A 55780-nucleotide genomic window follows, 5' to 3' on the forward strand; every position below is an offset into this window, starting at 1 on the left:
GCGGGCGCGGCGGCGGCGGGTTTGGCGGCGGGTGCAGCTTCCTGCGCGGCAACTGGCATCGCAAGGCCAGCCATGATCATCAGATAGGTCAAAAATCGGGTCATCTTACGTCCTCCTCCGAGTTTTTTTTATTTCGGCCGAAATCAGTTCGGCGCGACGACGATGCCCCAGGGCTGCTGGCCCACGGGGATCGATTTCAACACCACTTCCTTGTCGACATCGATTACCGAGACGTCGTTGGAATTGCCGTTGGTGGTGTAAAGGAACTTGCTGTCGGGCGTGAAGGCCATCTGCCAGACGCGCTGACCGACCAGCAGGTAATTCGTCACCTCAAGGCTTTCGCCATCAATCACCGCAACGCGGTTCGCAGGCCCCAGCGCGACAAAGATTTTTTTGCCGTCCTGCGTCACGCGCACGCCCACGGGCTGGATCGCCTCGGGCAGCACGCCGGGAATTTCAAAGGTGATCTTCTTGATGATTTCCTGGGTCGCCGGATCGATGACGCTGACCGAGCCGCCAATTTCGGCCGAAACAAACAAATGTTTGCCATCCGGGCTGAACTCGGCAAAGCGGGGGCGGCTGTCGACCAGGACGTTGGCGGTAATCTCAAAGGTCTGGGAATCGATGAAATGCGCCATATTGGTCGTTTCCGAGGTGTTGATGACCGTCTTGCCATCCGGGCTGACGCCCATTCCCTCGGGTTCGACGCCAACCGGGATTTCGGCCAGCACCTGATGGGTCTTGGTATCAACAACCGTGACCAGGTTGTCGTCTTCATTGGCGATGTAAAGCGGGTTGCCCGAAGGATGCAGCACGAACAGTTCGGGGTCCGGCCCCGAGGGAAGGCTGTGCATTTCCTCCATGGTCTCGGGGTTGAACACGCGCACCAGATCATCATCGGAGACGCAAACATACAGCTCTTTGCCATCGGGGCTGATGGTGATGCCACGCGGGCGGGCGCCGACGGGGTAATGACCGATCACCTCAAGGGTTTCGCTGTCAATCACCGTGACATCATTGCCCTTTTCATTCGAGACAAAGATACGGTTCGCCAAGGCCGGCGTCGCAGCCAAGCACATCAGCAGCGCGACAGAGGTCTTTAAACTAGCTTTCATGGGTCCTCTCAGAATTTACATTCGGTTTCGGGCCGGTCGATACCCAGCGTATCTAGCGCCGAGCTTTGATGCAGATATTGGTCCTGCGGGCTGACGCTGGTCACCAGATCCGATGTGCCCAGCAAGATCGGCTGGCGCAGCTGGTGGTCCCAGTCGCGCAGGGTCAGCTTTTGCCCCTTGAAGCCCGCCACCTCGAATTTCTCGCTAAGCATAAACGCCTGCAATTCGTCGGCATCGCCGGTTTTTCCACGGGTCGCCGCCTCGCCGATCAGGCGCAACGCCAGCCAGCTTTGATAATCCTCATCGCGCATGTTGCGGTTTGCCAGCTTTTCAAAGCGGTTCTGGAACTGGGTCCCGCCCCATGCTTCGGAAGCCGCATGCCAGCTGCTGGGCACCAAACCGGCCGAGCCCGCGACAAGACGTGCATCCCAAGTCTGATAGGGCAGATAAAGCGCGAAAATCCCGGCCTCGTCAGCCGTGACCAGCATGTCGTATTTCGGCGCGCTTTGGGTAAAGACGGGCATTTGCTGCTGGATCTGGACGTAGCCGCTATCGGTGCGCCGAGAGCCGCCCGTATCCTCATAGACGCGTTCTTCGACAATCTTGGCGCCAAACTTCGTCGCCGAGCGACGATAGGCGGCGGCCAGATCTTCATCCTCGGGGTGGCTACCCTTGATCAAAAGCCAATTGGGCCATTTTTTCCACATCAGGAACTGGGCCAACGCATCGGCCATCATGGCATGGCTGGGCGCAACGTGAATGGTATTGGCGCGGCAATCTTTGCCCCGCAGGTTATCGCCCTGCGCGCGCGCATTCAGGATCATCGCCCGCGCGCCTGCCTGATCGGACAGCGCCAAAGTCGTCGGATCATCGGCCAGCACCACGACAAAGCGGATGCCCTGCTCCAGGATCTTGTCCAGTTCGGCCGCAGCCGTTTCCGGGGTCGCGGTGATTTCGATCGCTTCGAAATCCTGACCCATGAAGCGTCCGGTCGTGTCGTTATCCTCGATCGCAAGCCGCGCGCCCGCAAAGCCCAGATCTTCGGGCTCAAGGCTAAGGCGCGAAATCGGCGGCAGGCTGGGTTTATCAACGCGCAGCACTGCGGCGCGGATCAACGTCATCTCTTTGGCGGGCTTGGCCCCCACTTTAGGCGCCGCGGCTGCAGGCGTATCCGAGCTGGCTTGCTGCGCCCAGACCGGGCCCGCGGCCAGCAGCCCGGCGAATATCAACGCAAGTCTTGCTGTCATTTTTTCCTCCCCCACGGGTATCATGGCTGGTGAATCGCCTGACGCATAGCCCTGAATAAACCACGGATATTGCGTGTATTTTTACCTAAAACTTTTGTTTGATGAGACAAAAGCATGATAGACGGCGCCGCTGCCGCGCCGCATCTTGCGAAAATGCATATGGCACGGCCTTCTTCTATCGATCTGCGACGCGTCGACGGCGGCCAAGGTGCCATATCTGACAGCAGGAGCTGTCGCGCGGTGTATTTATGCCCCGCAGGCCCGCCTCAAACCCTATACCGATAACAGCCAACCAACCATCCGGGAGGAGTATCCGAATGCGCTTTTTCGCTTTCGCTGTCGCCGGGGCCGTCGCCCTTGCCTCTACTGCAGCCATGGCCCACGGCCCCGTCCGCCTCAAGTTAGAGCTTGAAAAGACCGTCAACGCGAGCCCCGACGACGTATGGGCCGCAATTGGAAAGTTCGAGGATATGAGCTGGCATCCCGCCGTCGCCAGCACCGAAATCATTGGGGATGGCTCGGTCGATCAACCGGAAAAATCCCAGCGCGTGCTGCATCTCAAGGCGGAATCGGGTGATCCGACCATCACCGAGATCTTGTCGAAATGGCAGCCCGAGAAACATTGCTATGCCTATCGCATCGAAAAGGTCGATCCTGCGGTCCTGCCCGTCACGAATTACGGCGCAACTCTGTGCGTCAAGGATGCGGGGGGCAAGGCCAATATCGTGTGGAAGGGCGGCTTTTATCGCGGCGACCCCAACGGCCAGCCGCCGGCCAATATGAATGATGATGCGGCCATTGCAGGTGTCACCGCGATCTACGAAGCCGGGCTGAACGCCTTGGTCGAAAAATTCGGCGCGGCGCCGTAAGATGACGCGACGGGCAAGCAGGTTTGGTTTGCTATTGGTCGCGCTGGCGCCCTTGGCGCCCCTGCCCGCCCTGGCCGCGGATCTTGCCTTTGTGACCTCTCAGAACGCCGAGATGGTTACGGTCGTCGATCTGGAGGCAGGCAAGATTTTAGCCCAGACCCCGGTTGCGGGGGCACCTGCCCCCGTGGCCTATGAACCGGCCCGCCAGCGCGCCTATGTGATCTCTGCCAAAAGCGGGCAGCTCACTGTGATGAACGAAGCAGGTGGTCTGCTTGCCACGCGCGAATTGGGCGAAGGTGCCTTCGGCATTGCTACCGCACCCGATCACGCCATCTTTGTCAGCGACTGGTACAACCACCGCCTGACACGGCTTGACCCCGACCTGAACCCTGAATGGACCGCCCAGACAGGGGCCGCGCCCGCCGGGGTTGCGCTAAGTCCTGACGGCGCCTTTGTGGTCAGCGCCGATCGCGACGATGATCAGATCTCGATCTTTGATGCGACGACCGGGCAGCTTCGCCACCGAACCAAGGTCGGGCGCCATCCCTATGCGGTCGCGATTTTCAACGCCAGGATCTGGACCACAGATGTTCAGTCAGACACGGTAACAGTTGTCGATCCCGTTTCGGGCAATGTCAGCGGCGTGCTGAAAACCGGTAGTCACCCATACGGTATCGCCTTTGCGGGCGGCAAAGGCTTTGTCACCAACCAATATGCGGGAACGGTCACCGTCTTTGACCCCGAAAATCTGGCCATTCTAGCGTCGCTGGAAACCGGGGATTACCCCGAAGGCATCGCCGCCCTGCCCGATGACAGCGGCGTGGTCGTGGTCCATTGGGAAAGCAATACGATGCTCTGTCTTGATGCCCGGACCCTGAAGCCCCGATGGGAGATCACCCTGCCCGATGGGCCGCGCGCCTTTGGTTTGTTCACGGGACGTCAGGGCTGACCGGTTCCAACTTTTGCCCCAATGCCTGCCATTCATCGGTTCCGCCGGGAAACCAGCGAATATCACGATAGCCAAGCGCCACCGCGCGTTTGCCAGCATTCCAGCTCATCCAGCAATCTGCGCGGCAAAACATCACCATTGGCGCGTCCTTGTTGCCGTGGCTGGCCTGTGCCAGCCCCTCGGCCAATCTGGCCTCTTCGGCGGGGCTGAGGGATTGATAGCCCGTGTCGTAAAGCCACAGCGCGCCGGGAATTGTCAGGTGAGGTGTCGGATGCCAGATCGTGCCCGCAGGCAATCCATCAGGCTTTTTCTGTCCGGGATAGACATCGATAAAGGCGACGCCCTGTTGATGCAGGGTCAAGGCCTCGGCCGGGGTGATCACCGTAGCGCCGGTCAGATCGGCGGGAACCTCGGCCGCATAGGGTGGGCCGCGAAACCCCTGGGGTTGGGGGACGTCGGCACAAGCAATCGTTGTGCTCAGGGCCGCCAATGCTGCAAGAACCTGCGTGGCGACCCGGATGTTCATGGCTTAAGCGCCTTGCCGTAATCATCGACCAAGGGCACGCCAGCCTCGTGTAAAATCGCGTCGATCTCGGCCTGATTTCGACGGATCAGATTGTTCAGCTCGCGCTTCCATTCCTGCTCTCCGGCGCGCACACCCATCGTGATGCGGAAGAAAAGCTTGGGGTTCGAGGTCTCTTTCAACAGCGGCACGAACTGCAGATCCGGGTCGTTCTTGACCAAGGGACCGGCCAGAGGCCCCCAGGCGACAGCCGCAGCCAATTCGCCGGATTTCACCTGCGCCAGCATATCACCAATCGGATCACGCACCCGCCGATCGACGAACAGATCAAAGCCGTGCATATCCTTGGCCAGCCCCGCGCGCGCCAGATGCGACGCCGGAGGCGTGCCTGCCACAACGCCAATCGGCTGACCCTGCAGGGCCGGATCGGTCAGTTGATCCACCTTGGCCAAAGGGCTGTCCTTGCGGGTAACGATGCCATAGACCGAGGTATAGTAATGGTTCGTATTCTGAACCATTTCATCGCCTTGCGCATAGCCGATCACGACATCGCACAGGCCCGGTTTCAGTGTTTTCGTGATAAAACCCATACCTTGTGGAAACCAGGTATAGGCCACCGGCATATTCAGCTTTTCTGCGAAAAGCGTTGCCAGCTTGTTTTCAAACCCCGTTCCATCCTGCGACGACATCGGCGCGGCAGCCGGGTCGGCACAGACGCGAAAGTGGGTATGAGAGCGCAAATCTGCGACCTGTGCCGCGGCGGGCATGGCAGCCCCCACGGCACAGAACATCACAAAAGATGCGAGGATCCGCCGCATCAGCCGTTCATGCAGGAATCTTCCTGCGCGGTGAACTCGGGGGTTTTCTCAGCCTTTTTGGCCGGGCGGCCGCGCGGCACGGATTCGGTCCCACGTGCGACCAGATAGGTGTAGATATCGTCGATGTAGCACCAGGCGTTCTTGTTGGTGCCGAATGCCGGCATCACAAGCGATCCCTCTTGTTTGCCCGAAGCGGCAATCTCTTGGAATTCGTAATAATCCAGGCGCAGTACCGATTTTTTCAGCGCCGGCGCATAGGTCGACCCCTCACCGTCGGGACCGTGGCAGACGTGGCATTCTGCCGAATAGCGACGATAGCCTGAGAAGGTGGCGTAATCGACGGTGCCATCGGCTTCGACCTTATAGGTCGGAATGTCGTCTTCGGTGTACCAGCGGCCGTTTTCCAACTTGGCTGCTACTGTGCTTTGACCATTTGGCAAGGTCGTCGCGCCTTTTTCAATCGCGACCTCCTGATCGGCGGTCTGGCTGGCTGCGGCATCGTCCCCGGCCGGAGCGGCAGTCTGCGCGAATGCTGCAGTGCCCAAAGTCAAACCGAGTGCGAATACGCTAGCGGTCGCGAATGTCCTCATTGTTTCTTTTCCTCCCTAGTCACATGAAATGACCGTCCCAAGGTTAGACCTGGGACGGCCGATGCATAGCTTTCAGTTCGCTTTCCCGAACTAAAGGATGAGGCGATTTTCCTGTATTAAGGGAAAAATCAGCCCGGTGCGCCCGGCAGTTCGAACACGGTCAGCTGACCGCCAAGTTCGGTGTACTGCGACAGCGAGGCATAACCGCCCACTGCACCCAAGCCCTCGTTGGGGTTGGTCAGACCTGCTGCAAGACCGATACCGGCCCAGCCGCCAACACCCGACAGAATGCCGATGTATTGCTTGCCCTTGTGCTCGTAGGTCATGACGTTGCCGATGATGCCCGACGGGGTTTTGAACTTGTAAAGTTCTTTGCCGGTTTCAGCATCGATCGCCTTCAGGTAGCCCTCAAGCGTGCCGTAGAAGACAACGTCGCCAGCCGTGGCAAGAGCGCCCGACCAAACCGAGAACTGCTCGGGCAGCGACCACTTGATCTCGCCCTTGACGTTGTCCCAAGCGATGAAGTTACCCATGCCGCCATGGCTGTTGGGCGCGGGGAACATCGAGAGCGTCGCACCGACATAGGGCTGACCGGCGGTATAAGCCACGCGGAAGGGCTCGTAGTCCATGCAAACGTGGTTGGTCGGCACGTAGAAGGTGTTGGTCTTGGGCGAGAAGGCAGCAGGCTGTTGGTCTTTCGAGCCAAGAGCTGCGGGGCAGATGCCCGTCGTGTTCTCGTCTTCGCCGTTTTGCGCGGTCGAGTATTCTGCAACCACCTGCGGGCGGCCGTACTGATCCGAAGCCGGGTCCATATTGACTTCGGTGGCCCAGTTCACGGCCGGGTCGAACTTCTTGGCGACCAGCAGCTCGCCGTTTTCGCGATCCAGCGTATAGCCGAAACCGTTACGGTCGAAGTGGGTCAGAAGCTTGCGATCCTTGCCGTCGATCTGCTGGTTGGTCAGGATCATCTCGTTGACGCCGTCAAAGTCCCATTCGTCATGGGGCGTCATCTGATAGAACCATTTCGCCATGCCGGTGTCGGCATCACGCGCCATGATGGTCATCGACCATTTGTTGTCGCCCGGACGCTGCGACGGGTTCCAGGTCGAGGGGTTGCCCGTACCGTAATAGAACAGGTTCAGATCCGGATCATACGAGAACCAGCCCCAGGTGGTGCCGCCGCCGATTTTCCACTGATCGCCTTCCCAGCTTTTCAGCGAGCTGTCAGCACCGATCGGCTTACCCAGCGAGGTGGTTTTTTCCGGATCGACCAGCATTTCGGCATCCGGGCCCGTCGAATAGGCTTTCCACAGCTCTTTGCCGTCTTTCAGGCTATAGGCGGTCACGCGGCCGCGAACGCCGTATTCACCGCCCGAAACGCCGACGATGACCTTGTCTTTGACCGGCAGCATGGTGGTGGTGTTGGTCTCGCCAATGGCGGGATCGCCCGTCTTGACCGACCACTTCACTTCGCCGGTTTTCGCGTCAAGCGCGGTCAGCGTGGTGTCGGCCTGGTGGGTCAGGATCATGCCATCGGCATAGGTCACGCCGCGGTAAACCGTGTCACAGCACATGACTGCAATCACGTTCGGATCCTGCTGGGGCTCATAGCGCCACAGGATCTTACCATCGGCATTCAGGTCCAGCGCGATGATGTTGTTCGGGAACGGCGTGTGGATATACATGATATCGTCGATCACCAGCGGCGAGCCTTCATGGCCGCGCAGCACCCCGGTCGAGAAGGTCCATGCAACGCGCAGGTCCTTGACGTTATCCTTGGTGATCTGGTCCAGCGTCGAGTAGCGCGTATTCGCGTAATCGCCAGTCTGAATCGCCCATTGTCCAGGTTTGGCGATTTCGCTCATCACGCTGTCGTTTGCGACAGCTGCAGTCCCGGTCATCAGCAAAGCGACCGTCGCACCTTTGAGTAGTGTTTTCATAACTTCCTCCCTCAGTCGGACTGCTCGGCGACAGACCGGACCATCAACTCATTGAGAGGATTGGGGTAGTGATAGATTCCGTCAATGTTACGCAGGCCCTTGCCAGCCGAAAGTATTAGGTGATTTCGGCAAAACCGGCGTGAACATCCCCCCGGATTGCCCGAGGGGATGCAATTAACCAAAGTTTATCCCAGACGTTCCGCATGCCAGGCCAGGTGGTCGGCCATGAACGTCTGAACGAAATAGTAGCTGTGGTCGTAGCCAGGCTGCATGCGGAACATGCCGGGCTGACGGCGCTGCATCATCGCATGGGCCAAAGCCTCGGGCTTGAGCAGGTCCAGGAACTGGTCCGAGGCGCCCTGATCGATCAGGATTTCACCCGGATAGCCGCGCTCGCGCATCAGCACGGTGGAATCATGGGCCTGCCATTTCGATTCGTCCGCGCCCAGATAGGCCGTGAACTGCTTGCGGCCCCAATCCGACTGGGACGGGTTGGCAATCGGTGCGAAGGCCGAAACCGATTTGTAGGTCTCGGGGAAGGTCATCGCCAGCGTCAGCGCACCATGGCCGCCCATGGAATGGCCGGTAATGCCCTGCGCATCGCGGTCCAGCGGGAAGTTGTTAAAGACCAGCTCGGGCAGCTCGTGCGCGATATAGTGCCACATCTTGAAATGCGGGCTCCAAGGGCTTTCGGTGGCATCGACATAAAAGCCCGCGCCCTGACCCAGATCATAGGCCTCATCATTGGCCACACCCTCGCCGCGCGGCGAGGTGTCGGGGAAGATCAGGGCAATGCCATATTCCGCTGCCCATTCCTGCGCGCCAGCCTTGGTCATCGCATTTTCATGGGTGCAGGTCAGACCCGACAGGTACCACAGAACCGGAACCTTGCCGAACTCGGCCTCCGGGGGCAGGTAGACGGCAAAGGTCATATCCGTGCCGGTGGCCTGGGATTTGTGCTTGTAGACACCCTGCGTGCCGCCAAAGCTGCGGTTCTCGGACAGGGTTTCATAGCTCAGCGTCATGGCTGCTCTCCTTGGGTCAGATCCTGGAACATGACGAATGCATCGACATATCCATGTTTGGGGTGATCGAAGGCCGCGGGCAGCCGGCCTACAATAGAGAAACCGGCTTTCTGCCACAAATGGACGGCATCTGCGTTGCTGGAGACAACGAAATTGAACTGCATCGCGCGAAAGCCCTGATCGCGGGCCCATTGCTTGGCATGTTCGACCAAAGCGCGGGCGATGCCGCGGCCACGCGCAGCAGGCGAGGTCGCAAAGCTGGCATTGGCGACATGAGAGGCCGGGCCAGGCCGGTTGCGCCCGACATGGCTGATGCCCAGCACCTGCCCGTCAGCCTCTGCCACAAATGCGCTAAAGGGGGCGGCAAACCAATCCGCCAAAGCATCCCCGCGCGAGATGTCGCGCGGGATGCAATAGGTTTCACCTGCTCGATAGACCGGCTCGAGGATTGCCCAAATCGCATCCTCATCGGCAGGCACGGCGGGGCGTATGTTCACGCCCCGGCGGTCCATATTCATTTCAGCTCATCCACCGAACGAATGACTTTGCCCAACAGGCCGTAATCCAGCGCCTCTTGGGTGTTCAGCCAGAAATCGCGATGGGTGTCTTTTTCGATCCGCTCGACGCTTTGGCCGGTGGCTTCGGCAAAGATATGGTTCAGGCGGTCGCGCATGATGCGGACCTGCTCGGCCTGGATCATCATATCCGACGAGGTGCCGCCGATCCCGCCCGAGGGCTGGTGGATCAAGAAGCGCGTGTTGGGCAGGCAGAAGCGATTTTCCTTCTTTGCCGCAACAAAGATCAGCGCGCCGGCCGATGCGACCCAACCCGAGCCGATGGTGCGCACGGTCGGACGGATGAATTTGATCACATCATGGATCATATCCCCCGATTCGACATGCCCGCCGGGCGAGCTGATCAGCATATTGATCGGCTTGTCGCTGTCTTCGGCCAAAGCCAGCAGATGGGCCACAGTGCGCTGTGCCAGCTTGTCATTGATCTGGCCCGCAACGATCACCGTGCGCGATTTGAAGTAAAGCTTGCCGATCTTGTCACCCTCGGGCAGGCCCAACCCCTCATCCTTGGGCGCATCTTCACGACGCTCGTCGTCGTCATCATCGTCGTCATCGTCCAGAATGAAATGCTTTGCCATGATCGGTCCTTTCATGTTGACGGCGGGAGCGGTTCCCCGTCCCCGCCGTCTTTTACCTAAGCAGTGCTTACGGATCAGTAAACCACCACCGCACGGATCGATTCACCCTTATGCATCAGATCGAAGCCTTCGTTGATCTGATCCAGCGTCAGGATGTGCGTGATCATCGGATCGATCTCGATCTTGCCGTCCATGTACCAATCAACAAAGGTCGGCACATCGGTACGACCGCGTGCGCCACCAAAGGCCGAACCTTTCCAGACGCGGCCGGTGACCAGCTGGAACGGACGGGTGCTGATTTCCGCACCTGCCGGTGCCACGCCGATCACGATCGACTGGCCCCAACCACGGTGGGTACATTCAAGCGCATCACGCATGACTTTGACGTTGCCGGTGCAGTCGAACGAATAGTCCGCGCCACCGATCTGGTCGAAGGGGGTCTTGGTCAGGTTGATGATTTCCTGAACCACGTTGTCGACTTTGGTCGGGTTGATGAAATGGGTCATGCCAAAGTGGCGCGCCATTTCTTCTTTGCCGTCGTTCAGGTCAACGCCGATGATCATGTCAGCGCCAGCCATTTTCAGGCCCTGAAGCACGTTCAGACCGATGCCGCCCAGGCCGAACACAACGGCTTTGGCACCGATTTCGACTTTGGCGGTCTTGATCACGGCACCGATGCCGGTGGTCACGCCACAGCCGATGTAGCAGATCTTCTCGAAGGGCGCGTCTTCACGGACTTTCGCCACGGCGATTTCCGGCAGGACGGTGTGGTTCGCGAAGGTCGAGCAGCCCATGTAGTGATAGATCGGGGTGCCATCCAGCATCGAGAAGCGCGTGGTGCCATCCGGCATCAGGCCCTGACCCTGGGTCGAGCGGATCGAGGTGCAGAGGTTGGTTTTCTGCGACAAGCAGGACGGGCACTCGCGGCACTCGGGGGTGTAAAGCGGGATAACGTGATCGCCGACTTTCAGCGTGGTGACGCCTTCGCCGACTTCGATGACGACGCCTGCGCCTTCATGGCCGAGGATGCAGGGGAAGATGCCTTCCGGGTCGGCGCCCGAACGGGTGAAATCGTCGGTGTGGCAAAGGCCAGTCGCCTTGATCTCGATGAGGACTTCGCCCTTCTTCGGGCCTTCGAGATTGACCTCCATGACCTCCAGGGGCTGGCCGGGTGCAAGGGCGACAGCTGCGCGTGTTCTCATTTTTGGCTCTCCTTGATTTGGCGGGCCAATAAGCCAGCCGGTTCGTCATGGTCTGATAGCGGTGGGGGCCAGTTTCCTGGCCCCCCTATGTCTAGTCTAAGTGATCTATGCTCAGGCAGGAAGGGCGCCTGATTTCTTCGCGATATGGGTCGCGATCGCGTCCATCAGCGGCGGGGAAAGCGCGTCATAGGGCTCAAGGCCCAGCTCTTTCAGGCGCGCACGGATGGCATCCATACGGCTTGGCTCGACGCCCGATTCAATGATCGAGCTGACGAAAGCTGCGAATTCAGGTGCAGCCCAGCCATCGGTGTCCGACAGTTCGGTGTGAACGAAATCAAGACCATAGAACGGGTGTTCTTTGTTCTCGATGCGGCCATACATGTGCACGCCGCAATCTTTGCACTTGTGACGCTGGATCGGTGCGTCTTTGTTCACGATCTCCAGCTTGTCGGCACCCGAGACGACTTCGATCGCGTCACGGCCAACAACCGCAACCTGCGAGAAGATCGCGCCTTCCGGCTTCCAGCATTTGGTGCAGCCACAAACGTGGTTATGCGCCGTCTGCGAGGCAACCTTCACACGCACCGGATTCGATGCGCATTTGCAGTGCAGCTCACCACCTGCAAAGCCGGGCTTGGACGGCTTGATGCCGTTATCGACTGCGGGGTGAATTTTCACGCCAGAAGTATCAACCATGGTCCATCCTCCGATAGGACTAAATCTATGTGCAAAATCGCGCTTGCAGGGCAGCAGGCGCAAGTCAGAGAAAGGTTGTACCCTGCCCCACCCTTATGCCACACGGCGCAGAAATTCGCGGGTGCGCGGATCATGTGGCGCGTCAAAGACCTGACTGGGCGGGCCTTGTTCGACAATACGGCCCCCCTCCATAAAGATAATGCGATCCGCGATTTCGCGCGCGAATTGCATTTCATGGGTCACGATCAGCATGGTTTGCCTGCCATCCGCGATCTGACGGATCAACGCCAGCACCTCGCCCACCCATTCCGGGTCCAGTGCCGAGGTCGGCTCGTCAAACAGCATCAGATCGGATTCCATCGCCATCGCGCGCCCGATGCCAACGCGTTGCTGTTGCCCACCCGACAGCGCTGCCGGATAGCTGCCGGCCTTATCGGCCAGCCCGATGCGCCCCAAGATCTGATCGGCGCGGGAATTAGCCTCGGTCACAGACAGGCCGCGCACACCGACCAAGCCTTCGGTGATATTCTGGCGCGCCGTCTTGTTGGCAAAAAGCGCATAGTTTTGAAAGACAAAGCTGGTACGGCGGCGCAGGGCCAGGATCTGACTGCGACTGGCATGGGCCGCATCAACCGTCAGATCCCCGATGCGGATCACCCCTTTCTCGGGCCGGTCAAGAAAGTTCAGGCAGCGCAGCAGGGTCGACTTTCCCGTCCCCGAAGGGCCGATCACCGCCACCCTTTCACCGGGGCGCAACTCCAGATCGATCCCGTTCAAAACGGTCAACCCGCCAAAGCTTTTGCTAAGGCCCTTTACCGAAATGGCGTGATCCGAACTCATCGCACAAAGGCCTTTTGCATGCGCCTTTCTAGCCGGCGCTGAAGGAAGGAAAGAACCTCGACGATCGCCCAATAGATCAATGCGACGACCAAAAACGCCTCGAGATACATGAAGCTGCCCGCCGCCTCTTTCTGGGCAGCCCCCATCATCTCGGTGACGCCAAGCGTGAAGGCCAAAGAGGTCGATTTGATCAGGTCGATAAAGTAATTCAGCAGCGTTGGCGCCGCGATCCGCGCGGCCTGCGGCAAAATAATGCGCCGCAGCATGCGCGATCGCGTCATGCCAAGTGATTCCGCGGCCTCCCATTGGCTGCGATCGACCCCCAAAATCGCGCCACGGATCGATTCCGCCATATAGGCCGAAAAATGCAGCATCAGCCCAAAGATCGCCGCCTGCATCCCTGTCACGGATTTCAGGCTAGAGATCAGCTGTGGACCGCCGAAATAGAACAAAAACAGCTGAACCAGCAGCGGCGTGCCCCGGAAAAAGCTGATATAAAGCGCAACCAGCCAATCCAGAACGGGCAAGTGCAACACCCGCACCGTCGCCATGACCGCCGCAATCACCAGCGCGCCGATCATGGCAATCACCGCCATGAACAGCGTCAGCGGAACATAGCTCAAGATTACCGGGGCAATCTCGAGCATATAGGCGGTATCAAGGCCCTTCATGCTACTGGGCAGCCTGATCCAAAGGTTTGGTCACGTCCTGATCCAGCCACTTTTGCGAGATTTCGGCAAGCTTGCCATTTTCCTTCAGCGTGGTGATGGCGGCATCAACGCGGTCGCGCATGGCGCGGCCAGCCTCATCCTTGCGGAAGGGCAGCGCATTCTGGATCTCGTCGAACGGCGCGCCTGCCTGTTCCAAAGGAAGCGGGCTTTTGGCGATGACTTGAGCGGTCGAAACACGGTCCATGACAAAGGCATCGGCGCGACCAACCGCAACATCTTGTTCAAAATTGGTCTCGTAGGTCTTTATGTTGATGTCTTTGGCGTTTGGCAGCCGTTTAAGCAGCTCTTCAAAATTCGAGCCAAGATTGACGGCAACGGTCTTGCCCGACAGGTCTTCGGTGCTTTTGATGCCCTTGGGATTGCCCTTTTGCACCACGATCTGCGCGCCGTCATAGACATAGGGCTGCGTGAAATCGAACTTTTGGGTGCGTTCAGGGGTAATGGTGATCTGATTGGCCACCGTATCGATGCGCCCCGAATCCAGAGCGCCGATCAGGCCTGAAAACGACATGGTGACGAATTCAACCTTGTCGCCGGTCAGCTCTCCGACAGCGTTCATCAGATCGACCTCGAAGCCTTGCAGCTTGTCAGCGCGCACGAAGGTAAAGGGGAAATAGCCGCCTGACATGCCAACGCGAATGGTCTCGGCCAAGCTTGGCGAGACCGCTAAAAGCGAAAGAGCAAGGGCAGAGACCAGAGTGCGAAACATCATTCTCTCCTCTAGGGGCGAGAGGGGGCGGAGCGGCCATGCAGCGGCAACCGTCCTCGGGCCAACTTGACCCATTGATAACAGCCCCGCCTGCAAGAATGTTCCGCCGGGGGCGGAAATTCGGCACGATTTCTTGGATTTGGCGGGAAACGCCCTAGATCTCGGGGCGCGTGATCAGGAAAAGCGCAATGGCAAGGCAGATACAGACCTGCGCACCGATCAGCATCGCGGGCACGCCCAAAAAGACCGACCAGCCGACACCGCAGGCCATTGCCAGCGTTGCCCAGAACTTGGCCGGGCGCTTGACCACACCCCGTTCCTGCCATGCGCGGATCGGTGGGCCAAAGGTTGGATGGTGCAAGATCTTGTCGCGCAAATGATGCGACGAACGCGAGAATGCCCAGACCGCCACCAGCAGGAAAGGCACCGTCGGAACCACCGGCAAGATCGCCCCCACGCCGCCCAGCAGCAGGGCAAACCAGCCTATGAACAGCCAGATCAGGCGCATCTTAAGCCGCAAGCTCTCGTAGAATGCCATTCAGGACCGGGCGGCCCTGATCCGTGGCGCGAATGCGCCCGTCCTGCTGGGTGATAAGGCCCAATTGCGACAAATCCACGATCTTATCCTGTGGAAGCCGCGCCTGAGACAGATTTTCATAGCGCGCCACATCCATCCCCTCGGAAAGGCGCATCGACATCAGCAGGTATTCCAGCGCGCGATCCTCGTCGGTCAGCCGATCGCGCAGGCTTTCACCGCTGCCCTGCCCCTCAAGCGCGGCAAGCCATGCGCCGGGGGCGCGATGGGCCTCGGTGGCAAAGCGGGTCTGGCCCAGGGTCAAGCGGCCATGCGCGCCCGGCCCGACCGCTGCCCAATCGCCTTGGCGCCAATAGATCAAATTGTGCAAACTTTCTGATCCGGCGCGGGCATGGTTGGAAACCTCATAGGCAGGCATTCCGGCCTGTGCCAAAATATCCTGAGTTTCCAGATACATATCTGCTGACAGATCATCATCTGGCAGACCCTTCAGCCCGCCTTTGGCATGGCGCGCGCCAAAGGCAGTGCCCGGCTCGATCGTCAGCTGATAAAGCGAGAGGTGGTCCACCGCCATTGCCAAAGCCTGTTTCAGCTCGGCACGCCAATCGGCGCGGGTTTGATCCTGACGCGCATAGATCAGATCAAAGCTGACGCGATCAAATGCGCTGCGGGCAATGTCGAAAGCCGCCTGTGCCTCGGTCACGGAATGCATCCGACCCAGCTTGTGCAGATCGGCATCGTTCAGCGCCTGCACCCCCATCGAAACGCGATTGACGCCGGCTTGGGCATAGGCGCGAAACCGCCCCATCTCGACCGAGGTGGGATTGGCTTCAAGGGTGATCTCGATGTCATTGGCAAAGGGCCAATGGGCGCGGGCCGCATCGATCACGGCAGCCACGGTTTCGGGTGCCATCAGCGAGGGCGTGCCGCCCCCGAAAAAGATCGAGTTCAGCACCCGCCCCGAAGTTTCGCGCGCCAGATTTGCCAGCTCGACCTCATAGGCGCGCGCCCAACGCATCTGATCGATGCTGGCCGAGACATGGCTGTTGAAATCGCAGTAAGGGCATTTCGACGCGCAAAATGGCCAATGCACATAAAGCGCAAATCCACCTGCGCGCCAGTCATCGGCGGCAGGATCGGCTGTGATCTGGATCTGCGACATGGGCTTTATTGTGTCTCTTTCTGCGGTCGGCCAGGGCGCGGGCGGTTAATCCGCCAGCGCGGTCACTTCGATTTCGACCTTCATCTCGGGCCGGATCAGCCCCGCGATCACCATGGTCGCGGCGGGGCGGATCTCGCCCAGATAATGGGCAAGGATGGGCGCGATTTCATCCACCAGAGCGGCATCGGTCACGGTGTATTGAACGCGCACGACATCGCCCAGGGCAAAGCCGCCCTCGGTCAGGGCGGCGATGATGGTTTCAAAGCAGTTGCGCGCTTGATCCGCGGCCGCCGTGGGCATGGTCATCGTGGCGTAATCGTAGCCAGTCACCCCCGACACGAAACACCACGGCCCTTTGACCACCGCCCGGCTATAGCCCAGCTTGGCCTCGAAGGCAGAGCCCCCTGAGATCTTACGCAAGGACTGCCTCCAGTTTGCGGAAGGCATCGGCGCGGTGGCTGATGCGGTTCTTCTGCTCGGCGGTCATTTCCGCGAAGGTTTGATCATACCCATCGGGAACGAACATCGGGTCATAACCATGACCATGTGCACCGCGGGTCGGCCAAACCAGATGGCCGGGGGCGATGCCCTCGAAAATCTCTTCGTGCCCGTCCGGCCACATCAGGATCAATGTGGCGCGAAACTGAGCGGTGCGCGGTTGCGGCGCATTTGCGGCCTCAAGCTCGCGCCAGGCGCGGGTCATGGCCAAATCGAAGTCACGACCGTTGGGGGTTTCCGCCCAGTCAGCCGTATAAACCCCCGGCGCGCCATTCAGCCCGTCGATGGTGATCCCGCTGTCATCGGCCAGCACAGGCAGGCCGGTCGCCTGCATGGCGGCAAGGGCCTTGATGCGGGCATTCCCGATAAAGGTCGTCTCGGTCTCGGCAGGTTCGGCCAGACCCATCTCGCCAGCCGAGGTGACCTCGATGCCGTGCGGCGCGAACAGGGCGCGCATCTCGTCCAGCTTGCCCTTGTTATGGGTTGCGATCAGCAGCTTTTTTTCGGTCAGTTTTCTCATGCGACTGCTGCCTTTTGTGCCGCGACCAATTGGGCGACGCCCGCCTCGGCCAGATCCATCAGCTGGTTCATCTCGCCGCGCGAAAAGGCCGCGCCCTCTGCCGACATCTGAACTTCGATCAAGCGGCCCGAACCGGTCATGACGAAATTGCCGTCGGTGCCTGCCTCGCTATCTTCGGGATAGTCCAGATCAAGCACCGCCTGACCCGCATATATGCCACAGGAAACGGCAGCGACATGGTCCAGCATCGGATCGCTGGTGATCAGGCCAGCCTTCATCAGTTTGTTCATCGCCAGACGCAGCGCCACCCAGCCCCCCGTCACCGAGGCACAGCGCGTGCCGCCATCGGCCTGGATGACATCGCAATCGATCACGATCTGGCGTTCGCCAAGCGCACGACGGTCGACGCCTGCACGCAAGGCCCGCCCGATCAGGCGCTGGATTTCCTGCGTGCGACCCGATTGCTTGCCCAAAGCGGCCTCGCGCTTGTTGCGGCTGTTGGTCGCGCGCGGCAGCATTCCATATTCGGCAGTGACCCAACCCTGCCCCGAACCCTTAAGGAATGGCGGGCAACGATCCTCGATCGTGGCCGAGCAAAGCACCTCGGTTCCGCCGCAACGGATCAGGCACGAGCCCTCGGCATGACGCAAAATCCCGGTTTCAATTGAAATCGGGCGCATTTCGCTTAAATTTCTTCCTGACGGGCGCATCTGGCATTCCTTTCGGGGGTTTTCCTGCCAAATACAGGTCTGCTGCCCCCATTCGCAACCCGTCAACGGCTTTACTCTCCGGAACCCTGAAACATCCATGCCCGATAACAGTCTGCTCTCAGAACTCAATGATCGCTCGCGCGAGGTGTTTCGCAAAGTGGTCGAAGCCTATCTTGATACCGGCGAGCCCGTGGGTTCGCGCACGTTGACGCGTGGCCTGTCTGAAAAGGTCAGCGCGGCAACAATTCGAAACGTCATGCAGGACCTTGAGCATCTGGGCCTGCTGGACAGCCCCCATATCTCGGCGGGACGGCTGCCGACGCAGCTGGGATTGCGCCTGTTTGTCGATGCGCTGATGGAAGCGGGCCCTGTCACAGATACGGACCGCACCGCGATCGAGCAGACAGTCGGCACTGGCAGCTCTGAGCCCGCCGAAATGTTGGACCGCGTCGGGGGGGCGCTGTCGGCGCTGACGCATGGCGCCTCTTTGGTGCTATCCACCAAACAAGAGGCGCCGCTGCGCCATATCGAATTCGTCAGCCTGGCCCCCGACCGTGCCTTGGTCGTTCTGGTCTTTGCCAATGGTCAGGTCGAGAACCGCATCTTTACCCCGCCCTTGGGACAAACCCCCTCTTCGATGCGAGAGGCCGCGAATTTTCTGAACGCGATTGGCGAGGGGCGCACGCTTGGCGATTTGCGTGCATCCGTCGCGACCGAGATCATGCAAAGCCGAAATCAGCTGGACGGTCTGGCCGCAGCCATGGTCTCGGCTGGCCTTGCCCAATGGGAAAATGGCGGCAGCGATTCACGGCTGATCGTGCGGGGCCGCTCGAACCTGCTGGATCACGAACTGGCCGATCTGGAGCGCGTGCGGGTGCTTTTTGATGACCTGGAACGCAAGCGCGATATAGCCCGTTTCCTGGAACTGACCGAGGACGGAGAAGGTGTGCGCATCTTCATCGGATCCGAAAACAAACTGTTTTCACTTTCGGGTTCCTCTTTGGTGGTTTCCCCTTATATGAACGCTGACCGAAAGATTGTCGGAGCGGTCGGCGTCATTGGTCCGACACGGCTGAACTATGGCCGTATCGTACCAATTGTCGATTACACCGCCCAACTTGTTGGGCGCGTATTATCCGGCAGAAAAGGATGAGATGATGACCAGAGACACAAAAAATGGGCATACGCCCGAGCACGAATTGCCCGAGGTGGACAGCGACTTTCTTGCTGAAGATCCGGCCGACTTTGCGGATATGGCCGCATCGCCGGATGTCGAGGCCATCATTGCCGAGCGTGACGATTATCGTGACCGCTTCATGCGTGCGCTGGCCGACGCCGAGAACGCCCGTAAGCGCGCCGAAAAAGACCGCCGCGATGCCGAACAATATGGCGGCTCGCGCCTGGCCCGCGACCTGCTGCCGGTTCATGACAACCTGAACCGCGCCCTGAGCCACGCCAATGACGAGCAACGTGCCGCAGCCGGCGCGCTGATCGAAGGTGTCGAACTGACCCTGCGCGAGCTGGAAAACGTTTTTGCCAAACATGGCATTACGGTCATCAAACCTGCCTTGGGCGAAAAATTCGACCCGCAGGTTCACGAGGCCATGTTCGAGGCCCCCGTCCCTGGCACGATCGCAGGTGGCATTATTCAGGTCATGGATAACGGCTTTATGCTGCATGACCGTTTGCTGCGCCCGGCCAAAGTGGGTGTCAGCTCGAATCCCGGAAACTAAGTCCGGACGGCCGAACACGGCCAGCAAGATTCAAGCAGGCCAGTTGGGGACAGCCCTCAACTGGCCTTATTCATTGGTCAGTTCTGGCACTATCTGAAACGGGCTTAACCATGTCATGATCGGGGCAATCCACTTTGCTTTCCCGGAAAGGCCCGCCATGAATATTCCAACCTCACCTCAAGCTTTGAGCAATGACCTGAGCCACGTGATCGAAACCGATCGTGCGCATATCTGGCACCACCTGCTGCAGCACAAATCGCTAGAGACCAGCGATCCACGCATCATTGTCGAGGGTAAGGGCATCCGTGTTTGGGACGCGGCTGGCCGGGAATTCATCGACGCGGTCTCGGGCGGGGTGTGGACGGTCAACGTTGGATACGGCCGCGAAAGCATCGCCAATGTCGTGCGTGATCAGCTGATCCGAATGAACTATTTTGCGCAATCCGCGGGCTCGATTCCGGGTTCGCTTTTTGCCGAAGCGCTCTTGGACAAGATGCCGGGCCTGAGCCGGGTCTATTACGCCAACTCGGGCTCTGAGGCGAATGAGAAGGTCTTTAAGATGGTCCGCCAGATTTCGGCGCGCCATCATAAGGGCAAGAAATCCAAGATCCTCTATCGCGAACGCGACTATCATGGCACCACGCTGGCCAACCTTGCCGCATGTGGCCAGCCCGAGCGCGCCGCGCTTTATGGTCCCCTGCCGGCCGGCTTCGTCGAGGTTCCGCATTGCCTGGAATATCGCAAGCAATGGGATGTCGAGGACTACGGTCGCCGCGCCGCCGACGCCATCGAGGAAGTCATCTTGCGCGAAGGCGCCGATGAGATCGGCCTGCTGTGCCTAGAGCCGATCACGGCGGGTGGCGGCGTAATCGTTCCGCCAACGGGCTATTGGGAGCGGGTGCAGGAGATTTGCCAGAAATACGACATCATGCTGCATATCGACGAAGTCGTCTGTGGTCTGGGTCGTACGGGCGAATGGTTCGGCTATCAGCATTACGGCGTGAAGCCCGACTTCGTGACGATGGCCAAGGGCCTTGCATCGGGTTATGCCGCGATTTCCTGTGTGGCAACCACCGAGAAAGTCTTTGAAATGTTCAAGGACGATCCCACGGATCCGCTTAGCTATTTCCGTGACATTTCAACCTTTGGCGGCTGCACCTCGGGGCCGGCCGCGGCGCTGGAGAATATGCGCATCATCATTGATGAAGATCTGATCGGGAATACGCGGCGCATGGGCGAGCGGCTGACCGGCAACCTTCAGGCGCTGATGGAAAAGCACAAGATCATCGGTGACGTTCGCGGCATTGGCCTGTTTCAGGGTGCCGAGCTGGTGACGGATCGCGCCACCAAAGAGCCGGTTGATGAGAAGCGCGTGCAGCGCGTCGTTGCTGAATGCGCGGCTGAGGGCGTCATCATCGGAGCAACCAACCGTTCGCTGCCGGGCATGAACAACACGCTTTGCCTGTCCCCGGCCCTGATCGCATCGGCCGATGATATCGACAGCATCACCGGCGCAATCGATACCGCGCTGACCCGCGTCTTTGGTTAACCGCACGCCTTTCAAATTGTCACACGTGAAACATTGGCCCGGCAACTTGTTTGCCGGGCCAGCGTCATGCTAGCGATAGCTTCGGCCCCTTCCCCGCGACTTTGCCAATGAGGCTGAGATGGCGATTACACCCGCGCTTTTTTTCATTGACCCAAAAGCCGGGATGACGCTGCAGCACCAGCTGCGCCAGCAAATTGTCGAAGCAATCCTGGATCGCCGCTTTCTGCCAGGAGAGCGTCTTCCGTCCAGTCGTAACCTTGCCCAGCATCTTGGGATCAGCCGCTTGACCGTGGCCACGGCCTATGCCGATCTTGTGGCGCAAGATTACCTGATTGCGCGGGATCGTGCGGGATATTTCATCGCCGAAAATATGAGCGCCCAACCCGAGATCCAGCCCTCAGATCAAAAGGCTGGGCGCGCAGACTGGACGCGCCTGATTGGCCAAAAATTCCGCAACCCGCGTGGACGACATCGCAATCCGGATTGGCAGAACTATCGCTTTCCCTTCACCTATGGCCAGGCTGATCCAAGGCTCTTCAATCATACCGCGTGGCGGCAATGTGCGCTTCAGGCTTTGGGTCAGCGCGACTTCAACGTACTTACCGCCGATTTTTACGAAGCAGATGACCCCGAGCTGGTGCTTTATATCACGCGCCAAATCCTGCCCCGTCGCGGCATTCAGGCACGCCCCGAAGACGTCTTGCTGACCATGGGCGCGCAAAACGCCTTGTGGTTGGCAGCCCAGGTTTTGTTGAACCAGCGCCGCACCGCGATTATCGAAAACCCCTGTTATCCCGGCTTGCGCGAAATTGTCGAACAAACTCGCTGTCATGTCGTGCCCGTGAATGTCGACGACCGTGGGCTGCCGCCTGATGCAATCCCCAAAGGCGCAGATGTCGTCTTTACGACTGCAAGTCATCAATGCCCGACCAACACGACCATGTCCCTTGAACGGAGGCGCGCCCTTTTGGCACGCGCCAAAAGCGAAGGCTTTGCCATTGTTGAGGACGATTACGAATTCGAGGTCTCCTTTACCAACTCGCCGTCTCCTGCTTTGAAATCTCTGGATCACAGTGACCACGTCATCTATGCCGGGTCATTTTCAAAATCCCTATTTCCGGGATTAAGGCTAGGATACCTGGTCGGACCACCCGAGTTTCTGGCCGAGGCCAGAGCCCTGCGCGGCCTAGTTTTACGCCATCCCCCGGGTCATCTTCAGCGAACTGTGGCTTATTTTCTCTCCCTCGGTCACCATGACCGACAGATGCATCATGTCAGGCAGGTCTATGCCGAACGCCGCGCGGTTATGGATGCGGCAATCCAGAAATATGGCCTGACCGTGGTTGGCGCTGCCAGTGGTGCGGGTGGGTCTAGCTATTGGATGCGCGCGCCCCAAGGTGTTGATACCCTAAGACTTTCCCAAGATCTTCTTGCTCAAGATGTGGTAATAGAGCCCGGCCCCGATTTCTTTTTCGAACCCGAGCCCTATTCCCGTCATTATCGATTGGCATATTCATCGATTTCTAGTGATCTGATCGACGAAGGGATCTCTCGTATCGCTGCGGCAATTCACGCGCAACGATCGACCCAGGATAAAGGCAGCCCTTACGGCGCAGAGATTTGGGCAGAGCCGCGGGACAAAGAGGTGGGGCATGAAGGTACTGATCGTTGAAACCGAGGCAGCCGCACAAAGGCGCGCAGTCGACCTGATTTGCGAGATGGTTAATCGCAAGCCGAATGCGGTCCTTGGCCTCGCGACAGGGGGCACGATGCTGCCAGTCTATGAACAGCTGGTCGCGCGCTATCGGTCAGGCCAGACTTCCTTTTCCGGGGTGTCCACGTTTAATCTTGATGAATATATCGGGCTATCGCCTGACCATCCTCAGTCCTATCGCAGCTATATGAACCACGCTTTGTTCAATCAGGTCGATATTCAATTGGGGCGCACCCACCTGCCCCGCGGTGATGCCAGAAACCCCGAGACCGAAGCCGAGCATTATGAGGCCGAAATTCAGCGCCTCGGCGGGATCGATCTGCAGCTACTTGGTATTGGGCAGAATGGGCACATTGGATTTAATGAGCCGACCTCTAGCCTGCGCAGCAGAACGCGCATTAAAACCCTTACGGCGGAAACCAGAGCAGCCAACAGCCGCTATTTCAAAGCGGATGAGACCATTCCTTCTTTTGCGATAACGATGGGCGTAGCCACAATCCTTGACTCGCGATCGTGCATTCTTCTGGCAGTAGGCGCATCCAAAGCCGCGGCGGTGGCCGCGATGATTGAAGGTCCATTGAGCGCAATTTGCCCTGCATCTGCCCTGCAGCTGCATCCCAATGCGACGATCATCTTAGACAAGGCGGCTGCAAGCAGCCTGAAACTGACAGAATACTACCTTCACGTTCACCCTGAAATGTAGAGATCTTTGATCAGCGAAACGCTGGCAACCGACCATTTACTGCGCTGTTTCGGCGCCGGATCAAGAAAGATCTCAATGCAGCTTAAAACTTCGATCAACGTAACAAAATAAATAGCTCGGCGAAATCATCGCCGAGCTATTCAAATAATGAATGTGCTTTGGGACTATGCCCCAGCACCAAGCAATTGGCACAGCCGATCCAGCTGATCCAGATCGCGGTAGGTTACGACGATCTGACCGCCATCACTGCCAGAATGGTTAATGCTGACGTTCATCTTCAACTGCGCGGTCAAGTCGCCCTCGAGGGCGCGCGTGTCAGCGTCTTTCTCTTGCTCGCGAGGCTTACGCGGCTTCGCCTGGGTCGGTTCAGCCTGCTTACGAACAAGCTCTTCAGTCTCGCGAACGGACAGATTACGCTCGATCACTTTGCGGGCAAGCTCGACCGCATTTGGTGCGGTTATAAGCGCGCGCGCATGACCGGCCGTCAATTTACCCTCTTTCAGCCACGCCTGAACCTGCTCGGGCAAATTTAGTAGCCGAAGCAAGTTTGCAATATGGCTGCGGCTTTTGTTCAACGCCTCGGCAAGCCGCTCTTGCGTATGGCCAAAGCGTTCCATCAATTGCTTGTAGGAGGCCGCCTCTTCGATCGCATTCAGATCCGAGCGCTGAATGTTCTCAACAATCGCAACCTCAAGCATTTCGGTATCATTAAGATTGCTAATGATAACCGGAACTTCGTGAAGTTGCGCGATCTGGGCTGCGCGCCACCGACGCTCACCGGCGACAATCTGAAACAGACCCTTGTCGCGGGGATGCGGGCGAACGATCAAGGGCTGAAGCATGCCGCGTACCCGCAATGACTGGGCAAGCTCTTGCAAGGCCTCGGGTGCGAAACTTCTTCTGGGCTGATCAGGGTTCGGCGTCAGCTGTTCAACCGGCAGGCTTTGACGCGCCGCAGGCCTATCCGAGGGGATCAAATCGACGTCAGCCATCAGCGCTGAAAGTCCACGACCAAGGCCTCGCTTGTCTGCTCTTGCATCTGCCACGTTCCATTCCCCCTGTTAGACTGTTGCGAGTTGCCGGCTAAGAAATTCGCGGGCAAGGCTTCGATATGCACCGCTTCCCTTCGAATGGGTATCGTAACTAAGTACCGACATTGCATGGGATGGCGCTTCGGACAAGCGAACATTCCGCGGAATGACAGTCTTATACACCAGATCGGACAAGGTGCTGCGGGCATCAGCCTCAACCTGCTGCGACAGATTATTGCGGCTATCTGCCATTGTCAGCAAAATTCCTTCGATCCTGAGATCAGGGTTTGCCGATTGGCGGACCTCTCGAACAGTCATCAGAAGCTGTGAAAGCCCCTCTAGCGCGTAAAATTCAGCCTGCAACGGAACTAAAACGCTATCAGCAGCGACCATGGCGTTGACAGTTAGCAAGCCAAGGGCCGGCGGACAATCGATAAGGACAAACTCCGCATCTGTCGTGGCTTGCAGCTTACGGCGCAACAGTTGTGACCTGCCGGGGCGGCTAGCAAGTTGAAGATCCGCAGAGGCCAGATCGGATGTCGATGGGACGATAGACAGGTTTTTGACGTCTGTTGGATACAGACAATCGGCCAAAGTCTCATCTCCGGCCAGCAAATCAAATGCGCTTCTTTGGCGATTTTCAGGCGGGATTCCGAGCCCGGTTGAGGCGTTGCCTTGCGGGTCCAAATCAACAACGATTACTTTATGCCCAAGTTCGGCCAATGCCGCAGCAAGATTTATCGCCGTCGTCGTTTTACCGACGCCACCTTTTTGGTTTGCGACGGCAATAATTCGTCCCTCAGACATGGCGGATCCTTGTAATCTCTAAAATTGCGGCACCCTGCTCGGTCGAACTTGGATGGTCCTGAACATTGAATACCCAATTTTGACGGGCCAGTTCCAGTTCATTTTTCCAGTTGCGCCCCTTCATCAGCCAAGCTTTGCCATCTGCATGGATGTGGCGATCAACATAGGACATAAGCAACGGCAGCGGAGCAAGCGCCCTGGCGCTCACATTATCTGCGCTCTGCGGTTCGGCTTTTTCAATTCTATCGACAAGAACTTGGGCATTGCTGATACCGGTCTCGCGAATAACCGTCCTTAGGAAGGTCGCCTTGCGTTGATCGCTTTCCATCAGTGTCACCGCAAGATCCGGTCGGGCAATAGCAACAACCAGTCCGGGAAGCCCCCCGCCGCTGCCAATGTCCAGCCAGCTTCCCGTCTGGGCACTAGCCAAAGAGACTAACTGAAGTGAATCCTGAATATGCCGGTCTTCAAGATCGATCAGCGTATTGGCCGCAACAAGATTAATACGCGGGTTCCACTTGCGGATAAGTTCAGCATAATGGCTGAGCTTATCCTGTGTTTCACGTGAAACAGACATTACGCGATTTTACTTCCTTTGGTACGAACCAGGGCAAGAATCAGAGTCAAGGCCGCCGGTGTAATCCCCTCGATAGCCGAGGCTGCTGCCAAATTGGTTGGGCGAACCCGAGTTAACTTTTCTTTTAACTCGTTGGAAAGACCAGATATCTTAGAAAAATCCATGTCATCGGGAATAGCCACGGCCTCCTCTTTGCGCAGCTGAACTGCATCGCGCCCCTGACGGTCTACATAGTTGTGGTAAAGCGCATCAGTTGCGACCTGCTTAAGGGTATTAGAATCGAATACACTCAATTCTGCATCCAGAGCCAAGACCGCTTCGCTATCAACATCGCTCTGCCCCAAAAGAGAAAACAGGCTGCGCTTGACCCCATCTTGACGTACGGCAATGCCCGCTGCTGCAAGTTGATTAGGAGAGAACTTCACATTTTCTGCATGGGACCGCGCGAGTTTATAGCTTGCTTGCTTCATCTCGAAATGCTCACGGCGGGCTTCGCTTGCACATCCCAGCTCAATAGCCAACGATGTCAGGCGTTGATCAGCATTGTCCGCCCGCAACGAAAGGCGGAATTCGGCGCGAGAGGTGAACATCCGATAAGGTTCACTTACCCCTCTTGTGACCAAGTCATCAATCATCACGCCGATATAGCTTTGCGATCGGCTCATGATCAGGGGATCACGTCCTTGAGCATTCAGGGCAGCATTCACCCCCGCGATCAGCCCTTGCGCCGCAGCCTCTTCATATCCAGTAGTCCCGTTGATTTGACCTGCTAGATATAGTCCTCGGCTTGCCTTCACTTCAAGCGTCGGTCTTAATGCCCGCGGATCTACATAGTCGTATTCAACTGCATAGCCCGGCTGAAGAATGACAGCATCCTCTAGTCCGCGCATCGACCGGACATAGCTTATTTGAATATCTTCGGGCAGTGAGGTAGAAATCCCATTGGGATAAACGACATCACTATCGACCCCTTCAGGCTCAAGAAAAACCTGATGAGAGCTTTTATCCGCAAATCTAACGATTTTATCTTCGATCGAAGGGCAGTAGCGCGGGCCTATACCTTCGATATGCCCGCCATACATTGCCGAGTTATGAAGATTATCGCGAATGATCTGATGGGTTATGTCGTTCGTATGGGTGATTGCGCAGCTAATTTGTTCCGCAGTAACCCTAGAGTTGAGATAGGAAAACAGCACGGGCTCTTCATCCCCTGGCTGTTTTTCTAGGCTATCCCAATCGATAGAACTACGCTTCAACCGAGGGGGCGTTCCGGTTTTAAGACGACCAAGCGGAAGGCTCAGATGCGAAAGAGATTTTGCCAGATGTTGCGAGGCGGCGTCTCCCCAACGTCCTGCAGGTCGGCTTACATCCCCAATATGGATAACGCCGTTAAGGAAAGTACCCGTCGTTAGAATAACGCGGCTCGATCTTATTTCATCGCCAGAAGCCAGCCTGATGCCCGCGACCTGATCGCCATTGAACAGGACGCTTGTAACTTCGCCATAAATTCGGGTCAGGCTCGTTTGTTCGGCAGCAGCATTTTGTGCCGCGGCTCGATATAGTTTGCGATCAGCTTGGGCGCGCGGCCCCTGCACCGCGGGCCCCTTGCGGCGATTTAGTAGGCGAAATTGGATGCCAGCTTGGTCAGCCAGGCGTCCCATGACACCATCCATCGCGTCGATTTCACGAACAAGATGCCCTTTTCCAAGCCCGCCAATCGCTGGATTGCATGACATCGTTCCTAGGTCATCGGCCTTCAGCGTCACAAGCGCAACACTGACACCCATGCGCGCTGCGGCCATGGCAGCTTCTAAGCCAGCGTGCCCGCCCCCGATTACGACCACATCGAATTGTTCCACGTGAAACCTACTTCCCGATACAGAAAGACGAAAACACCTCGTCTAGGTAATCTTCTGCGCCAATTCTGCCAACCATAGCAGAAATCTCATTAACGGCTTGTCGAATTCCCTCGGCGATCAGCTCAGCCAACTCACCTTCCGAAAATTCCAGTGCCTTGATCGCACGCGAAATCGCATCCGCCTGACGGCGATGGCTAACGATTCCAGAATCAGCCGCCTTATTGCGCAGATAAGAATACACGTTTTCCAAAAGTTCGGCGACACCCTGCCCCGTCAAACCTGATATTCCTATCTGATTTGTGAGCAAATCGGATTTTGATCGAACGATCAGATCTCCGGGCACGAACCCTTCTTGAACCTCTCCTTCCGGGGAAAGATGAATTCGCAAATCGGCATTCTCGGCGCGCTTTTTTGCTCGCGCGACGCCCATCGCCTCGATTTGATCATCGCTCTCGCGCAAGCCAGCGGTATCCAGAAATGTCACCGCCAGGCCTCGCAAATCGACCCGCAGCTCCAAAACGTCGCGTGTCGTGCCAGCAATATCCGAAACCAATGCGATATCTCGCTTGGCAATCTGGTTCAAAAGCGTCGATTTTCCAGCATTCGGAGGTCCAATAATCGCCACCTCATACCCCTGCCGCAGACGTTCAGTTGCGGGGTATTGATAAAGGATATGCGACAGCTCTTTCCTTATTTCTTCAATAATAACAAATGCTTCTGGCGGAATTTCTTCGGGAACTTCCTCGTCGGCAAAGTCGATACTGGCTTCAACAAGCGCACCAGCCCGGATCAGTCTTTTTCTGATCACATCCGCGACTTTTCGGACCGCGCCATCGGCTGCAGTCATTGCCAGTTTACGCTGCGCTTCGGTTTCTGCGGCCAAAAGATCCGCCAAGCCTTCGGCTTCGGCCAGATCTATGCGGCCATTCAGGAACGCCCGGCGCGTAAATTCGCCTGCCTCAGCTCGTCGCAAACCAAAAGAAAGCAGCGCTTGTTCAATGCGACTGACGATAACAGGCGCGCCATGCAGCTGCAGCTCGGCGACATCCTCTCCGGTAAAGCTTTCCCCTGCATCGAATGTCAGGATCAACGCCCGGTCGATCAGGTCATCCCCGTCTCTTAGGGCCCTCAGATAAGCACGTCGTGCTTTAGGAACTGGACCCGCCAAATACGCGACAGCCGCATGCGCGTTCGGACCACTGATCCGAACGACGGAAACACCCCCGCGACCGGGAGGTGTTGCCTCGGCAAAAATCGTATCCAATCCGTCCTCCGTCTAACGGCGTCAGGCGTTCATCGAGTCAAAGAATTCGCTGTTAGATTTCGTCTGTTTCAGTTTCGAAATCAGGAATTCGACCGCATCCGTCGTGCCCATTGGGTTCAGAATGCGCCGCAGCAGATAGGTCTTCTGAAGATCTTTGGAATCGACCAACAGTTCTTCTTTCCGAGTGCCGGATTTGAGAATATCCATTGCCGGGAAGACGCGTTTGTCAGCAACTTTGCGGTCCAGAACGATCTCCGAGTTACCCGTTCCTTTGAATTCCTCAAAGATGACTTCATCCATGCGCGAGCCCGTATCGATCAGGGCGGTCGCAATAATTGTCAGCGAACCACCCTCTTCAATATTACGCGCAGCACCAAAGAAGCGTTTCGGGCGCTGAAGTGCGTTTGCATCCACACCGCCGGTCAACACTTTGCCCGAGCTTGGCACAACAGTGTTAAACGCGCGACCAAGTCTTGTGATCGAGTCAAGCAAGATCACAACATCTCGTTTGTGCTCGACCAGGCGCTTGGCCTTTTCGATCACCATTTCCGACACTGCAACGTGACGGCTGGCCGGCTCGTCAAAGGTCGAAGACACAACCTCCCCCTTCACCGAGCGCTGCATATCTGTAACTTCTTCCGGCCGCTCATCGATCAGCAGCACGATCAAATAGCATTCAGGGTGATTGCGTTCGATCGAATGCGCGATATTTTGCAGCAAAACCGTCTTACCGGTCCGCGGCGGAGCCACGATCAGCGAACGCTGCCCCTTGCCGATCGGCGCGACAAGATCGATGATGCGGGCCGAACGATCCTTGATCGTCGGATCCTCGATCTCCATTTTCAGCCGCTCATTGGGATAAAGCGGCGTCAGGTTGTCAAAGGCCACCTTGTGGCGCGCCTTTTCCGGGCTTTCAAAGTTGATTTTTTCAACCTTGGTCAGCGCAAAATAACGTTCATTCTCACCAGGACCGCGAATGACACCTTCGACGGTGTCGCCCGTGCGCAGCGAATGCTGCCGGATCATGTCAGGGCTGACGTAAATATCATCCGGACCTGGCAGATAGTTTGCCTCGGGCGAGCGCAAAAAGCCGAAACCGTCCTGAACAACTTCAAGAACGCCATCGCCACCGATTTCAACGCCTTCTTCGGCATGTTCTTTCAGCAGCGAGAACATCATCTCGCCCTTACGCATGACCGTCGCGTTCTCGATCTCCCACTCTTCGGCCATTGCCAGAAGATCGGCCGGGCTTTTCGCCTTCAGATCGGAAAGGTTTAGACGTTCATCGCTCATCGTTCAGCCCATATGCGCAAAGACTCGACCCGAGCCTGCAAAAATTTCAGTGCATGGAGAATCCCCGCCGGACGGCGTTAATGCCCAAATAGGCCTTTGGTCCACGCGAGTCAATTCTTAGAACTTGACGACGACCGATAGCACGATGACGACCATCAGCAATGTCGGCACTTCATTGGCCAGGCGATAGCTTCGCCCAGAGCGCCCCTGCCCTGCCAACAACGCTTTTCGCTGTCCCGACAGCCAGCCATGAAACCCGGTCATCGCGATGACGCTGATTGCTTTGGTCCAGGGCCAGATTGATGACCAATCAACGATTCCGGGCGTTAGCACCAAAGCAAGCCCTGCGATCCAGGTCACAATCATCGCCGGGCGCATGATCATGCGCAAAAGCTTGTCTTCCATGATCTCGAACGAGGCCGTGGGCTCGACAGCCGATCCTTTTCGTTCGGCGTGATAGACGTAAAGCCTAGGCAAATAGAACAACCCAGCCATCCATGAGACGACGGCCATGATGTGCAGGGCTTTGACCCATGGGTAAGCAAGACTCAGCAAGTCGATCATCCGATCCTCCTTCCCCTCTCATTCATTAAATAAAGATAGAAATAAAGATGATGTTTTATTTGGCCCTGTGGGCATCTGGAAAACATCATTTTCCCGCATCTTTACACAGTGATTTTTCTCTCTGGATAAGAGCTCACGGACCGAGCCTCAAAATGAGATTCATCTAACAATTGCAAAATGTTGCAAAAATATCGAACTGTGGAAAGACATGTGGATAACTTACTTTACCCACAGGCTGTGGGCAAGCTTGTGAATGGTTATCTACATGTGGATGAAATGAGTGCGTTCTTCTTTGGTTCTTTGGCTGAAAAAGGGCTTGACGCAAAAGAATCGATTCATCCACGGATTCGTCTTTTTCTTGCTCGACGACTTATCCCCAGCCTTGTCCCAGCCCTTTGGCGCAAACTTCTGGCGCCGCGTCTTAGCGACAAGAAATGATGTCTGAAATCGTCATTTTTATGTCGTATTTAGCCCTCTCTGGCCCGCAATGCGGTGCAATCCTTTCGGAAATGCAGCTTTCTCTGACCCCGGACATCAGCCATGTTGAACACAGCCGAAATCCTTTCCCAGATCTCCGCCCGGCCGCGGAATTATGCGCTTAGCCACGATCTTTATTGCGATCCCGGTGTCTATCAGGCCGATCTCGAAGAGATCTGGTACAAGGAATGGCTTTTTGCGATTCCAGCCTGCGACATCCCCAAGACCGGCAACCATGCGACGCTGCAGGTTGGTGCCTATCCGGTGGTCATCGTGCGTGGCGCGGATGGCGTGATCCGGGCGTTCCACAACGTCTGCCGTCACCGCGGTCAGCGTCTTTGCCCCAAACAGAACGGCTCTTCACCGAAACTTGTGTGTCCCTATCACCAGTGGACCTATGATCTGGATGGCAAGCTGGTCTTTGCCCGCGACATGGGCCCTGACTTCGATCCGTCGAAATTCAGCCTCAAACCGGTGCATGTGCGCACCAACGGCGGCTTGGTTTATATCTGCCTTGCTGAAAATCCGCCGGAATTTGACCGTTTTGGCGGTTTCCTTGACGATTACGTCGGAGTGTCCGGGCTAGAGGACGCCAAAGTCGCCTTTTCCTCGACCATTGTTGAAAATGGGAACTGGAAACTGGTGATGGAGAATAACCGCGAGTGTTATCACTGCGGCGGCTCCCATCCTTCGCTGTGCCGCAGCTATTCAGACAACCCGCTGATGACCGTGATGGAGGGGCCGAATGCTGCCTCGCCTGAAATCCTTGCCCATTGGCAGCGTTGCGATGATGCAGGCATTCCTGCGCGCTTTGTGAACCAAGACGACATGCAGTGGCGTTTTGCCCGTGTGCCGCTGCTCAACAATGCCGAAAGCTTCACCATGTCGACCAAGGCTGCGGTCAGCCGCCGTATGGGCCGCATGCCCTGGAATGATGCCGGCAGCCTGATGCTTTACCATTTCCCATCCAGCTGGAACCACTTCCTGCCCGATCATGCCATCGTTTTCCGGGTTCTGCCGATTTCGCCGACCGAAACCGAGGTCACTTCGAAATGGTTGGTTCATAAAGACGCGGTTGAGGGCGTGGATTACGATCTGCAAAAATTGACCGAGGTCTGGCTCTCCACCAACGACGAGGACCGCCGTGTCGTCGAAGAAAACCAAAAGGGTATCTTGTCGCCAGCCTATGAAGCCGGCCCCTATTCGCCCAATCAGGAAGAGGGTGTGATTCATTTCGTGGATTGGTACTGCCGCAAGATGCAGGACCGCCTGGCGCCCCGTCCGGCGATGGCGGCAGAATAATGACGCTGCCGAATAAAGCCTTTGGCGAGCAACCGTGGAAGGACAGCGAGCCTTTGGAATGTGCAATGGTGGTGCCCGAAACGACGGACACCGCCACCTTCACCTTCCGCGCACCTTCAGGGGCCTGGTTTGACTACAGGCCCGGCCAGTTCATCACTTTGGATTTGCCGGTGCCGGGCGGCAATGTGCAGCGGACCTATACGATTTCCTCCAGCCCCTCGCGGCCGTTGTCGATATCGGTCACGGTCAAGGCCCAACCCGGCAGCACCGGCGGGCGCTGGATGCTGGATCACCTCAAGCCGGGGATGCAGATCAAGGCATTCGGACCTGCGGGCGTGTTCACGACCCAATGTCGCTCTGATAAAAAATACCTATTTATTTCAGCAGGTTCTGGAATAACCCCGGTCATGTCCATGACGACCTGGGCTTGGGACTCGGGTGAAATGCCCGATATTGCCTTTGTCCATGCGGCGCGCTCTCCCAGCGATATCATTTTCCGCCAAAGGCTCGAGGGCATGGCGGATCGCGTGCCGGGGCTCAAGCTGCATTTCACGGTCGAGGAAACCGATCCGTTTCGTTCGTGGCATGGCTATCGCGGGCGCCTGAACCAGATCATGCTGGGGCTGATGGCCTCGGATTATCTCGACCGCGAGGTCTATTGCTGCGGCCCGGAACCATTCATGCAGGCAGTGCGCGATATGCTGGCGGCACTTGGCTATGACATGGACCGCTATCATCAGGAAAGCTTTGGCGCGCCCGTGCGCACCCAGGCCGAGGTGCCGGTCCTTGACGATGTCGTCCCCGAGGAAGGGGCCAGCGCCGAGATCATTTTTGCCGCATCTGGCGTGACCGCGAAATGCGATCAGACAGACACCGTGCTTGCGGTTGCGCGCGCCAATGGGCTGAACATCCCCTCGGGCTGCACCTTTGGCCTATGCGGTACCTGCCGGATCAAGAAAAATTCGGGCGAGGTTCATATGGTCCATAACGGTGGCATCTCGGACGAGGATATCGAGGACGGCTATATCCTGGCCTGCTGCTCGCATCCGATCGGCGCCGTTTCGGTCGAAGTCTGATCCTGATGGCCCGCCGCCCAGCAGCGGTGGCGGGCCATAACCGGCTTTGGTGGTGCGGGTGGCCGGACGGCTTTGGTCCAAGCCCATCCTCACGCCCGAACTGCAGTCCATCACCCCAAACAGCCTCTTTGCTTGACAGGTCGGTCGTAATTCCGGCAGTCTAATCAGACCTATCTATTCGACAGGCAGCAGGAGGGTTTGATGAACATCGACCTCTCACGTCGCAGCTTCTTGAAGCTGGCGGGTGCGGGTGTCGCGGCGACCTCTCTCGGAGCGATGGGCTTCGCAGAGGCTGAGGCAGCAGAGGCGGCGCATGTGCGCGATTTCAAGCTGGTCACCACGACAGAAACCCGAAACATTTGCACCTATTGCTCGGTTGCCTGCGGCGTCATCATGTATTCCAAGGGCGATGTCAAAGCTGGCGAGGTTGCGGATCTGATCCATATCGAAGGCGATGCGGATCACCCCACCAACCGTGGCACGCTATGCCCCAAAGGTGCGGCGCTTAAGGATTTCGTGAAATCCGAGACACGCGCCACCAAGCCGCGCTATCGGCCGGCGGGCGCCAGCGATTGGCAAGATATCACCTGGGAGCAGGCTTTCGATAAGATCGCCCGCTCGATCAAGGACGACCGCGACGCCAATTTCGTCGCGAAAAACGATCAGGGTCAGGTGGTCAACCGCTGGCTGACCGCGGGTTTTCTGGCGGCCTCTGGATCAACCAATGAAACGGGCTGGCTGACCTTCAAGACCGTTCGTTCGATGGGGGTGCTTGCACTCGATAACCAGGCACGCGTCTGACACGGCCCCACGGTAGCCAGTTTGGCTCCGACGTTTGGCCGTGGCGCTATGACCAACGCCTGGACTGATATCAAGAATACCGACCTTGTCATCGTCATGGGTGGCAATGCTGCCGAAGCGCATCCTTGCGGCTTTAAATGGGTGACCGAGGCCAAGGCCAAGCGCGGCGCCAAGCTGATCGTGGTGGACCCCAGGTTCACGCGCACGGCTGCGGTGTCGGATTATTACGCGCCGATCCGTCCCGGCTCGGATATCGCCTTCCTGATGGGGGTGATCCGCTACTGCATTGAAAACGATAAGGTGCAGTGGGATTACGTCAAAAACTATACCAATGCCGCCTTCCTGGTGCGCGATGGGTTTGGCTGGTCCGAGGGGCTGTTCAACGGCTATGACGCCGACAAGCGCGCCTTTGACATGACGGAATGGGACTATCAGATCGGGGATGACGGCTATGCCAAGGTCGATCCGACCCTGCAAGATCCGCGCTGTGTCTGGAACCTGCTCAAGGCGCATGTCGCGACCTATACCCCTGAAATGGTCGAGACGATCTGCGGCACGCCCAAGGACCGCTATCTGAAAATCTGCGAAATGATCGGGGAATGTTCTGCCCCCGACCGGGTCATGACCTCGCTTTACGCGCTTGGCTGGACCCAGCATTCCAAGGGCTCTCAGAATATTCGCGGGATGGCGATGTTGCAGCTGATCCTTGGCAATGTCGGCATGCCGGGCGGGGGCGTGAATGCGCTGCGCGGGCATTCAAACATTCAGGGACTGACCGATATCGGGCTACTTTCCAGCTCGTTGCCCGGCTATCTGGCCATGCCCAAGGACAGCGAGGTGGATTTCACCACCTTCATGTCCACCAAGCTAAACCCTGCCATCCGTCCGGACCAGACCAGCTATTGGCAGAACTACCAAAAGTTCATGGTCAGCTTTCAAAAGTCGATGTGGGGCGATCATGCTACGGCCGAAAACGATTGGGCCTATGATTACCTGCCCAAGCTGGACGTGCCCTATTACGACATCCTGCGCTTTTTCGACATGATGTCGAAGGGCAAGGTGAACCTTTACTTCTGCCAGGGCTTCAACCCGCTGTTAAGCTTTCCCAACCGCGCCAAACTGACCCAGGCGCTCTCCAAGCTGAAACTGCTGGTCGTTATGGATCCGTTGCAGACGGAAACGGCATCTTTCTGGCAAAATCACGGGATTCACAACGATGTGGATTCCGCGTCGATCCAGACCGAAGTGCTGGAACTGCCCACCACCTGCTTTGCAGAGGATGAGGGCGCCACAGTCAACTCGGGTCGGTGGCTGCAATGGCATTGGCCGGGGGCAACTGCGCCGGGTCAGGCGCGTGCGGATACATGGATCCTGGCGAATGTCTTTTTGCGGGTAAAAGCGCTTTATCAAACCGAAGGCGGCGCATTCCCCGATCCCATCCTGAACCTGTCATGGGACTACAAGGATGCCTATGAGCCCTCGGCCGAAGAGCTTGCCAAAGAGATGAACGGCCGGGCGTTGGCGGATCTTTATGATCCGGCCGATGCCACCAAACTTCTGGTCAAAGCTGGTGACCAGTTGCCGAATTTCGCAGTGATGCGCGATGATGGTACGACGATGTCGGGCTGCTGGATCTATGCCGGAAGCTGGACGCAGGACGGCAATATGATGGCGCGCAGGGATAACTCTGATCCCGGCGATGTCGGGCTTTTTGCGAAATGGTCGTTCTCATGGCCCGCCAACCGGCGCATTTTGTACAACCGCGCCTCGGCGGATCTGCAAGGCAAGCCATGGGATCCCAAGCGCAAGTTGATCGAATGGACCGGCACCAAATGGGAGGGGTTCGACGTACCCGATATCGCGGTGACCGCCGCGCCGGGCAAGGTAATGCCCTTTATCATGACCAATGAAGGTGTGGGTAAGCTATTCTCGCGCAAGGGTTTGAAAGATGGGCCATTTCCGACCCATATGGAGCCCTTCGAAAGCCCCATTGCCAATGTGTTGAACCGTGATTTGCGCGGCAACCCGGCGGCGCGGGTCTTTCCTGAAGATCTGGCGCAGATGGCGACGGTCGGCGACACCGATTTTCCTTTCGTCGCCACCTCTTACCGGCTGACCGAGCATTTCCACTTCTGGACCAAGCACAACAAGGTCAACGCGGCCCTTCAGCCCGAGTTTTTCGTGGAAATCAGCCATGAGCTGGCGGCGGAAAAGGGCATCAAGCAAGGGGGGCGCGTCAGGGTCTGGTCAAAACGTGGTCAGGTCTGGGCGGTTGCCTTTGTGACCGGACGGATCAAGCCGTTGATATGTGACGGAAAAACCGTTCATGTCGTCGGAATACCGCTGCATTGGGGCTTTATTGGGGCTGCGCGCAAAGGGTTTGGGCCAAACAGCCTGACGCCCTTTGTCGGGGACGCCAATATCGACACGCCGGAATTCAAGGCGTTTCTCGTCAATATTGAACCCTCATCAGATGAGGCGGTGTCATGACCATTGATCCAAACCTTGATAGCCCGCGCACCGCCATCTCGAACCCGCCGGTGCAGCCGATGCCGACAAATCTGGGTGCGGGCGATGTCGTGCGCGCCTCGGCCATGCCCGATCTGCCCGCGCCCGAGCGTCAGCTGACCCCAGTGGCCAAGCTGATCGATGTCAGCAAATGCATTGGCTGCAAGGCCTGCCAGTCGGCCTGTGCCGAATGGAATGATACCACCCCGCCGATCGAGCATAATATCGGCAGCTATCAAAACCCCTCGGATCTGGGCCCCGAGATGTTCACGCTGATGCGCTTTGCCGAATATGACAATCCCGAAACGGGCGACTTTGAATGGCTGATCCGTAAGGATGGCTGCATGCATTGCGAAGATCCGGGATGTCTGAAGGCCTGTCCCGCGCCCGGGGCAATCGTGCAATATTCGAATGGGATCGTTGATTTCATTCACGAAAACTGCATCGGCTGTGGCTATTGCATCTCGGGTTGCCCGTTCGACATTCCGCGCGTGTCCCAAACGACCCACAAATCCTATAAATGCACGCTGTGTTCGGATCGCGTGGCCGTGGGTCAGGGACCGGCCTGTGCCAAGGCCTGCCCGACCCAAGCGATTGTCTTTGGCACCAAAGAGGACATGCTGACCCATGCAAATGAGCGGGTCGAGGATCTGAAGTCGCGCGGCTATGCCAATGCCGGGATCTATGATCCGGCGGGTGTCGGTGGCACGCATGTGTTTTACGTGCTCCATCACGCTGACAAGCCCCAGATTTACTCTGATCTGCCGACCGACCCTTCGATTTCGGCGGTGGTGCGCGGCTGGAAGGGACCGACGAAGACCATCGGTCTTGCGGCGATCGGACTGGCTGCTGTCGGCACGATCCTGCACGGGCTGCTGGGGCGCGCGAATAAGGTCTCGGCTGCCGATGAGATTCATGCCGAAGAGCTGGTGACGCAGCTTGATCCCCCGTCCGGCCCTGCTGCTGCGCCCAAAAATGAGGTGCTGTGATGACCAACCCGCGCCAATTTTCGCAACAAGGCGATCACATCGAGGGGCGTGATCCGGTGACCGTCAGCCGCTATCGCGGATTTACCCGGGTCAATCACTGGATTACGGCGCTGTCGCTGATCATCCTTTTGATCTCGGGATTGGCGCTGTTTACGCCCCAGCTTTACGTGCTGACTACGCTTTTCGGTGGTGGGCAAACCACGCGCTGGCTGCATCCAATCGTCGGGGTCGTGCTGTTTTTCAGCTTCCTGATCCTGTTTTTACAGCTGTGGCGCCTGAACCTTCCGCGACCCGAGGATGTCACTTGGGTCGAGGGTATCGGCGATGTCATCCGCGGGGATGAGGAAAAGCTGCCAGAGCTGGGCAAGTATAACGCCGGTCAAAAGTTCATTTTCTGGGGCATGGCCGGGCTGATCCTTGTGCTGATCGGAACCGGCCTGATGATCTGGCAGGAATATTTTCCCGATTTGGTCTCGATCCCGGTTCGCCGGATTGCGCTTTTGGTTCATTCTTTGGCGGCCATTTGCATCATTTTGCTGTTCATTCTGCATGTCTATGCGGCAATCTGGACCCGTGGCACCATCAGCGCCATGACAAGCGGTTCGGTCACTGGGGGCTGGGCCTATCGTCATCACCGCAAATGGCTGCGCGAAATCGCCGAGCGTGATCGCTCTAGGCCCGTGAAATAGCCGCTGCCCCCACGGGCCGCCGCCCTTGGGAGGAAAAATGTCAGATCTAAAGCCCGATCCCGCAATGATTGGCGGCGTTGAGAAAGCGCCTGTTGTGCTTTTGCCCCTGCCCGCGAAGCTTTTTTCCGCTCGGGCCGAAAGGCTGGAATTTCTGGCGCAACATAGTGCCAATCTTGGCCCCTATTTGCAGTTTGTGGCGGGGATTTGCAGGGCTCAGGCCAGACTGGTGGCTGATTTGCCTAGCGCTGATCCGCCCGCCGCGGACTGGGTCAGTCTTGCGCAGTCCAGCCAGATGCCCTTGATCGATCGCCACCACCTGAAAGCTGGCATGCCGGCGATCCTGGATGCGTTTCTGGCGCTGCTTGCCCCCCTGAAGATGCCAGCCCCGGCGCGGCAAGCATTGGAAGCTGTCATTGCCGCCAATGCTGACGAGCGGGATTGGCTGTTTAGCAATGTTCTTAACGATAAGATCCCGCCAGACAGCATCGCCCCTCATCTTTTCGTTGCTGCTGCGGTGCAGGTGCAGGCCGCAAGACATGCCGCGACGCTGGACCCGCAAAGCGTGACACAGCTGCACAGGGGCCTGTGCCCCGTCTGTGGCGGACTGCCATCGGCATCAGTGGTGATGCAGCATCAGGGCGTCGAGGGCGCGCGCTATGCCGCCTGTGCCTGCTGTCAGACGCTATGGAACGAGGTTCGCATCCACTGTCTGCATTGCGGCGACAATGGCCAGATCAGCTATCGCTCGGTTGAAACGGGCGATGCCCAGATCAAGGCTGAAACCTGCGGTGCCTGCGATCATTGGCTGAAAATCCTGTATCAGACCAAGAATGCCAGCCTAGAGGCCGTCGCCGATGATGTTGCCAGCCTGGGACTTGACCTGAAAATGAAAAACGAAGGCGTTCTGCGTGGCGGGTTCAACCCCTTTCTGATGGGGGTGTGAATGACCCGGTTGCGTGCTTTGCCCTCGGTCGATCGGCTGCTGTCTCAGGCTGGCGTTCTGATCGCTGAACATGGGCGTCAGCCCGTCACACAGGCGATCCGCGCGGTGCTGGCGGACATTCGCAGCCAGCCCAGCCAATCCGGGTCACTGCCTGATGAGGCGGCCATTCTTGACCTTGTTACAGCGGCGCTGGCGCGTCAGGCAAGGTCCGGTTTGCGGCCAATCCTGAACCTGACGGGCACGATTTTACACACCAATCTGGGACGCGCGCTTTTGCCCGAATGCGCAATCGCCGCCGCCGCCGAGGCCATGCGCGCCCCCGCGGCCTTGGAGTTTGACCTTGAAACCGGGGGCCGCGGCCAGCGCGATGACCATCTTCGCGGCATTTTATGCGAATTGACGGGGGCAGAAGATGCGACTGCGGTGAACAACAATGCCGCAGCCGTCCTGATCGCGCTGAATACCCTAGGCGCAGGCCAAGAGGCCGTTGTTTCACGTGGAGAGTTGATCGAGATTGGCGGTGCCTTTCGTATGCCCGACATCATGGCGCAGGCCGGTGTGCGCTTGCATGAGGTCGGCACCACCAATCGCACCCATCCCCGCGATTATCAGGGCGCGATTAACCCGGAAACCGCCCTTTTGCTCAAGGTTCACCCCTCGAATTATCGCATCGAGGGCTTCACCGCCGAGGTGGATGCCACGACCCTTGCCGGGATCGCACATGATGCAGGCCTGCCGCTGGTCAATGATCTTGGCGCGGGTTCGCTCATCGATCTGTCGCGCTTTGGCCTGCGCCCCGAGCCGACAGTGGCCGAGGCCGTGGCCGAGGGCGCTGATTTGGTCACCTTTTCGGGCGATAAATTGCTAGGTGGCCCTCAGGCTGGCTTTATCGTCGGCAAGCGGGATTTGATCGCGCGCATTAACCAAAATCCGCTTAAACGCGCGCTGCGCCTGGACAAGATCCGGCTTGCCGCGGCCGAGGCCGTCCTGCGCCTTTATCGTGATCCCGACCGTCTGGTCGAGCGGCTGCCGGTGCTTCGGTTTCTGGCTCGCCCTCAGCCTGAAATAGCCGAGCAAGCCTTGCGTCTTGCACCTCAGGTGGCGCAGCTGTTGGGGTGCAACGTAAATGTGATCACATGCGACAGCCAGACGGGATCGGGCTCGCTTCCGACCGACAAACTGCCAAGCGCGGGACTGGCTCTTGGCCCTGATCCGCAAAGGATCGCCGCAGGGTTGCGTGCCCTAGCGGTTCCCGTCATCGGACGTATCCATGAGGGCGCCCTTATCCTTGATCTGCGCTGCCTGCCCAGTGACGCGACGCTGCTACAGGCCTTGTCGCAATGATTGTCGGCACAGCCGGACATATCGATCACGGCAAGACCGCGCTGATCAAGGCGCTGACGGGTGTCGAGGGTGATCGATTGGCCGCCGAAAAGGCGCGTGGCATCACGATCGAGCTGGGTTTTGCCTACGCCGATCTGGGTTCGGGCGCGATAACCGGATTTGTCGATGTTCCCGGCCACGAGCGCTTTGTTCATACCATGCTTGCGGGCGCGGGCGGGATTGATCTGGCGCTTCTTGTGATTGCGGCAAATGACGGGATCATGCCGCAAACCCGTGAACATCTGGCAATTCTTGACCTTTTGGGCATCCGACAAGGTGTCGTGGCCCTGACAAAATGCGATTTGGTGGGCACGGCCCAGATCGCGGCGCGGCAAGCGGAAATTGCCCAGCTTTTGGCGCCGACAGGGCTGGCTGATGCGCCGATTATTCCGGTGTCATCACTCACGGGTGCGGGCATCGAGACGTTACGCCAGAAACTCATGCAGGCCGAGGCGGCCAGCGCGGCGCGCTCTGTCGCGGGGCGGTTTCGCTTGGTCATTGATCGGGCATTCGTGCTGTCGGGCGCGGGCGTGGTCGTGACCGGGCCCGTGATTTCGGGCCAGGTATCGGTTGGTGATCACATTTGCCTAAGTCCCTCTGGCATAAAGGCACGTATAAGGGCAATTCACGCGCAAAACCATAAAGCCGACACCGGTTCTGCTGGTCAAAGATGCGCGCTGAACCTGACTGGCGAAGATGTTTCCCGCGATGTGATCACACGTGGCGAGGTTGCGCTTGATCCTTTGCTTTTTGCGCCAACAGACCGCTTTGACGCCACGGTTTTCGTTCTGGCGGCGGAGCCACGGCCCTTGGCTGGCTGGCATCCTGCGCGGTTGCATATCGGTGCCGCCGAGGTGGGCGCCCGATTGGTTCCGCTTGGCCCGGCGCTGGCGGGGGGCCAAAGCGGGTTGATGCAACTGGTTCTGGATCAGCCGGTTGCCGCATTCGTGGGCGATCGCTTCATTTTGCGCGATGTCTCGGCGCGGCGCACCATCGGTGGCGGCACGGTGCTTGATCCGCATGCGCCTGCGCGGAAACGTGCCCGGCCCGAACGTTTGGCGTTTTTGGCGGCGGCGGCAATCCCCGATCCGGTCGCCGCGCTGCAAGCTTTTTGCGGCAGCCCCGCAGGTCTGGTTGATCTGGCAAGCTTTGCCCGTGACCGGGCATTGTCTCAGTCCCAGATCGAGGCGGCTTTTGCGGCTTCTGGGCTGGTCGAGATCGCTGGTCATGGCATGTCCGCTGACACGCTGATCCGCCTTGGGATCGAAATGAGCGAGGCGCTGGCGCAGTTTCACGCAGAAAACCCCGATCTTCAGGGCCTGTCTCGTGAGGCGATGCGGCTGAAGCTGACGCCGCGTTTACCTAAGGATTGCTTTACCAGCTTCATTCGCGCCCAGGCCAGCGCCGGGCAGATCGTGCTTGATGGGGCATTCCTGCGGCTGGCCGATCACCTGCCGCGCCTGTCGGCACAAGATGAGGCGCTTTGGGCACGCATCGCCCCTGAACTGGGCGGCGAGGCAAGGTTTCGCCCGCCCCGCGTGCGTGATTTCGCACGGGATCTGAATGCGGACGAGGGGGATCTGCGGCGGATTTTTCGCATGGCTGCGCGTCAGGGTCGGGTGGATCAGATCGCGCATGATCACTTCTTTTTGCGCTCGACGACCGAAGAAATGGCGATGATCTTGCGCCGTCTGGCCCAGCAAAGCGACGATGGCTGGATCTCGGCCCCGGCCTTTCGCGATCAGCTGAATAACGGGCGCAAGGTGGCGATTGAAATTCTGGATTTCTTTGACCGCCACGGCCTGACGTTGCGACGGGGAGACCTGCGCCGCACAAACCCACATCGCAGCGATCTGTTTTCGCGTGACCCGCCGTAGGCTGGCAATTGGCCCTGCCCGATGATGAAACCCTTGGCCCGTCAGCTTTACGTCTGCCCGAATTGATGAATGTTTCATTGCTGATGCGAAAGGGCCGTTTACCTGCCCTGAGGATCAAGGTTAAGATCTTGCAAACTCAGCAGAAGGAAGAGATTCAGCCCCGGTGGGTTGGCCAGACTTCAAATCTGGTTGGGGCAGCGAGCCTGTCTCGGGTGGGTTCGACTCCCACTCTCTTCCGCCAAATTTTCTGAAAGGACGACGATGAAGACGGTGGCGCTTGGAAATAGCGGGCTCATGGTGAGTGAGGTCAGCCTGGGGACGATGACCTTTGGCAACCAGACTGACCTGGCAGATGCCTGCATCCAGATGGATCGCGCGGTCGCGGCTGGCATTACGTTTCTGGACTGTGCCGAGATGTATCCCGTCAACCCGGTTCGCGCTGAAACGGCGGGCCGCAGCGAAGAGTTTATCGGGACTTGGCTGTCCAAACGTGGCAAGCGCGATGATCTGCAACTGGCTACCAAGGTCTCGGGGCCGGGGCCGCGGCTGCGTCCCGATGGCTTTAACGGCGCGGTCATCACCAGCGCGATCGAGGATTCCCTTCGCCGCATGCAGACCGATGTGATCGATCTGTACCAGCTGCATTGGCCCCAGCGCGGTGGCTATGCTTTCCGCCAAAACTGGAGCTATGACCCCTCGGGGCAGGTCAAATCCGACACGATCGCCCATATGGAGGACGTGCTGGGCGCCTTGATGGCGGCGGTTCAGGCCTGCAAGATCCGCGCCATTGGCCTTTCGAATGAAACCGCTTGGGGCACGACGCGCTGGGTTGATGTGGCAGACCGGATGGTCGCGCCGCGCATGGTCACGATCCAGAACGAATATTCGTTGCTTGATCGCCAGTTCGATACCGATCTGGCCGAGGTTTCGGTGAACGAAGATGTGACGCTTTTGGCCTACTCGCCTTTGGCAGCCGGGCTGTTGACGGGCAAATACGCCGATGGCCAGCTGCCCAAGGCCAGCCGCGCGGCGGTGGATGTTGCCCATGACGGTCCGGGTAATCTGTCGGGGCGCATCACCGCGCGCTCGATGGTGGCTGTGGCGGCCTATCAGGCACTGGCCGATGAATTTGGGCTGGATCTGATCCATATGGCCATCGCCTTTACCCGGCAGCGCCCGTTCAAGGTCATTCCGATCATCGGCGCCACCAATGTCGGCCAACTTGACCACCTTTTGGCCGGGTTGGACCTGCGTCTGAGTGATGATCAGCTGGCGCGAATTGACGCGCTGCACCGCGATCATGCGATGACTTACTGAAACCTCGCGCTAAACTTGACCCATAGGCGGGCAGCATTTCAGCTGCCCGCATCCCCCGGAAGGAGATTTCATGCTGCCACCGATCCTGCAAAAGCTGCGCATTCCCGTGATTGGCTCGCCGATGTTTATCCTATCTGGGCCAGAGCTGGTCATTGCCCAATGCAAAGCCGGTATCGTCGGCAGCTTTCCTGCGCTGAATGCGCGCGAAAAGGATGGCGATCCGGTTCAGCTTGACCTGTGGCTGACCCAGATTCAGGAAGAGCTGGATCGGCACAATCAGGCTAATCCCGATCACCCCGCCGCACCTTTTGCCGTCAACCAGATCGTTCATCGTTCGAATGCGCGGCTGGAGCGTGACCTAGAGATCTGTCATCGTCATAAGGTTCCGATCTGGATCACCAGCCTTGGTGCGCGGCCAGAGGTGAACCATGCCGCCCATGATTGCGGGGGCATCGTGCTGCATGACATCATCAACAATACCTTTGCACGCAAGGCGATCGAAAAAGGGGCCGATGGTCTGATCGCAGTGGCCGCAGGTGCGGGCGGTCATGCGGGGCCGCAATCACCCTTTGCCCTGGTGCAGGAAATCCGGGCCTGGTTTGACGGGCCTTTGCTGTTGTCTGGCTCGATCGCGACGGGGCGTGCGGTCCTGGCGGCGCAGGTCATGGGCGCGGATCTGGCCTATATCGGCAGCCCCTTTATCGCCTCGCAGGAATCGCGTGCCCCCGAGGCTTACAAGCAAATGGTGGTGGATTGTGGCGCCGAAGATATTGTGAACTCGGCCTCGTTCACCGGAATTGCCGGCAATTATCTGGCGCCCTCGATCCGCAATGCGGGGCTGGATCCCGCCGATTTGCCGTCGGCGGACCCGTCCAAGATGGATTTTGGCACCGATACCCATAGCGATACCCGCTCAGAAAAACGCCCCAAAGCCTGGAGCCAGATCTGGGGCTGTGGTCAGGGCATCGGCGCGGTGCATCAGGTCGAGCCGGCTGCGAATATCGTCGCGCGTCTGGCGCGGGAATATAGCGCAGCTAAGGCGGGCGTTGCTGCGCTTTAACGCGCCGCAACGAAATCTGCAGACCGCGATTTCAGGCAGGCAGGTCCGGCATCACCAGCTGGGCCAGCTCTGCACGGTAGTGGGCAGGTGCGGGGCGGGGTTTGTGGCTATCGGGGGCCACAAAGACCAGCGTGAAGGCCGATTGGGCTGCAGCCAGATCCTCGCCTGCGCGAAACATCCCCAGTTGCAGCCGAAACGAGCTGCTGCCCATGTGGTTAACCCGGATACCGATCTCGACCACGTCAGGATAGCTGACCTCGCGCAGATAGCTGCATGAGGCCTCGGCCACGACGGGGATCGGATCGGGGCCGGTCTGATCCAGCATATTGCGCGCCATCAGCCAGTTGTTCATGGCATTATCGAACAGCTCGAAATAGGCGACATTATACAGATGCCCGAACTGGTCGTTGTCATTCCAGCGGGTCTGATGCGCGCTGAAGGCTGTAAAAGCCGCGCGCGGCAGGGGCTTTTGCCGTGGCATCAAAGCCGGACCAGCGCAAAGTTGTCGTGATCCAGTGCAAGGATCTCGGACAGGGCCAGCCCGGGCGCAATCCGCTGCGGCGCCAGGCCAATTGCGCGGCGCGGAATGTCGGTGGCCATAGCCAAAGCATATCCCAAAGGCAGGCCCGTATTTTGATGCAGCCGCACAACGCAATCCAACAGGCTGACATGCGCGCCCGCAAGGTTGCCGTCGGCGTTGATCAATCGCCCGGCCTGAACCCGAATGTCCTGCCCATACAGGCGGAAATGATCAGGCCCACCGACGGTCGGCATCGCATCCGAGACCAGAAAGCTGCGATCGGGGCGCGGCCGGGCGGCCAGCGCCACGCGCAGGGCATCCCAATCAACATGGATGCCGTCTGCGATCATCCCGACATAGCAATCCGACAGGATCGCGGCGGCGATGATACCCGGATCGCGCGACTGCATCTGGGGCATGGCGTTGTAGATATGGGTAAACATCGAGACGCCATTCTGGATGCCGTCACGGGCCTGTGCGGCGGTGGCCATGCTGTGGCCGGCCGAAAGCACCACGCCCATGGCAGCGGCCTTGCGCATCAGTTCGGGATCGTTGACCTCGGGGGCCAGGGTCAGGATCACCGGAATATCCGCATCCCGTAGCCGCTCCAGAACGGCCATGGTCTGCGCGTCCAGCGGGCGGATATGGTCGGCCGCATGCGTACCCTTGCGGGCGGGGGCGATATGGGGGCCTTCAAGGTGCAGCCCCAGCAGGCCCGGTTCTCCTTTGGTGGCGATGACGGCGTCTGCCGCTGCCTCCATCACCTCGGGGGTGTCGGTGATCAGCGTCGGCATGACCGCAGCGGTCCCAAGTGCCAAATGCGCGGCGCGGATCTGGCGCAGCCCTTCGGGGGTGGGCGAGGTGTTCAGCAGCACCCCACCACCGCCATTGACCTGCAAATCGCTTAGCCCCGGCGCCAGCACCCGAAGATGGCGATCGGCCTTTTCGCCGGGTTTCAGCGGACGCAGGGCCGTCACCTGCTTGCCGTCGGTCTCAAGCACGAAATTCGGCAGCAATGCCCCTTCGAGATAGGTAAGCTCGGCGGAAATCAACATGATAAGACCTTTCTGGCTGCCCGCACCCGATCCGGGGCGTTCAGTGGGGGCTTGGCTTAGGCCGGATCAACGACTTTGCCGGGGTTCATCAAATTATTCGGGTCGAGCGCGGCCTTGATCTGACGCATCAGCGCCAGTTTGACGGGGTCCGCTTCGGCCTCAAGCAGGTGGCGGCGCTTCAGGCCAACACCATGCTCGGCCGAGAAAGAGCCGCCGCGCGCAACCAGACCCGCCATCAGGACCTGCTCGATCTGGTTCATCAGATCGGGCGGAATATCCGCTGCGGCGCGCTGGATCATCACGTGAAGGTTGCCATCGCCGACATGACCAAAGATCAGCGGGATCAGGCCAAGCCCCTCGAGGGTGAGCCGCACCTGTTCGGCGTAATGGGGCAGCTCGGAAATCGGCATCGAGACGTCAAAGCTGGGCGCACCGGGGTTTTGGTGGTCAATGACGCGCGTATCCTCGCGCAGGGTCCAGATGGCTTGCGCTTGGGCCAGGCTTTGCGCCATGACCCCGGTCGCATCGGGATATTTTGTGATCACATCCTCGAAAACGCTGCCTGCAGCGTCATCGGCCCCCTCGCCCCCTTCAAATTCAAGAATGAAGTGCAAGGCGGCATCCATGTCGTAATCGGGGGCGGACCAGCCCTTGTCGTGAACGCCAAAGTCGAAGAAGTTCTTCCACATCGCCTCGCTGGCGCGCAGGCGGCCGGTTTGGCGGGCGATGCGCATGGTTTCCAGCATGGCCTCGCCGCTTGGCAAGGACAGCATCATGACCGGGCCTTGCGGCTGCAAGGGCGCCATGCGCAGCACGGCGCGGGTCACAATGCCCAAGGTGCCTTCGGCACCGATGAACAGATGCTTAAGATCATAGCCCGCCGAAACCTTCAGCACCTGGGACAGATCCGACATGATGCGGCCATCTGCCAGCACCACCTCAAGGCCAAGGATGCGGTGGCGCATGACGCCGTGGCGATGGGCCTCGAGGCCGCCCGCATTGGTCGAGATCATGCCGCCCACGGTCGCCGAGCCGCGTGAAGGCAGATCGATACCCGGCCCCATGCCGAATTCACGGGCCTGATCCTGAACCATGCCAATGGTCACACCGGCACCGACCAGCGCGGTACCCGCAACCGGATCAAAGGCCTCGATGCGGTTGAGGCGCGCCGTGGACAAGATGACCTCTAGCGGGCTGGCCGCGCCGCCATAGACCAGGCCGGTGCGCCCGCCATGCGTGACAATCGCCACCCCTGCTGCCGCGCAGGCGCGCACAACGGCTGCGACCTCGGCGGTATCGGCGGGAGAAACCATCAGATCTGCATGAATTTTTCCGGCATATTCGCCAGGGTCGGTCAGGCGCACATCCTCGCCCTGGCGGACATAGGCCGCGCCGACAATGGTGATCAATTCCTTGGCCAGATCGGCGATTTTCGCGTCCATTCTCGTCCCTTAGCGCTGCATTTCCGGCAGGTTATGCCCGCGCAGCCGCCGCGACAATGGAATTCCCGCTCTGAAATGGGAAAGGGCGACGAAACCGCAGTTTCGCCGCCCTAATGTCTTGATTTATATCGAGTTAATTAACTTCGAGCCCTTCGGTCGAAGCAAAGAACATTGCCTGGCTGACCGCAGAACGCACCTGCTCTTCCGAATAGGGTTTCGAGATCAGGAAGGCGGGCTCGGGGCGGTCGCCGGTCAGCAGCCGCTCGGGGAAAGCGGTGATGAAAATCACCGGGATATTCCCAAGGCTGCCCAGCAGTTCGTTGACGGCGTCGATACCGGACGAACCATCAGCCAGCTGGATATCCGCCAAAATCAGGTCAGGGCGCTTTTTATTGGCCAGTTCGATGGCGGCGGTATGGGTGCGGGCAATGCCGGTCACCTCATGGCCCATCGTCGTGACGATGCCCTTAAGATCCATGGCGATGATGGTCTCATCCTCGATCACCATGACTTTACCAGCCATCGAACGGCCCATTTCGGTCAAGGCGATCTGTACCAGATCTTCGGCCTCGGCCTGGTCGATTTGCATGACGCGTGCGACCTGATCATAGCGAAGCCCCTCGATCGTGCGCAAAAGCAGCGCCTCACGAGAGTTCGGTGTCAGGGCGCTTAGACGGTCCTGTGCTTTGGTTTCTCGGCCCGAGCCAGTGACACTGACGGGCTCACCCGTGCTTTGCCAGATGGCGTGGAAGGCGCGGAAAAGGCCAACGCGGGTTTCCTCGTCGCGCATAAGTTCGCGATCAGCCAGAATAGCCTCGAGCGTTGCGGCGGCATAATTGTCACCTGCGGTCTGACTTCCGGTCAGAGCGCGGGCATAGCGACGCAGGTACGGCAGTTCACGCCCGATTGCTTGTGCAAGGTCAGCAGCCATGTCGTCCTCAATTATTTTGGCCCTAACTTGGAACCGTATTACATAGTTATCCGTTACAGGCATTGCGCACAAGATTCCTAGGAACAACAATATGAACACCAAGCGTGAAGAACGCAAACGGGCAGAATTGGAAAAGCAAATCGACGAAAATCTGAAGCGCGTCTACGAAGAGGCCACGACACAGGAAATCCCCGATCGGTTCATGGATCTGCTCGAGCAATTGCGTGCTCGGGATTGATGAAGAAAATCCGGACCGGATGGGGGGATAACATGACTGCAGTACATGGCGACCCGCGGGATGAGTTGCTTGATCATCTGCCCGCATTGCGTGCTTTTGCCTTGTCGCTGACGCGAGACGGGTCTTCGGCGGACGATCTGGTTCAGGATACGATCGTTAAGGCCTGGACGCATATCGATAAATTTCAGGCCGGGACCAATCTGCGCGCTTGGCTGTTCACCATTTTACGCAACACGTTTTATTCGGCCCGCCGCAAGGTGCGCCGCGAAGTCAGCGATACCGACGGCATTTATGCCGCGCAGTTGTCGACACGCCCTGACCATGACGGGCGACTGGCACTGAATGATTTCCGGAAGGCCTTTGATCTGCTTCCTGATGAGCAGCGTGAAGCACTTATCCTTGTCGGCGCCTCTGGCTTTTCCTACGAAGAAGCAGCGACCATGACCGGAGTAGCGGTGGGCACGGTAAAATCACGTGCGAATCGCGGACGTCGTCGTCTGGCAGAATTGCTGCATCTGGAGGAGGGTGAGGAAATGGATATGACAGATCGCACGACATTGGCCGTTATGGCGCAAAACGGTCCTGTGTTGCGCTAGGACCTGCGCGTGCTTCAACGTCTGTTCGAACGACTGGCTTTCACGCGGGGTCTGGGCTTTCGTCTGGGCAGCCTGCTGACGGTGGCAATTCTGCCGATCGGCCTGATCTCGGTCATCCAGACGCTGCATCTGTCACGCGAATATGAACGCTCGGCCGAGATTGCCTTGCTGGGGCGAACCTCTTCGGCGGCGGCGGGTGAGCGGGCCTTGCTTCAGGGCGCTTTGGGCAGCGCCGATGCATTGGGCCCCGCCGTTCTGGAGACGATGGACAATCCGGTCGCTTGTTCCGAGATCATGGCCCGTTTCATCGATAGCACCGCGATCTTTGCCTATGCCGGCTTCACCAACCGCGAGGGGCATTCCAACTGTTCCTCGATTGGTGGCAATTACGATCTGTCGGCGACCCAGGAATTTCAGGAATTCTCGGCCAATCCTGGCACGATGATCACCTCGTCGGATCATGATCCGATCACGGGCGGGCTGGTGGTCACGGTGTCGCAGCCTTTGTTTCGCGGCAATGAGCTGCTGGGCTATATTGCGGTGGCCATGTCACGCGACCTGCTGCGCTCTAGCCATATTGCCAGCTACGGGACCGAAGGTGCGCGTATCCTGACGTTTAACAACCTTGGTCAGATCCTGTCGATCGACAAGGACTCCGAGGATGATTTCGTCCAGCTTCTGCCTCAGGGAAAAAGCCTTCCGTCCTTGCTGTCGCGCAGCGAGACGACATTTCGTGACCGTGCCAACAGCGGCGAAAGCCGCGTGTTCAGCGTGGTTCCGGTTGTGCCGGGGTTGGTCTATGCCCTGGGCAGCTGGAACCGCGTTCAATCGGGGATTGCGGGCATCGATCTGTCGCGACTTGCGGCGATGCTTTTGCCGATCCTGCTGTGGCTGGTCTCACTGGTCGTGGCCTATTTCGCGGTCTATCGGCTGGTCTTGCGCCATGTGCGCGAGCTGCGTGGCCAGATGCGACGGTTTGCGATTGGTGATCGTTCGAACCCGCCTCCGGTCTTGCGCAACGCCCCGGCCGAGATCGCCGATGTCAGCCAGACGTTTCACAATATGGCGCGCATCCTGATCCGCGACGAGGTGGCCTTGGCCGATGCCGTGCAGGAAAAGACGGTGCTGCTGAAAGAGGTGCATCACCGCGTCAAGAATAACCTTCAGCTGATCGCCTCGATCATCAATATGCAAAGCCGTCTGATCGATCATGATCAGGCGCGTCGGGTGTTGCGCTCGGTGCAAGACCGCGTCGCCTCACTGGCTACGATCTATCGCAACCTTTATCAGGCCGAACATCTGGATGCGGTCGAAGCTGACCGGCTGATTTCGGATATCATCAACCAGATGGTGAATGCCTCGGTCGAGCCGGGACAGGGTTTGCGCGTCGAGACGCGGCTGGACCCGCTGACTTTATTGCCCGATCAGGCCGTGCCGCTTTCTTTGCTGGCGACCGAAGCCTTTACCAATGCGATCAAATATGCGGGTCGTTGTCAGGGCGAAAGCACGCCTTGGGTGCGGGTGTCGCTGGTCGAGGGTGATCGCCCCGGCTGGGCCGTCATCGAGGTCGAGAACTCGACCGCGCCAGCCGATAGTCAGATGCAGCGTGACGGAACCGGGCTGGGCAGCCAGCTGATCGAGGCCTTTGCCATGCAGCTGGATGGCGAAGCCGCGATCGAGCAGACCGAATCCACCTATTGCCTGCGCTTGCAATTCCGCGTCGATCAGGTCCCTGCCCGCGTGACCGATAGCGAGATGAAAAGCGTTGTGCTGACCTCGGCGGCACGTCCGGGTGCGCGCCACTAGGGGGTAATTCAGGCGGTCCGCGGCTTATTCTTGGGATGTGTCATTTACCAAAGCGCGCGCACTAAGGGCGCGGCGAATGCGTTTGCGCCGGGACATCTCGACATTGATCAGCGCCCCCAGCATCACGGAAAAGCCGCCCAGATAGAACCACATCAACAGCGCAACGACCGCACCAATCGAGCCGTAAATCCGGTTATAGCTGTTGAAACTGCCCAGATAGGCAGAAAACCCGTAAGAGGCCGCCGCCCATAACAGCGCGGCAATCAGCGAACCGAAGGTGAAGATCGGCGTGCGCGGATGCGCGACATTGGGGCCATAGCGGTACAATATGCCGATGGCGATCAGCACGATCAGGAACATGGCCGCAAATGGCACCATCGAGTTCAGCCAGTTTTGCAACGGTCCGACGGTCAGGAAATTGATCGCCAGCGGGCCAATGACGATGGTGCTCAGGCCCAGCAATACCACGCCCACCAGCGCCAAAGTCAGCAGATAGGCCAGCACAAAGCTAAAGATGGTGGAATGAGAGCGCACGCCATGCGCGGCATTCAGGCCACGCACCAGCGCCTCGACCCCTGCCCTTGCGGCGATGGTGGCCACCAGAAAGGAAATAGCCGTGGTCCATCCCAGCTGGGTGCGACCGCTGGCAATCAGCGCCTCGACCTGAGCATGCAAGATCTCGGCCGCGCCTGCGGGAATGAATTCGTCGCCCAGATGGGTATATTGCTCGATAAGCTGCGGATCATACCACAGGCCCCAAAGCGAAAAGATCGCCGTCAGGCCGGGAAAAACCGCAAACATCGCATAGAAGGCCACACCTGCTGCGATCAGGCTCATGTGGATCTTGTCCATGCGTTCAAAGAGCGAAAGGATAAATGACCACAGATCGCGCATCAGACCATCCTTGTAACCCAAAGGGGAAAGTCGCGGCCTTGGCGCCCGGACCCAAGATCAGGTTTTCGCGAAAAGAAGCGCCCGGCAAGGGGGGATGGCATCACGAGCCAGAGCCGCCATAGCGCAGCCACACCGCTTTTTCGCCCAGTTTGGCAACAAATGCGGCATGGGCTTCGGCCTCGGCCGGGCTTAGGCGTGGGGGCAAGGGGTTTGGCCGTGGCGCGCGGGGCACGTTGGCTGAATGTTGCGAGGACGAGCCGTCAGCGGCCAGGCTGCCCGCGGATTCCAGCACCAGCCCCGGCTGGCGACCGCCCAGCAATGCCAGATAGACCTCGGCCAGCAACTCGCTGTCCAGCAGCGCGCCATGCAGGGTGCGGTTCGAGTTGTCGATGCGGTAGCGTCGGCACAAAGCATCCAGCGAGTTCTGCGCGCCGGGAAATTTGCGTCGGGCCAGCTCTAGCGTGTCGGTCGCGCGGCTGTTGGGCAGGCCGGGACGCCCCAGCTTTTTCAGCTCGGCATTCAAGAACTTCATGTCGAAGCTGGCGTTGTGGATGACCAGCTGGCCATCATCGCCAATGAAATCCTCGAAATCCTGAGCAATTTCCGCGAATTTCGGTTTGTCTTTCAAAAAGTCGTCGCCCAACCCGTGAACGTCAAAGGCCTCTTTCGGCATCATGCGTTCGGGATTGATATAGACGTGAAAAGTGCGCCCGGTCGGCAGGTGGTTGTGCAGCTCGATCGCGCCGATTTCGACGATGCGATCGCCGGTGTCGGGGTCAAAGCCGGTGGTCTCGGTATCAAGGACGATTTCACGCATGGGGCTGTCTTTCCATGATTGCAGCACAGATGTCCATGATCGCGGCCCTGGCACCCTCAAGGGTCTGGGACGGAATGATCCAATCCGCGCGGGCGCGCTTCTGGGCATCAGGCATTTGGCGCGACAGAATGAAATCCAGCGTGTCCTGGGTCATTCCGCTGCGCGTCAGCACACGGGCCTGTTGCAGATCTGCGGGGGCCGAGACGACGGCCACGCCATCCATTTGCTGATCCGCACCGCCTTCGAACAGCAGCGGGATGTCAAACACCAGGATCGGGGCCGTCGGGTGAGAGGCAATGAACGACGCGCGGTCAGCCCAAACCAGCGGATGCACAAGCGCCTCAAGCCGCGCAAGCGCTGAGGGATTGCTGGCCAGTTCGGCTTTCAGCGCATTGCGATCGATGCTGCCATCTGCCGCCAAAGCCGCGGGAAAAGCCGCAGCGACTGGCTGAACCGCCGCGCCAGACGGGGCGTAAAGCTGATGGACCGCCAGATCGGCATCCCAGACCGGATGCCCGAGATCGCGAAACATCTGGGCCGCCGTCGACTTGCCCATGCCGATGCTGCCGGTCAGGCCCAGCTTGAAGCTCATCCCAGGACGGCCCGGCGCAGATCTTCGTCGACTTCGGGCTTTTGGCCGAACCACCGCTCGAAACCGGGGGCGGCCTGGTGCAAAAGCATGCCAAGACCGTCAACCGTGCGGCAACCGCGCTCGCGCGCTTCCAGCAAAAACGGGGTATCAAGCGGCGTATAGACCAGATCGGTAGCAAGCGCGCTGCTGGGCAGGGCATCCAGCGGAACCCGCAACGCGGCTTTCCCATCCATCCCAAGCGAGGTGGCATTGACCGCCGTGCCCACGCCTTCCAGCATATTGCCGGCTTCGGCCCAGTCGTAAACCACGACGCGGGCACCAAATTCGGCGCGGATCTGTTCGGCACGCAGGCGGGTGCGGTTGGCAATGCGCAGCTCTTGCACGCCCGCATCCAGCAGCGAGGCAACCACGGCGCGCGCAGCCCCCCCGGCCCCGATCACGGCAGCTGTGCCCGCCTCGGGGCGCCAGTCGGGCGCGTTCTGGCGAAGGTTGGCGATAAAGCCGTATCCGTCGGTGTTATCGGCATGGATCTTGCCATCAGGGCGAAAGATCAGCGTATTGGCGGCCCCGATCAGGGCGGCGCGGTCGGTGACGACATCAGCCAGCGCCAGCACTGCCTCTTTATGAGGAAGCGTGACGTTCACCCCGACGAAACCGGCCTTGGGCAGGGTCCGCAGAACCTCGGCCAGATGCTCGGCGCGGACAGGCAAAGGCACATAATGCCCTTTTATTCCATAGCGTTGCAGCCAATGCCCGTGCAGTCGAGGCGAGCGGGAATGGGCAATGGGCCAGCCGATGACGCCAGCAAGGGGGATTTGGTTAAGTTCGGTGTTTACGTTTTCAGACATGGCAGCCGCAGCAGCATTTCATTGAATGACTTGAGTGGAAGAACGCCCCAAGGGGCGGCGGATTAGCCGCTTATGGCTTCGGGCAAGCCGCCCTCGGCCAAAAGATCGGTCAGTGTCAGCGATTCAATCAACAGTAAGTAAGACCAGAAAACCTGCCCGAACATTTTACGCAGCCGACAAGCGGCCTCGTCCGGGCAATCCTCGCAGCGTTGATAAGAGCGCCGCGAAAGGCAAGGCAGCGGCGCAATGGGTCCATCGACCTGACGCAGCAACTCCCCGATGGAAATATCGTCGGGCTTTTTGATCAGCACATATCCACCCGAGCGGCCGCGCTTAGATCCGACATAGCCAGCATTGCGCAGCTCTAGCATGATATGCTCGAGAAAACGCTTAGGAGCCCCCGAGCGCTGCGCGATTTCTTCGATCGTCAGGGCATGTCCGCCAGCAGCGGTTTCATCAGCCAGCTCGATCAGGGCCTTGATGGCATATTTCGTTTTCTGTGAGATCATAATCGATGCTTAAACAGGCATGTGTTTTGTTGCAACGAATACAAGATAATCTCTCCTGATTTGGGCGGGATTGTGGTGCTTTTGCCAGAGCATCCGCCGAATGCGAGAAAAATCGCCTAGGCTGCATCACAGGTACTCGCCATGACGATATGCATTTGTCACAAATGGTCTGCATCTCTCGTAG

The 55780-nt window shown here is 58.7% G+C and carries 56 protein-coding genes and 1 tRNA gene; 22 read left to right on the top strand and 35 right to left on the bottom strand.

The window, feature by feature from the left end:
• Nucleotides 1-143: 143 nt before the first annotated feature.
• Both RTS12_RS00005 and RTS12_RS00010 read right to left on the bottom strand, forming a co-directional pair.
• A complete protein-coding gene (locus RTS12_RS00005; protein WP_312524554.1) occupies nucleotides 144-1115 on the bottom strand; it encodes a YVTN family beta-propeller repeat protein in 972 nt (323 codons plus the stop codon).
• 8 nt (nucleotides 1116-1123) lie between these two features.
• The gene (locus RTS12_RS00010; RefSeq protein ID WP_409455645.1) at nucleotides 1124-2362 is read right to left on the bottom strand and encodes an ABC transporter substrate-binding protein; all 1239 of its coding nucleotides are present in this window, start codon (nucleotides 2360-2362) and stop codon (nucleotides 1124-1126) included.
• Nucleotides 2363-2679: 317 nt separating this feature from the next.
• Here RTS12_RS00010 and RTS12_RS00015 point away from each other — a divergent pair, with 317 nt between their 5' ends.
• Both RTS12_RS00015 and RTS12_RS00020 read left to right on the top strand, forming a co-directional pair.
• On the top strand, nucleotides 2680-3231 hold the full coding sequence (locus RTS12_RS00015; protein WP_312524555.1) for an SRPBCC family protein: 552 nt from the start codon (nucleotides 2680-2682) through the stop codon (nucleotides 3229-3231).
• Between the two features lies 1 nt (nucleotide 3232).
• Complete coding sequence (locus tag RTS12_RS00020; protein WP_312524556.1) at nucleotides 3233-4180, top strand: YncE family protein; 948 nt, start codon at nucleotides 3233-3235, stop codon at nucleotides 4178-4180.
• On the opposite strand, the gene RTS12_RS00025 is transcribed toward RTS12_RS00020, so the two are convergent.
• The 17 genes from RTS12_RS00025 to rph all read right to left on the bottom strand — a co-directional run bounded on the left by RTS12_RS00025 (nucleotide 4161) and on the right by rph (nucleotide 17832).
• Nucleotides 4161-4706, bottom strand: coding sequence for a PQQ-dependent catabolism-associated CXXCW motif protein (locus RTS12_RS00025; RefSeq protein ID WP_312524557.1), 546 nt, complete (start codon nucleotides 4704-4706; stop codon nucleotides 4161-4163). The two genes, RTS12_RS00020 and RTS12_RS00025, sit on opposite strands and share 20 nt — an antisense overlap.
• A complete protein-coding gene (locus RTS12_RS00030; RefSeq protein ID WP_312524558.1) occupies nucleotides 4703-5521 on the bottom strand; it encodes a substrate-binding domain-containing protein in 819 nt (272 codons plus the stop codon). Before RTS12_RS00030 ends, RTS12_RS00025 begins: the two co-directional genes overlap by 4 nt.
• Nucleotides 5521-6111 (bottom strand): c-type cytochrome, methanol metabolism-related, encoded by a 591-nt coding sequence (locus tag RTS12_RS00035; protein ID WP_312524559.1) that lies wholly within the window; start codon nucleotides 6109-6111, stop codon nucleotides 5521-5523. The genes RTS12_RS00030 and RTS12_RS00035 overlap by 1 nt, the downstream gene beginning before the upstream one ends.
• A 128-nt stretch (nucleotides 6112-6239) precedes the next feature.
• Nucleotides 6240-8051 (bottom strand): methanol/ethanol family PQQ-dependent dehydrogenase, encoded by a 1812-nt coding sequence (locus tag RTS12_RS00040; protein ID WP_312524560.1) that lies wholly within the window; start codon nucleotides 8049-8051, stop codon nucleotides 6240-6242.
• A gap of 185 nt (nucleotides 8052-8236) precedes the next feature.
• Nucleotides 8237-9076 carry an S-formylglutathione hydrolase gene (gene fghA, locus RTS12_RS00045; protein WP_312524561.1) on the bottom strand — a complete coding sequence of 280 codons (840 nt, stop codon included), beginning with the start codon at nucleotides 9074-9076 and terminating at the stop codon, nucleotides 8237-8239.
• A complete protein-coding gene (locus RTS12_RS00050; protein WP_312524562.1) occupies nucleotides 9073-9594 on the bottom strand; it encodes an N-acetyltransferase in 522 nt (173 codons plus the stop codon). The genes fghA and RTS12_RS00050 overlap by 4 nt, the downstream gene beginning before the upstream one ends.
• Nucleotides 9591-10229 (bottom strand): ATP-dependent Clp protease proteolytic subunit, encoded by a 639-nt coding sequence (locus RTS12_RS00055; RefSeq protein ID WP_312524563.1) that lies wholly within the window; start codon nucleotides 10227-10229, stop codon nucleotides 9591-9593. Before RTS12_RS00055 ends, RTS12_RS00050 begins: the two co-directional genes overlap by 4 nt.
• A 74-nt stretch (nucleotides 10230-10303) precedes the next feature.
• Nucleotides 10304-11431: an S-(hydroxymethyl)glutathione dehydrogenase/class III alcohol dehydrogenase gene (locus tag RTS12_RS00060; RefSeq protein ID WP_312524564.1), complete on the bottom strand. Its 1128-nt coding sequence runs from the start codon at nucleotides 11429-11431 to the stop codon at nucleotides 10304-10306.
• Between the two features lie 111 nt (nucleotides 11432-11542).
• The gene (gfa, locus tag RTS12_RS00065) at nucleotides 11543-12127 is read right to left on the bottom strand and encodes an S-(hydroxymethyl)glutathione synthase (RefSeq protein WP_312524565.1); all 585 of its coding nucleotides are present in this window, start codon (nucleotides 12125-12127) and stop codon (nucleotides 11543-11545) included.
• A gap of 93 nt (nucleotides 12128-12220) precedes the next feature.
• Nucleotides 12221-12967, bottom strand: coding sequence for an amino acid ABC transporter ATP-binding protein (locus RTS12_RS00070; protein ID WP_312524566.1), 747 nt, complete (start codon nucleotides 12965-12967; stop codon nucleotides 12221-12223).
• Entirely contained in the window at nucleotides 12964-13638 is a 675-nt protein-coding gene (locus RTS12_RS00075) for an amino acid ABC transporter permease (RefSeq protein ID WP_312524567.1), read from the bottom strand. The genes RTS12_RS00070 and RTS12_RS00075 overlap by 4 nt, the downstream gene beginning before the upstream one ends.
• Nucleotide 13639: 1 nt before the next feature.
• Nucleotides 13640-14407 carry an amino acid ABC transporter substrate-binding protein gene (locus tag RTS12_RS00080; RefSeq protein ID WP_312524568.1) on the bottom strand — a complete coding sequence of 256 codons (768 nt, stop codon included), beginning with the start codon at nucleotides 14405-14407 and terminating at the stop codon, nucleotides 13640-13642.
• Nucleotides 14408-14561: 154 nt separating this feature from the next.
• The gene (locus RTS12_RS00085) at nucleotides 14562-14945 is read right to left on the bottom strand and encodes a YbaN family protein (protein ID WP_312524569.1); all 384 of its coding nucleotides are present in this window, start codon (nucleotides 14943-14945) and stop codon (nucleotides 14562-14564) included.
• On the bottom strand, nucleotides 14917-16104 hold the full coding sequence (hemW, locus tag RTS12_RS00090) for a radical SAM family heme chaperone HemW (protein ID WP_312524570.1): 1188 nt from the start codon (nucleotides 16102-16104) through the stop codon (nucleotides 14917-14919). The genes RTS12_RS00085 and hemW overlap by 29 nt, the downstream gene beginning before the upstream one ends.
• A gap of 45 nt (nucleotides 16105-16149) precedes the next feature.
• Complete coding sequence (locus RTS12_RS00095; protein ID WP_312524571.1) at nucleotides 16150-16524, bottom strand: RidA family protein; 375 nt, start codon at nucleotides 16522-16524, stop codon at nucleotides 16150-16152.
• On the bottom strand, nucleotides 16517-17122 hold the full coding sequence (rdgB, locus tag RTS12_RS00100) for an RdgB/HAM1 family non-canonical purine NTP pyrophosphatase (protein WP_312524572.1): 606 nt from the start codon (nucleotides 17120-17122) through the stop codon (nucleotides 16517-16519). Before rdgB ends, RTS12_RS00095 begins: the two co-directional genes overlap by 8 nt.
• On the bottom strand, nucleotides 17119-17832 hold the full coding sequence (gene rph / locus RTS12_RS00105) for a ribonuclease PH (protein WP_312524573.1): 714 nt from the start codon (nucleotides 17830-17832) through the stop codon (nucleotides 17119-17121). Before rph ends, rdgB begins: the two co-directional genes overlap by 4 nt.
• A 97-nt stretch (nucleotides 17833-17929) precedes the next feature.
• Here rph and hrcA point away from each other — a divergent pair, with 97 nt between their 5' ends.
• From hrcA to nagB, 5 genes are all read left to right on the top strand, one after another.
• Complete coding sequence (gene hrcA / locus RTS12_RS00110) at nucleotides 17930-18985, top strand: heat-inducible transcriptional repressor HrcA (protein WP_312524574.1); 1056 nt, start codon at nucleotides 17930-17932, stop codon at nucleotides 18983-18985.
• Nucleotides 18986-19085: 100 nt separating this feature from the next.
• A complete protein-coding gene (locus RTS12_RS00115; RefSeq protein WP_312524682.1) occupies nucleotides 19086-19565 on the top strand; it encodes a nucleotide exchange factor GrpE in 480 nt (159 codons plus the stop codon).
• Between the two features lie 157 nt (nucleotides 19566-19722).
• Nucleotides 19723-21114, top strand: a complete 1392-nt coding sequence (locus tag RTS12_RS00120) for an aminotransferase class III-fold pyridoxal phosphate-dependent enzyme (protein WP_312524575.1) — start codon at nucleotides 19723-19725, stop codon at nucleotides 21112-21114.
• A 118-nt stretch (nucleotides 21115-21232) separates the two neighbouring features.
• The gene (locus RTS12_RS00125; RefSeq protein WP_312524576.1) at nucleotides 21233-22786 is read left to right on the top strand and encodes a PLP-dependent aminotransferase family protein; all 1554 of its coding nucleotides are present in this window, start codon (nucleotides 21233-21235) and stop codon (nucleotides 22784-22786) included.
• Nucleotides 22767-23531, top strand: a complete 765-nt coding sequence (gene nagB / locus RTS12_RS00130; protein WP_312524577.1) for a glucosamine-6-phosphate deaminase — start codon at nucleotides 22767-22769, stop codon at nucleotides 23529-23531. Before RTS12_RS00125 ends, nagB begins: the two co-directional genes overlap by 20 nt.
• Nucleotides 23532-23695: 164 nt before the next feature.
• On the opposite strand, the gene RTS12_RS00135 is transcribed toward nagB, so the two are convergent.
• The 7 genes from RTS12_RS00135 to RTS12_RS00165 all read right to left on the bottom strand — a co-directional run bounded on the left by RTS12_RS00135 (nucleotide 23696) and on the right by RTS12_RS00165 (nucleotide 30926).
• Nucleotides 23696-24523, bottom strand: a complete 828-nt coding sequence (locus RTS12_RS00135; protein ID WP_409455646.1) for a ParB/RepB/Spo0J family partition protein — start codon at nucleotides 24521-24523, stop codon at nucleotides 23696-23698.
• A gap of 69 nt (nucleotides 24524-24592) precedes the next feature.
• On the bottom strand, nucleotides 24593-25369 hold the full coding sequence (locus RTS12_RS00140; protein WP_312524579.1) for an AAA family ATPase: 777 nt from the start codon (nucleotides 25367-25369) through the stop codon (nucleotides 24593-24595).
• Nucleotides 25362-25946 (bottom strand): 16S rRNA (guanine(527)-N(7))-methyltransferase RsmG, encoded by a 585-nt coding sequence (rsmG, locus tag RTS12_RS00145; protein WP_312524580.1) that lies wholly within the window; start codon nucleotides 25944-25946, stop codon nucleotides 25362-25364. Before rsmG ends, RTS12_RS00140 begins: the two co-directional genes overlap by 8 nt.
• Entirely contained in the window at nucleotides 25946-27805 is a 1860-nt protein-coding gene (mnmG, locus tag RTS12_RS00150) for a tRNA uridine-5-carboxymethylaminomethyl(34) synthesis enzyme MnmG (protein WP_312524581.1), read from the bottom strand. The genes rsmG and mnmG overlap by 1 nt, the downstream gene beginning before the upstream one ends.
• 7 nt (nucleotides 27806-27812) lie before the next feature.
• Nucleotides 27813-29069: a tRNA uridine-5-carboxymethylaminomethyl(34) synthesis GTPase MnmE gene (gene mnmE / locus RTS12_RS00155; RefSeq protein ID WP_312524582.1), complete on the bottom strand. Its 1257-nt coding sequence runs from the start codon at nucleotides 29067-29069 to the stop codon at nucleotides 27813-27815.
• Nucleotides 29070-29090: 21 nt separating this feature from the next.
• Nucleotides 29091-30362, bottom strand: a complete 1272-nt coding sequence (gene rho / locus RTS12_RS00160; protein WP_312524583.1) for a transcription termination factor Rho — start codon at nucleotides 30360-30362, stop codon at nucleotides 29091-29093.
• Between the two features lie 117 nt (nucleotides 30363-30479).
• The gene (locus RTS12_RS00165) at nucleotides 30480-30926 is read right to left on the bottom strand and encodes a CopD family protein (RefSeq protein ID WP_312524584.1); all 447 of its coding nucleotides are present in this window, start codon (nucleotides 30924-30926) and stop codon (nucleotides 30480-30482) included.
• A 210-nt stretch (nucleotides 30927-31136) separates the two neighbouring features.
• On the opposite strand from RTS12_RS00165, the gene RTS12_RS00170 reads away from it, so the two are divergent.
• From RTS12_RS00170 to RTS12_RS00225, 12 genes are all read left to right on the top strand, one after another.
• Nucleotides 31137-31364, top strand: a complete 228-nt coding sequence (locus tag RTS12_RS00170; RefSeq protein ID WP_312524585.1) for a hypothetical protein — start codon at nucleotides 31137-31139, stop codon at nucleotides 31362-31364.
• Nucleotides 31365-31466: 102 nt separating this feature from the next.
• On the top strand, nucleotides 31467-32705 hold the full coding sequence (locus RTS12_RS00175; protein WP_312524586.1) for an aromatic ring-hydroxylating dioxygenase subunit alpha: 1239 nt from the start codon (nucleotides 31467-31469) through the stop codon (nucleotides 32703-32705).
• On the top strand, nucleotides 32705-33781 hold the full coding sequence (locus RTS12_RS00180) for a hybrid-cluster NAD(P)-dependent oxidoreductase (protein WP_312524587.1): 1077 nt from the start codon (nucleotides 32705-32707) through the stop codon (nucleotides 33779-33781). The genes RTS12_RS00175 and RTS12_RS00180 overlap by 1 nt, the downstream gene beginning before the upstream one ends.
• A 201-nt stretch (nucleotides 33782-33982) precedes the next feature.
• Nucleotides 33983-37072 (top strand): formate dehydrogenase-N subunit alpha, encoded by a 3090-nt coding sequence (fdnG, locus tag RTS12_RS00185; RefSeq protein ID WP_312524588.1) that lies wholly within the window; start codon nucleotides 33983-33985, stop codon nucleotides 37070-37072.
• Complete coding sequence (gene fdxH, locus RTS12_RS00190) at nucleotides 37069-38079, top strand: formate dehydrogenase subunit beta (RefSeq protein ID WP_312524589.1); 1011 nt, start codon at nucleotides 37069-37071, stop codon at nucleotides 38077-38079. The genes fdnG and fdxH overlap by 4 nt, the downstream gene beginning before the upstream one ends.
• The gene (locus tag RTS12_RS00195; RefSeq protein WP_312524590.1) at nucleotides 38079-38768 is read left to right on the top strand and encodes a formate dehydrogenase subunit gamma; all 690 of its coding nucleotides are present in this window, start codon (nucleotides 38079-38081) and stop codon (nucleotides 38766-38768) included. The genes fdxH and RTS12_RS00195 overlap by 1 nt, the downstream gene beginning before the upstream one ends.
• A 37-nt stretch (nucleotides 38769-38805) precedes the next feature.
• On the top strand, nucleotides 38806-39711 hold the full coding sequence (gene fdhE, locus RTS12_RS00200; protein WP_312524591.1) for a formate dehydrogenase accessory protein FdhE: 906 nt from the start codon (nucleotides 38806-38808) through the stop codon (nucleotides 39709-39711).
• On the top strand, nucleotides 39712-41055 hold the full coding sequence (gene selA, locus RTS12_RS00205) for an L-seryl-tRNA(Sec) selenium transferase (RefSeq protein ID WP_312524592.1): 1344 nt from the start codon (nucleotides 39712-39714) through the stop codon (nucleotides 41053-41055).
• The gene (gene selB / locus RTS12_RS00210) at nucleotides 41052-42971 is read left to right on the top strand and encodes a selenocysteine-specific translation elongation factor (RefSeq protein ID WP_312524593.1); all 1920 of its coding nucleotides are present in this window, start codon (nucleotides 41052-41054) and stop codon (nucleotides 42969-42971) included. Before selA ends, selB begins: the two co-directional genes overlap by 4 nt.
• 145 nt (nucleotides 42972-43116) lie before the next feature.
• Nucleotides 43117-43212: transfer RNA gene (locus RTS12_RS00215), tRNA-Sec, on the top strand.
• Nucleotides 43213-43232: 20 nt separating this feature from the next.
• Nucleotides 43233-44288 (top strand): aldo/keto reductase, encoded by a 1056-nt coding sequence (locus RTS12_RS00220; protein ID WP_312524594.1) that lies wholly within the window; start codon nucleotides 43233-43235, stop codon nucleotides 44286-44288.
• Between the two features lie 70 nt (nucleotides 44289-44358).
• Nucleotides 44359-45348, top strand: coding sequence for a nitronate monooxygenase family protein (locus RTS12_RS00225; protein ID WP_312524595.1), 990 nt, complete (start codon nucleotides 44359-44361; stop codon nucleotides 45346-45348).
• Between the two features lie 31 nt (nucleotides 45349-45379).
• On the opposite strand, the gene RTS12_RS00230 is transcribed toward RTS12_RS00225, so the two are convergent.
• From RTS12_RS00230 to RTS12_RS00245, 4 genes are all read right to left on the bottom strand, one after another.
• Complete coding sequence (locus RTS12_RS00230; RefSeq protein WP_312524596.1) at nucleotides 45380-45829, bottom strand: thioesterase family protein; 450 nt, start codon at nucleotides 45827-45829, stop codon at nucleotides 45380-45382.
• Nucleotides 45829-46923 (bottom strand): N-acetylglucosamine-6-phosphate deacetylase, encoded by a 1095-nt coding sequence (locus RTS12_RS00235; protein WP_312524597.1) that lies wholly within the window; start codon nucleotides 46921-46923, stop codon nucleotides 45829-45831. The genes RTS12_RS00230 and RTS12_RS00235 overlap by 1 nt, the downstream gene beginning before the upstream one ends.
• 56 nt (nucleotides 46924-46979) lie before the next feature.
• Entirely contained in the window at nucleotides 46980-48365 is a 1386-nt protein-coding gene (locus RTS12_RS00240; protein ID WP_312524598.1) for an FAD-binding oxidoreductase, read from the bottom strand.
• A 133-nt stretch (nucleotides 48366-48498) separates the two neighbouring features.
• The gene (locus RTS12_RS00245; protein WP_312524599.1) at nucleotides 48499-49296 is read right to left on the bottom strand and encodes a response regulator; all 798 of its coding nucleotides are present in this window, start codon (nucleotides 49294-49296) and stop codon (nucleotides 48499-48501) included.
• A gap of 91 nt (nucleotides 49297-49387) precedes the next feature.
• On the opposite strand from RTS12_RS00245, the gene RTS12_RS00250 reads away from it, so the two are divergent.
• Genes RTS12_RS00250 through RTS12_RS00260 form a run of 3 tightly spaced genes read left to right on the top strand, consistent with a single transcriptional unit; the run spans nucleotide 49388 to nucleotide 51936 of the window.
• Nucleotides 49388-49534: a NepR family anti-sigma factor gene (locus RTS12_RS00250; protein ID WP_312524600.1), complete on the top strand. Its 147-nt coding sequence runs from the start codon at nucleotides 49388-49390 to the stop codon at nucleotides 49532-49534.
• Between the two features lie 32 nt (nucleotides 49535-49566).
• Nucleotides 49567-50130, top strand: coding sequence for an RNA polymerase sigma factor (locus RTS12_RS00255; RefSeq protein WP_312524601.1), 564 nt, complete (start codon nucleotides 49567-49569; stop codon nucleotides 50128-50130).
• 9 nt (nucleotides 50131-50139) lie between these two features.
• Nucleotides 50140-51936 (top strand): histidine kinase dimerization/phosphoacceptor domain -containing protein, encoded by a 1797-nt coding sequence (locus RTS12_RS00260; protein WP_312524602.1) that lies wholly within the window; start codon nucleotides 50140-50142, stop codon nucleotides 51934-51936.
• 24 nt (nucleotides 51937-51960) lie between these two features.
• Here RTS12_RS00260 and RTS12_RS00265 read toward each other — a convergent pair whose 3' ends face one another.
• The 5 genes from RTS12_RS00265 to RTS12_RS00285 form a co-directional block, all read right to left on the bottom strand.
• Nucleotides 51961-52830 (bottom strand): YihY/virulence factor BrkB family protein, encoded by an 870-nt coding sequence (locus tag RTS12_RS00265; RefSeq protein WP_312524603.1) that lies wholly within the window; start codon nucleotides 52828-52830, stop codon nucleotides 51961-51963.
• A gap of 100 nt (nucleotides 52831-52930) precedes the next feature.
• On the bottom strand, nucleotides 52931-53647 hold the full coding sequence (dnaQ, locus tag RTS12_RS00270) for a DNA polymerase III subunit epsilon (RefSeq protein WP_312524604.1): 717 nt from the start codon (nucleotides 53645-53647) through the stop codon (nucleotides 52931-52933).
• Nucleotides 53640-54239: a dephospho-CoA kinase gene (coaE, locus tag RTS12_RS00275; protein ID WP_312524605.1), complete on the bottom strand. Its 600-nt coding sequence runs from the start codon at nucleotides 54237-54239 to the stop codon at nucleotides 53640-53642. The genes dnaQ and coaE overlap by 8 nt, the downstream gene beginning before the upstream one ends.
• On the bottom strand, nucleotides 54236-55087 hold the full coding sequence (locus tag RTS12_RS00280; RefSeq protein WP_312524606.1) for a shikimate dehydrogenase: 852 nt from the start codon (nucleotides 55085-55087) through the stop codon (nucleotides 54236-54238). Before RTS12_RS00280 ends, coaE begins: the two co-directional genes overlap by 4 nt.
• Before the next feature lie 62 nt (nucleotides 55088-55149).
• Nucleotides 55150-55596 carry an Rrf2 family transcriptional regulator gene (locus tag RTS12_RS00285; protein WP_312524607.1) on the bottom strand — a complete coding sequence of 149 codons (447 nt, stop codon included), beginning with the start codon at nucleotides 55594-55596 and terminating at the stop codon, nucleotides 55150-55152.
• Nucleotides 55597-55780: the final 184 nt, after the last annotated feature.

It is taken from the genome of Paracoccus sp. (in: a-proteobacteria) (assembly GCF_032007265.1).
Taxonomy (GTDB): Bacteria; Pseudomonadota; Alphaproteobacteria; order Rhodobacterales; family Rhodobacteraceae; genus Paracoccus.

What these genes read in the sequence shown, in the direction of transcription:
- RTS12_RS00280 (WP_312524606.1), bottom strand. Translation starts at nt 55,087, where the DNA reads ATGTCTGAAAACGTAAACACCGAACTTAACCAAATCCCCCTTGCTGGC.
- RTS12_RS00250 (WP_312524600.1), top strand. Translation starts at nt 49,388, where the DNA reads ATGAACACCAAGCGTGAAGAACGCAAACGGGCAGAATTGGAAAAGCAA.
- RTS12_RS00055 (WP_312524563.1), bottom strand. Translation starts at nt 10,229, where the DNA reads ATGGCAAAGCATTTCATTCTGGACGATGACGACGATGATGACGACGAC.
- RTS12_RS00040 (WP_312524560.1), bottom strand. Translation starts at nt 8,051, where the DNA reads ATGAAAACACTACTCAAAGGTGCGACGGTCGCTTTGCTGATGACCGGG.
- fdxH (WP_312524589.1), top strand. Translation starts at nt 37,069, where the DNA reads ATGACCATTGATCCAAACCTTGATAGCCCGCGCACCGCCATCTCGAAC.
- RTS12_RS00015 (WP_312524555.1), top strand. Translation starts at nt 2,680, where the DNA reads ATGCGCTTTTTCGCTTTCGCTGTCGCCGGGGCCGTCGCCCTTGCCTCT.
- RTS12_RS00255 (WP_312524601.1), top strand. Translation starts at nt 49,567, where the DNA reads ATGACTGCAGTACATGGCGACCCGCGGGATGAGTTGCTTGATCATCTG.
- RTS12_RS00080 (WP_312524568.1), bottom strand. Translation starts at nt 14,407, where the DNA reads ATGTTTCGCACTCTGGTCTCTGCCCTTGCTCTTTCGCTTTTAGCGGTC.
- RTS12_RS00180 (WP_312524587.1), top strand. Translation starts at nt 32,705, where the DNA reads ATGACGCTGCCGAATAAAGCCTTTGGCGAGCAACCGTGGAAGGACAGC.
- RTS12_RS00230 (WP_312524596.1), bottom strand. Translation starts at nt 45,829, where the DNA reads ATGCCACGGCAAAAGCCCCTGCCGCGCGCGGCTTTTACAGCCTTCAGC.
- RTS12_RS00265 (WP_312524603.1), bottom strand. Translation starts at nt 52,830, where the DNA reads ATGCGCGATCTGTGGTCATTTATCCTTTCGCTCTTTGAACGCATGGAC.
- RTS12_RS00175 (WP_312524586.1), top strand. Translation starts at nt 31,467, where the DNA reads ATGTTGAACACAGCCGAAATCCTTTCCCAGATCTCCGCCCGGCCGCGG.
- RTS12_RS00070 (WP_312524566.1), bottom strand. Translation starts at nt 12,967, where the DNA reads ATGAGTTCGGATCACGCCATTTCGGTAAAGGGCCTTAGCAAAAGCTTT.
- dnaQ (WP_312524604.1), bottom strand. Translation starts at nt 53,647, where the DNA reads ATGCGTGAAATCGTCCTTGATACCGAGACCACCGGCTTTGACCCCGAC.
- selA (WP_312524592.1), top strand. Translation starts at nt 39,712, where the DNA reads ATGACCCGGTTGCGTGCTTTGCCCTCGGTCGATCGGCTGCTGTCTCAG.
- rdgB (WP_312524572.1), bottom strand. Translation starts at nt 17,122, where the DNA reads ATGAGAAAACTGACCGAAAAAAAGCTGCTGATCGCAACCCATAACAAG.
- RTS12_RS00020 (WP_312524556.1), top strand. Translation starts at nt 3,233, where the DNA reads ATGACGCGACGGGCAAGCAGGTTTGGTTTGCTATTGGTCGCGCTGGCG.
- fdhE (WP_312524591.1), top strand. Translation starts at nt 38,806, where the DNA reads ATGTCAGATCTAAAGCCCGATCCCGCAATGATTGGCGGCGTTGAGAAA.
- selB (WP_312524593.1), top strand. Translation starts at nt 41,052, where the DNA reads ATGATTGTCGGCACAGCCGGACATATCGATCACGGCAAGACCGCGCTG.
- RTS12_RS00165 (WP_312524584.1), bottom strand. Translation starts at nt 30,926, where the DNA reads ATGATCGACTTGCTGAGTCTTGCTTACCCATGGGTCAAAGCCCTGCAC.
- RTS12_RS00285 (WP_312524607.1), bottom strand. Translation starts at nt 55,596, where the DNA reads ATGATCTCACAGAAAACGAAATATGCCATCAAGGCCCTGATCGAGCTG.
- fghA (WP_312524561.1), bottom strand. Translation starts at nt 9,076, where the DNA reads ATGACGCTGAGCTATGAAACCCTGTCCGAGAACCGCAGCTTTGGCGGC.
- RTS12_RS00225 (WP_312524595.1), top strand. Translation starts at nt 44,359, where the DNA reads ATGCTGCCACCGATCCTGCAAAAGCTGCGCATTCCCGTGATTGGCTCG.
- rho (WP_312524583.1), bottom strand. Translation starts at nt 30,362, where the DNA reads ATGAGCGATGAACGTCTAAACCTTTCCGATCTGAAGGCGAAAAGCCCG.
- RTS12_RS00140 (WP_312524579.1), bottom strand. Translation starts at nt 25,369, where the DNA reads ATGTCTGAGGGACGAATTATTGCCGTCGCAAACCAAAAAGGTGGCGTC.
- RTS12_RS00235 (WP_312524597.1), bottom strand. Translation starts at nt 46,923, where the DNA reads ATGTTGATTTCCGCCGAGCTTACCTATCTCGAAGGGGCATTGCTGCCG.
- RTS12_RS00240 (WP_312524598.1), bottom strand. Translation starts at nt 48,365, where the DNA reads ATGGACGCGAAAATCGCCGATCTGGCCAAGGAATTGATCACCATTGTC.
- RTS12_RS00035 (WP_312524559.1), bottom strand. Translation starts at nt 6,111, where the DNA reads ATGAGGACATTCGCGACCGCTAGCGTATTCGCACTCGGTTTGACTTTG.
- RTS12_RS00115 (WP_312524682.1), top strand. Translation starts at nt 19,086, where the DNA reads ATGGCCGCATCGCCGGATGTCGAGGCCATCATTGCCGAGCGTGACGAT.
- RTS12_RS00220 (WP_312524594.1), top strand. Translation starts at nt 43,233, where the DNA reads ATGAAGACGGTGGCGCTTGGAAATAGCGGGCTCATGGTGAGTGAGGTC.
- hrcA (WP_312524574.1), top strand. Translation starts at nt 17,930, where the DNA reads ATGCCCGATAACAGTCTGCTCTCAGAACTCAATGATCGCTCGCGCGAG.
- nagB (WP_312524577.1), top strand. Translation starts at nt 22,767, where the DNA reads ATGAAGGTACTGATCGTTGAAACCGAGGCAGCCGCACAAAGGCGCGCA.
- RTS12_RS00085 (WP_312524569.1), bottom strand. Translation starts at nt 14,945, where the DNA reads ATGGCATTCTACGAGAGCTTGCGGCTTAAGATGCGCCTGATCTGGCTG.
- RTS12_RS00075 (WP_312524567.1), bottom strand. Translation starts at nt 13,638, where the DNA reads ATGAAGGGCCTTGATACCGCCTATATGCTCGAGATTGCCCCGGTAATC.
- RTS12_RS00025 (WP_312524557.1), bottom strand. Translation starts at nt 4,706, where the DNA reads ATGAACATCCGGGTCGCCACGCAGGTTCTTGCAGCATTGGCGGCCCTG.
- RTS12_RS00120 (WP_312524575.1), top strand. Translation starts at nt 19,723, where the DNA reads ATGAATATTCCAACCTCACCTCAAGCTTTGAGCAATGACCTGAGCCAC.
- gfa (WP_312524565.1), bottom strand. Translation starts at nt 12,127, where the DNA reads ATGGTTGATACTTCTGGCGTGAAAATTCACCCCGCAGTCGATAACGGC.
- RTS12_RS00245 (WP_312524599.1), bottom strand. Translation starts at nt 49,296, where the DNA reads ATGGCTGCTGACCTTGCACAAGCAATCGGGCGTGAACTGCCGTACCTG.
- RTS12_RS00060 (WP_312524564.1), bottom strand. Translation starts at nt 11,431, where the DNA reads ATGAGAACACGCGCAGCTGTCGCCCTTGCACCCGGCCAGCCCCTGGAG.
- RTS12_RS00010 (WP_409455645.1), bottom strand. Translation starts at nt 2,362, where the DNA reads ATGACAGCAAGACTTGCGTTGATATTCGCCGGGCTGCTGGCCGCGGGC.
- rph (WP_312524573.1), bottom strand. Translation starts at nt 17,832, where the DNA reads ATGCGCCCGTCAGGAAGAAATTTAAGCGAAATGCGCCCGATTTCAATT.
- coaE (WP_312524605.1), bottom strand. Translation starts at nt 54,239, where the DNA reads ATGAGCTTCAAGCTGGGCCTGACCGGCAGCATCGGCATGGGCAAGTCG.
- RTS12_RS00135 (WP_409455646.1), bottom strand. Translation starts at nt 24,523, where the DNA reads ATGGCTGACGTCGATTTGATCCCCTCGGATAGGCCTGCGGCGCGTCAA.
- RTS12_RS00050 (WP_312524562.1), bottom strand. Translation starts at nt 9,594, where the DNA reads ATGAATATGGACCGCCGGGGCGTGAACATACGCCCCGCCGTGCCTGCC.
- RTS12_RS00005 (WP_312524554.1), bottom strand. Translation starts at nt 1,115, where the DNA reads ATGAAAGCTAGTTTAAAGACCTCTGTCGCGCTGCTGATGTGCTTGGCT.
- RTS12_RS00125 (WP_312524576.1), top strand. Translation starts at nt 21,233, where the DNA reads ATGGCGATTACACCCGCGCTTTTTTTCATTGACCCAAAAGCCGGGATG.
- RTS12_RS00030 (WP_312524558.1), bottom strand. Translation starts at nt 5,521, where the DNA reads ATGCGGCGGATCCTCGCATCTTTTGTGATGTTCTGTGCCGTGGGGGCT.
- hemW (WP_312524570.1), bottom strand. Translation starts at nt 16,104, where the DNA reads ATGTCGCAGATCCAGATCACAGCCGATCCTGCCGCCGATGACTGGCGC.
- rsmG (WP_312524580.1), bottom strand. Translation starts at nt 25,946, where the DNA reads ATGTCTGTTTCACGTGAAACACAGGATAAGCTCAGCCATTATGCTGAA.
- RTS12_RS00195 (WP_312524590.1), top strand. Translation starts at nt 38,079, where the DNA reads ATGACCAACCCGCGCCAATTTTCGCAACAAGGCGATCACATCGAGGGG.